The organism is Flavobacterium sp. PLA-1-15 (assembly GCF_049060005.1).
In the GTDB taxonomy this organism is placed as follows: domain Bacteria; phylum Bacteroidota; class Bacteroidia; order Flavobacteriales; family Flavobacteriaceae; genus Flavobacterium.
The window spans coordinates 1-57,671 of sequence record NZ_JBMGQS010000004.1; the positions used below are offsets into that span (position 1 = coordinate 1).

A 57,671-nucleotide genomic window follows, 5' to 3' on the forward strand; every position below is an offset into this window, starting at 1 on the left:
GGTAACCAAGGACCGATAGGAAATCAGGGACCGGATGGTAACCAAGGACCAGATGGTAACCAAGGACCGATAGGAAACCAAGGACCGATAGGTAATCAAGGACCAATAGGAAATCAGGGACCAGACGGTAATCAAGGACCGATAGGTAATCAAGGACCGGATGGTAATCAAGGACCGATAGGAAATCAGGGACCGGATGGTAACCAAGGACCGATAGGAAATCAGGGACCGATAGGACCACAAGGACCTGTAGGTAACCAAGGACCAGATGGTAACGCGGGTGTAGGAGGAAAAACCGAAGGGGTGGCAGTTGCTACTGGTACACCGGGGGTAACCGTGACAGGTTCTGGAACCGATGCAGATCCTTATAAAGTGGCTACTAATCTGACCACGTTTGTTCAGGATAATGCTACCGGAATTATCACCTATAAGGATGAAAACAATGATCTGCATACTGCTGATGTAGTGAGTACGGATGCAGGTAACCAGATAAAAGTGGGTACTGATGGTGGTGCTTTCTATAAAGCCGAGAACAAGGTTGTGAAAACGGCGACAGCTTATTCTGTTTTGGATGATGACAATACGATATTGATCAATACTTCAGCTGGAGGTGTATCTATCGCTATTCCTGCCGCAACAGCCAATGAGGGAAGAATATTGGTATTGCGTAAAACAGACACAAGTGGTAATACCGTAACCTTGAGCCAGCCAGTTAGGATTTCTGAAACAGTGAGCTTTACGACATTTAATATAAACAGTACGATACGTATACAAAGTGATGGAACTGATTGGTATAAAATTGACTAATTGAAAAGAGCGTGAAAGGTATAGCCTCGGCTCTTACTCTTTTGAATTGCAAAACTGTTTTCTAAAATAAAATTAATAGCGTTATGAAAAAAATAACAAAAAATATAGCAGCCCTTATTGCACTTGGTATTGGAAGTACGACCATAGGAACTGCACAGATTACCCATCAAAAAATAGGGGATAATCCCACTACCATCAATTCCAGTGCAGTTTTGGAGGTAGAAAGTACTGATAAAGGAGCCTTATTGCCACGTATAGCGTTGACCGATCTTAAGGATGCAACCACTATAGCCAATGCGGCTAATGCTCTTACGGTTTTTAATACTGCAACAGCAGGTACTGCCCCAAACGATGTTACACCGGGTTATTACTATTGGAAAAAAGATGAAATTATTCCTGCCAACAGTACATGGGTACGATTAACAGACGGAGCTACTCCGACACCTTATTGGTCTTTGGTAGGAAATGCAGGAACTGATCCTGCCAATAATTTTTTAGGTACTACTGACAACCAAGATTTGATCTTTAAAGTGAACAATAGTATCAGGCTTATTGGTCCAAAAAGTTCCAACATGTATTTGCTTTCTGGTGCACCATCTATGTTGAATAGTTATTTATCAAATCCTTTGACAGGTAAATACTTTGGAGGTTTTACTACCTTTAATGGGGAACACTCAATTTATAATTTTTCTGAAACAGGACAATCTTATGGATGGAACAGTGGTGCAGCAAGCGGTACCCCAGCAGCACCGGGAATACCTGATACAGGTGCTTTAATGAGTACCGTTAATGGAATGCTATACGATGGTACCAACTTTATAAAAGTTGCCCGTATGCGTATGCATGCTGACGGAACGCCAACCGCGACCAGCTTACCTACTAAAATTACGTTTTGGACAACTCCAGCTAATAGTAAAGCAGATGTAGAGCGATTGGTTATAAAAAATAATGGTAATGTTGGTATAGGATTGACTTATCCGGGGAATCCAAGCAATATGTTACATGTTAGAAATGCATCAGGTAATCCTGTTCGTTTTGAAGGACTGCAAACAGGAGTTGCTACAGATGATGTAGTGGTAGCTGATAATACAGGTGTATTGAAAACGGTTGCTCCATCTAGTTTAGCGGTAGAGCCATGGAATGTAAGAGGAACGGCAACTACAAAAGCAACGGATAATGCTCAAAATATTTATCAAAAAGGGAATGTCGCTATTGGTACTCAAAATGGCCTTGGTACTTTTCACATTGACACCGCTAAAGATAATCCTGCAACTGGAACACCTACAGCAACAAATGTCCTAGATGATTTTATCACTTCCGACCGAGGCAGGTTTGGTTTTGGTTACTATCCAAGTGATGTGTTTAATGCGTCTGGTCAATTTGACGATAAAGTTACCTTTCAAGCCAATGACGATTTGGATTTGAATTACAGTTTAGCTACGACCGATAATGGACAGGCTATCGTTCATCGTAATATAATTTCCAGCGGAACAATTGAAACACGAACAGCTAGACCAACGGGTACTTCAATTGCTGCCTTCGAAGGGCATACCTCTGTACAAAACAGAGGCTACGGATTATCAAGTTTGGGAGTTACTCAGCAACGTGCTGGGATGGTTCTTAGAACAGGTAAGTACAATGATCTAGGAGGAGAGATTTGGTTTGGAGTTTCAGGAGCTTCTGCTGGTGATGGAGGTAAAACTTTAGTGAATGCTGCAGGAGTTAAATACCGTGCCGTGATGGATCAAAAAGGAAACTGGGCCTTTGGATCAGATCCTAACTTTGATAACTTTTGGAGAAGTCCTAGCGAGCGTCTGGATTTAATTTTGGGAGGTATGCGTATTGGTGCATTAGGCTATGGGCCGTTAGCGGCCTGGAGAGTTGCCGAAATCGCAGAACGACCAAATTACATCAGTACCGATGCTAACGACAGATTGGTAGTAGCCGATGCCAATGGTGTTTTAAAAGTAAAAGAGGTAGCTACTATTTTGCCAACCGAGCCATGGAGAGTCCAAACTACAACCAATAACGCTACTGCAAATGCAGATCATATTTATCAGACTGGTAGAGTAGGTGTAGGTGATTTTAGTATGGCATTCCCAGTAGGATACACTCCAAAGAAATTAGAAGTAAAAGGAGACTTTAAATCTGAAACTATTGTAGGGGGTAATCTAGTTGGAATGGAGGTGAATAGTCCTTTAGTGACACAGGGTGCAGGAACGTATTGGATTAATCCCACTACACGTGAAGCGCATTCTATGAGTGTTGGCCAATTTGGAGCAAGTGCAACCGTCATTGATGATTATGCAGCGGCTGTACCAGGGAAAGTTTCCAATTTTATACTTGATTTGAATGCTGTAAATGTATATTCTAAGCATAATGGAGAAGCAAAACAGGGAACATTGGAAGTAAACGGAGCCAATGGTTATTTTGCCTTGTATGCCAACGAACACAACAAGTTTGGAGCAATGGTTAAATCCGCTGGAGAAGATGGCTTGTTATTGTATCACGCCAATTCTGAAGCTGGTGACAATGTGAGCTTGAAAAACAGAACCGAAGTTGTTGTTAAAAAAGCAGACGGAGTTACCTTCCATCATCATGATGCTTCAGGTACTCTAAGCGGATCCTATACATTTCCAAAAACAAATGGAACAAACGGCCAGGTGATGACTAGAAGTACAGGCAATTCAGTTGTTTGGGCAGATGCAATTCCTAAATTCTTCTACGCGCCATCAATGGTAATGCCTACCAGCACAACTGGCGGATTACCAGCACACGTAAGCTATGCAGGAGGCGTTTTTACGGTTGATTTGCATGCGGTTTACAGCAACCAATATGGAATGACTGGCAATGTGGCTGGACCTACAAGAACTGCATTAAAGAGTCCAAGCGCCACTACGCTTCCTGTTGTTCCTGCTGTCAATCTGGAGTATTTTGTTACCTATTTTGACAATACGGTTTTTAATCCTGACACGATACAGTTGACAAATGCGGGTATATTGACTTATGAAATCTTGCCTGGAGCAGTGGTTACTGAAAAAACGTACATGAACATCACTTTTAAAGTAAAATAACTACTAGATCTTTTAAAATAACTCATCAAAATTTTATTCTTATGGCACTTACAAATTTAAACAACGTTCATTTCTCAGCAACGACTATAACAGAGGCGAACAATACCCTAACTGATTTAGAAAACACGCTTGCTGGTACAAACATCAAACTTACCGCCGAAGAGCGTCAACGCTACGGCAGTATTCACGAACAAAACAAATTGTTTGTAAACAAGGTGTACGATTATAACAAAAGTCAACCTTCCTTAAGCACTACTGAGGTAGATTGGAAGGAGTTTAACAACGACCATGACAGCCGTTTAAACTTGGAAAAAATCATTACCCGATTAGAAAACCTAACCATCAAGCTAAAAAATGCCAAAACCCTGCACGATTTTGACAACTTTCAAGCAGCTTTGATAGATTATGCCTATACTAATTTTATGGCAGGTACGGGTGCAGCAGGTTTTGAAACCAAACAAGCCGAACTGAAACAGTTTTTTACCAAGACGGCATCTAAAAATACACCTGCAGAAGACTAAAATACCCATACTGTGTATTGATTTACTAGTACGGCGCATCAAAATACTGCTCTCGCTAGGTTAGATACACATACCTTGAGGTAAATAAATAATCTGTTGGGGTATACCAACCCCGACAGACTATTTTAAAGCCTCAAAAATGGGTTAAACAACCTCAAAATAGTATTGATATTACCTTAACACATCATTAAATAACCTCGGGAAAGCATTAAATGACCCCGGCAAAGCATTGCACAATCCTAACCAATTATTATTTAACCCAGTTGCATAGGTTAGAAACCTAAAACAGTAAAAAAAATAGTTGTTACCAGGGATATTATTTATAAGTGCTGTGTAGCTAATTAAAACAAATTAACAAGGTAGGAAAACAGCTCTGTTAATGAAATTTGTAAACAATGAAAAAAATACTACTATTATTAATAGCCTTCATTTGTACCGCAAATGCTTTCGCCGTAGATTTCTACTGGAAAAGCACCGGCCGTGCCGACCAGATTTATACCAATGCAGCCAACTGGGAAAGTGCTCCGGGCTCTGGCACGCCTGCCAATGGTTCTTTGGCGCCGTCTTCTATTGATGATGTTTACTTTCCGGTGGGAAATTTAACCCAGACTATTACTATATCTTCAGGTGCGGCGGCAAGAAATTTCAATGTGCTTTCTACTGGGATAATTACTTTAGGTACTGTAAACGTTTATGGCAATTTCACTTCAAACGGGAAACATTTGTTCTCTAGTGGTATGACTTTTTTGGGAACAGGAAGTCATACCATAGATATGGGAGATAATCTTCCGCATACTAGCGGTACAACCGGTGGTGATTTTTTGTTTTCTGGTACAGGAACTTATACTTTATTGAGTGATTTAAACTTACCGCTTAAATCGATTGGCATTAGCAATTCCACCTTTATAGCCAATGGTTTTTGGGTGCAAGTGGGTTCTTTTAGTATTGGCAATACAGTTACCGGCACCAAAACAGTAAACTTAGCCAACAGCAAGTTGTCTGTTAATCGAGGAGCAGCTAATAGTGGGGCAATTGTAATTGCGGCAAGGCCAACAACTACAAGTTATGATTGGACCAATGCGGAGATTTATATAAATCAAAGTACAAATAGTACATTTATTCAACTGGGAGGTGATGCAGATGGCACTAGTATTACAGGAATTAAATCTATAACTTTTACAGAAACTACGCCAGGTGTAACAGCGGAACAAATTCGTAGTAATGCACCAAATTTTACCTTAGGAGTTACCGATTTTGATATTAATGTTTCAGCATTCAATTTTACATCTGGTTCTCTAATCAATTTAAATATCACTAATCTTAACTTGCTGAAGCCAGTAGATATTACTTCAACAGCACTCTTAAAATTAAATTTAGGTACTATTAATGAAGCGGTAAGTTGCATAGGGCAGTCGAGCATCCGTTCAGAAGGTGGTACACCAATCTCTTTTAATGCAACGGTTCCAATATCCACCTCAAACATAGGTTTTAAAAGCATTACTTTTTTAGGCAGTACAGTTACAATTCCTGTAAATAACGATTTAGGTTTAAATACAGGAACTTACGCTACAAGTACAGCTTCAACTTCGCGTTCATTTTATTGGGTTGGCGGTACAGGTAATTGGAACGATCCTACCAAATGGTCTGTAATTGGCAGTGGCGGTGCTACGCAAGCGTCTACAGGTTGTATACCAAATTATAACGATGATGTGTATTTTGATGCCAACTCGTTTACATCCTCTGCACAAATTGTTACTATTGGCAGCAGTGCTAGTACTACTAACATGGCTTATGCGCGTAATGTGTATTGGACAGACTCAAGCAGGAGAGGAAGGCTTACAGGCGGCGGACTAAACATTAATGGCAGTGCCGATTTTTCTGGCAGTACAGGTGTAGCATCTGCATTAGTATATGTAGGCTCGGGAAACCATACCGTAAAATCGGGAAGCACAGCTTACACATCTGGTTCTATACAATTTTTTGGTACTGGTATTTATACTTTAACAGATGATTTAACTGTAACTTCAGCTTTGTTGCAAATAAGTGCAGGTACTTTTAACAGCAATGGTAAAAATATTACAGCTAGGCGATTTGTTAGCTCATCAATACCTTATTCAACAGATAATATACGCCATATTAATATTTCAAACTCAATATTAATTTTTAGCGAAAGTTCAGTTGGGTCAGGGAGTAGTGCTTTTGCGCTTAATACTCCTTTCCTAGGTTCTTTTAATGCAACAGGGTCTACGATTAATTGCACAGCAACGCAGCCACAGTTTTATGTAAACGGGCATAACGCAGATGTGCTTTTAAGTACAATAACTTTTAACGATATTAATTTTACGTCAAATACAAATAGCGCTCTATTTGTAAATTCAGGGGTGCTCAACTTTGTAGCTAACAATATTAGATTTAATAGCAATGCTACTATTCAACAAATTCTTGGTGCAGCTCCAACGCATCGAGTAAATACCTATAATTTCAGTCCTGGTAAGGTTTATTCGTTTTACACATCATCAAACGCATCTACTGCACCTGTCTATACTGTCGTTAATAGCATTAATACCAATAGTATTGGCAGTTGCTCTCCTAAAGTGACTATACAGTCTAGTTCGGCAGGTTATAGAGCAAAAATCTATAAAGCAAGCTTACCATTTGAGGTAAGTAATGCCATTATGAAAGATATTAATGCCACAGGTGCTATTATAACGGTACCAGGTGGTGAAGATTTGGGGAATAATCTAAACGTAAATATTACTTCAAATCCATCACAAGATTTTTATTGGGTAGGTGGCACTGGAAATTGGAACGATGCCTCGCATTGGAGTATTGCTGTTTCGGGTGGTAACCCAGCAACCACTAATACAAATAATTGTGTTCCAAGTTTAAATGATAATGTGTTTTTTGACGGAAATTCATTTACTGGAAACAACCAAACGATAACTATTGATATTGATGCAAGTTGCCGTAATATGACGTGGGATAGTGCAGTAAGCAGTCGCACCCCAATTTTTGCAGGTATTACGGGACTTAATTTAAACACTTATGGATTCGTAAGGCTGGCGCCAAACATGACCTTCCCTTTTGCCGGCAATTGGAATATGAGAGGAAATTCGTTGATCGCTAATTCTAACGCTATTACTACAAATGGAGTGGTAGTAAGAAGCATATTAACACTTAACGGAGGTGGTAGGTACGATTTCTTAGATAATTTTATTTCTACCAGTAATATTAGATTTAGTTCTGGTCAGTTTTACACTAATAGTAATAATATTACTTCTGCATCTTTAAATTTACAGGTTACAGGTAATAATAAGGCTGATATTTCAAATTCGGTAATTACGCTAAATGGAGTAGATAATACAACGACATACGCAGGTAACCATAGTACTAATTTAGCCAATTGGAATGCAACAGGAAGTACTATAAATATTAATGTAAGGGGTATTAGCATTAATACACCTACAGGCGTAACCATTGAATATGGTACGATGAATGTGAACCAGAGTATTTTGGCTACTTTAAATGGTGGATCTGGTACAGTAAAATTTACCAATCTTAATTTCTTGAGAGCTACTAGTAGCATGTCTGGAAGATTTATTGTTGATCATCTACGCTATACCAATTCTTCCGATAACAGTATAGGGTCAGGCAGTACAATAACGGTTAATAATTTTTTAACCGCAAATGGAACACCTTGCAACCCAATTAGGTTTCGTGCAACTACTCCAGGTACACCAGCAACATTTATATCAACTTTATGCAATTTTGATATTAAGTTTGCTCGTTTAACTGATATTAGAGCGGGTGGCACTTGTACAATTGCACAAAATAAGGTAGTAGGAGATGATGCCGGAGGTAATAGCAACTGGACATTTTCAACAGTTGCTGGTTTCGAGTACTTAGGTGCAGATAAAGTGTTGAAATGCAATGAGTATCCTTACACTTTAAGTACAGCTAGTTTTAATCAAGACGCGACTTCAATTTTATGGAGCAATGGTGCCACTACACCAGACATTACAGTAACCGGTCCTGGTACATATAGCGTAACCGTAACTTATGGTGCAGGTTGTAACTTGACAGATGCCATCACCTTAGGTTTAACACCAAACCCTGTACTAAATGCCGCAACCATCTATGCTTGTGAAACTACTGCAGGTGCAGCAATAGGAGATTTTAATTTAACTGATGCTAACGCCATATTGGTAAGCACTCCTGCAGATTATACTTTTAGCTATCACGCAACGTCTACAGATGCTATAGCAAATAGCAATCCATTGACTTCGCCTTACAACAGTGCCAGCGGAACTATTTATGTGAGGGTGGTGGAAACTGCTACTGGCTGTTACAGTACCAGAAACATTGTTTTAACGGTTAGGGCAAAGGTTTCGCCAACAGTTGCACCTAATCAAAAGATTTGTGCTACCGTACATACATCGTTGGCCAACCTAACTATTACTGGTACCGATATTAAATGGTATGCGGATTTAGTAACTCCAACGGTATTACCAAGCACCACTTTGTTGATGAGCGGCACTACCTATTATGCCACACAGACTGTAGCAGGTGGTTGCGAAAGTGATCGTGTTCCGGTAACGGTGGTCTTGGAGAATTGTAGCAGAAGCAATCCTTCTCTAAGAATGAGAGCAAAAAAATAGAGTAGTCGGAGTAAAATGATGAAGATGGATGTTTTGCTAAAAGGGTTTGGACGACTTGATTTAAAAGCTCTTAACGAGTATTATGAAGGATTCATGATGCTTAATGGCGAAATGATTCAGATGGATTTGAATTTTGAAAATAAAACAATCGATGCATCAAAAATCAATTCTGTTGAGAAAATTTTCGATACCATAGCAACATTTGATGAAAAGAATAGAATGTACATCAGCCAAAACTGTAACAGTAAAACAGAGAACAATATTGGCAAGCAGATAAAAAATTATATAGAAAAGACCGCAATAACACCAATCAATTCCAAAGAAGTATTTTTAGAAGTAGATGAAAACATTGCAGGGAAGTTGCAATTGAAAAGAATCGGTTTCTTTTTGAACGATAGCGATTTAGAGATGAGCTTTGATTATGCCATCGGGCATGATTTGAAAGGTTGTTTTGTTGTAGTACATACGGACAAGGACGGAAGCTTATTTGAGATTGAATTGGAATGTTAAAGGAGGAAAATAAAAAGGTTTAGTTGAAAACGAGAAGATAAAAAATAATCAATAATGAAAAATACAAGAATACCTTTCAGCGATTTGGAGGAAACGCCCGTTTCCTAGCTGTTTATATTTGGGGAAATATAATTTGGTATTCCATCAAGGAGCAGACGGCATACTGTAATGATTTACGACTACAAGTATTGGATTGGGGTTCCATGTAAATCTTTCAAATCAGGGTCGTATGCCGTCGTCCTTACTTTTTTAGAATTTAGAAAAACGAAATAAAGAATATAAAATATATGAAAACGCTAATAGGTTCAATAGTTCTGTACTTGCTGACTTTTCAGGCAGAAGCCCAGACGGTCAACCAAGGTACAATGGTGGTGATGCCTGGAACAGTTGTCAGCACGCTTTTCGATTTTGACAATAAGCAGAGCGGAGACTTCGTAAATGATGGAGCGTTCTACGTGTATGCCAATTTCAACAACGAGGGACTTGTTACCTTCACACCAGGCCCTGCGTCCGAAGGATACACACGCTTCCAAGGGAATTCGGTACAGAAAATATCGGGGCAGTCTCCGAGTGAATTTCAGGACGTGCTTTTTTACAACCAATCGACACAGCCTGCGTTCCAACTCTCCAATACCATCAGTATTTCGGGCAATGCAGAATTCAACCAAGGTGTTGTTGACAACGACAATCACGGAGGGAGTATTTCTTTCGAGCAGGATGCCACACACACCAATACCTGGAACGGAAGTCATGTGGATGGAAAAGTGATCAAGAACGGAAGCACTGACTTTATTTATCCTATTGGAGATAAAAATCTGTACCGTTTTGCGAGGATATCAGCTCCAACGGAAGTGGCTTCAACCTTTACAGGGAAATATTTCTTTGAAAATTCTGCTCCATTGTATCCGCATACAAGCAAGCAAAAAGAGATAGAACACATCAATAACAAAGAATATTGGACTATCACTAAGGATGGTGGTACTGCTGATATTCTTTTGACCCTAAGTTGGGACGAATTGACGACGACCCCAACAGACGTTATTGCCTCTCCCGAAAGTGACATCCATATTGTGAGATGGGATGAAGGGTTACAAAAATGGGTAGATGAGGGTGGAGTTGCAGATGTTGCTTCCAGAACCGTAACTACCACAGTGGCAGTTTCCGGATATGGCGTTTTTACGCTTGGTCGTGTTAAAAATAACGATCCCACTTGTGTAGAAATCTATAATGCCGTTACGCCAAACAATATAGATAATAAAAATGACTACTTCTTTATAGATTGTTTGGAGAATTATCCAAACAATACCGTAGAGGTTTTCAACCGTTGGGGAGTAAAAGTATTCGGTACAAAAGGTTATGATACCAATGGCAATGTATTTAGAGGTTATTCTCACGGAAGAACTACTATTGATGGAAGTGATAAATTGCCTACAGGAACCTATTTCTACATACTTACCTATGAGGATACAGCAAGTTCCAAAACCCATAAAAGAGCAGGATATCTGTATCTGCAAGCCGAATAAACTAGGATAAAAGCAAGAAAATGAAAAAAAATATGGTAAAGCAAGTCTATTACTTGACTTTGATGTTGATATCCGGAGGGGCATTTGCGCAACAGGATTCTCAATTTACACAATATATGTATAATCCAGTAAACTTTAATCCAGCTTACGCAGGATCAAGAGAGGTGATGAGTGTTTTTGCGATGCACCGCACCCAATGGGTTGGCTTAGATGGTGCTCCGGTGACAAATACCGTTTCGGTACATACTCCTATCGAAAACAGATCTGTAGGAATAGGTGCATCATTTGTAAACGATAGAATAGGACCATCGGATGAGAATACAATTTCTATTGATGTTTCCTATACAGTTCCAACTTCTGATTATTATAAATTGGCATTTGGACTCAAAACTACTGCCAATTTACTGAATGTAGATTATACCAAGTTAAAGCAACAAGAAGGCGACCCAGAACTACAGTATAATATTGACAATAGGTTTAGCCCTAACATTGGTGCGGGTGTGTTTTGGTATTCAGATCACTCTTATTTAGGGCTTTCAGTTCCTAATTTTCTTGAGACCAAACATTTTGATGGAATGAACAACTCGGTTGCCAAAGAGCGAATGCACTACCATTTTATAGGAGGATATGTTTTTGACTTAAGTCCGGACCTAAAATTTAAGCCCTCTTTTTTAATCAAAGCTGTAGAAAATGCTCCTTTGCAAGCCGATGTTTCTGCCAATTTCCTATACAATGAGAAATTTACAATTGGAGTGGCTTACAGATGGAGTGCGGCATTGAGTGCTATGGTAGGGTTTCAAATAACCGATGGATTGCTGGCGGGTTATGCTTATGATGCCGAAACTACAAAACTAGCCAACTACAACTCAGGTTCGCATGAAATATTCCTGAGATTTGAACTGTTCAAGAACTATGACAAGATAATTTCTCCAAGATTCTTCTAAAAAAGCAAATATGAAATATCAATATATATACATAGCAATATTAACAGCCGTCACAATTACTGTTCAAGCCCAGAAAACAAAAATTAAAAAGGCAGACAGAGATTATGAAAATTTTGCCTATGTAGATGCCATTAAAACGTATGAACGTGTAGCCGAAAAAGGGTACAAGGATGCTGAAATGTTCAAGAAGTTGGGTAATGCCTATTATTTTAATGCAGAGCTGAATAAGGCTGAAAAATGGTATACTGCACTATTTTCAATGGACAAAGAAGTGGAACCTGAGTACTATTACCGCTATTCACAAGCATTGAAATCTGTTGGAAAATATGATGAGGCTAATGGAATGTTGGAAATCTTTAATGAAAAGAGTGGTAATGATTCCCGAGCCAAATTATACAGCAAGCAGAAAAATTACCTGAAAATTATTGAAGAGAATTCAGGGCGATATATAACAGAAAATGCCGGCATCAATTCTGAATATCAGGACTATGGCACTGCCTTCTTCAATAATCAATTAGTATTTGCAAGTTCTAGAGTTACAAAAGGATTAAGCAAGATGGTACACAAATGGAACAATCAATCCTTTACAAGTCTTTATGCTGCTGCGGTTGATGGTGATGGGAACTTGCAGGAACCTGTTAGATTTCAACCGGATATTGATACAAAGTTTGATGAGGCTACACCTGTTTTTACGAATGATGGTCGTACCATCTATTTTACCAGAAGCAATTATACGGATGGCAAAAAACGCAAAAGCGACGATAGAATAACACTTTTGAAATTGTATAAGGCTACCTTGAATGAAAGCGGAAATTTCATCAACGTGATGGAGCTTCCTTTTAGTAGTAATCAATACAGTACCGCACATCCTGCGCTGAGCCCAGATGAGAAAACCCTATATTTTGCCTCAGACATGCCTGGCAGCTATGGACAATCTGATCTTTACAGGGTCAGCATCAATGCAGATGGAACATTTGGAACTCCTGAAAATCTCGGGAAGGAAATCAATACCGAAGGTAAAGAGACATTTCCATTTATTTCGAATGACAACGAACTCTATTTTTCTTCGGATGGACATCCGGGGTTAGGAGGTTTGGATGTTTTCGTTTCAAAGATTCAAGACAAAGGATTCAAGGATGTAGTAAACGTCGGGACTCCCATAAACGGGCCAATGGACGATTTCTCATTTCTGATTGATACCAAGACCCAAGTAGGATTCTTCACTTCAAACAGACAGGGAGGCTTGGGCTATGATGATATTTACAAATTCAAGGAAGTCAAGAAACTAAACTGTGAGCAACTGCTAGCAGGAGTGATAACCGACTTGAAAACGGGTGAGGTTTTAGCAAATGTCAAAGTTACCTTGTTTGATGAGAAAATGAAAAACATCAAGGAAACCTATACTGATCAAGAGGGGATCTACACTTTTGATGAGGTTGAATGCGGCAAGGTGTATTATGTACGAGCAGAAAAGCGTGACTATAATACCGTTGAGGAAATGGTTGCAATAAGCAAAGAAGATGGTAAAACTGAGTTGTTGATTACTCTGGAACAGTCCATAATTCCTGTAAAAGTGGGAGATGATCTGGCCAAGATTTTCAAAATTAAGATTATCTATTTTGATTTGGATAAATGGAACATACGTCAGGATGCCGCTATTGATCTTGCAAAGATTGTAGATGTGATGAAGGATAATCCGACCATGAAAATTGATGTTCGTTCCCATACAGATAGCCGTCAGACGCACAAGTATAACGAAACATTATCGGATAAAAGAGCAAAATCTACAATTGCTTGGATGGTTTCGTAGGGAATTGAAGTTGAGAGGTTGAGCGGAAAAGGATATGGAGAAATGCAATTGATTAACAAATGCAGCGACAACATAGAATGTTCCGAAGAAGAACATCAACTCAATAGAAGAAGTGAATTTATTATAATTGAATTGTAAAAAAGGATTATAGATAATATAGGGAAACAGGACTTTGTTTTCTGTTTGATGGGGGAAATTGCTAAAAATTGTCAGAGAGGGGTTTTGAATTATTGGGTTCTTTTTTAGGATTTGGGGAAATTTTGAGAGAAACATTCTTGCCCCTCTGATGGCAATTAAAATAAAAGGATATGAAAATGGCTTTGCCTTCTAAATAAAAGGAGCAGTGATTTTGTATTTATACGAAAATAGAACCAAACCAACTTTTGATTTAATATTGAACCGATCGAACAGTGCCGTTCTATAAGATTCTATGGATTTAACAGACAAATGCATTATTTCGGCCATCTGATCGTATGTGAGTTCTCTTTCGTCACATACTAGGGTCAAAAATTCCTTTTCTCTTTTGGAAAGTTGTACAGATTCTTCAATGTGTTTTCCGCCTTGAGCATCATATTGTCGAATACGTTTTAGGATTTCTACAACGTTCGTGTAGCCAATTTTTACAATGTTGTCAATTGCTGATTTTAAATCTTGGGCTGTACAGTTTTTATGCAAAAAACCACGTGCTCCATGGTGATATGCATCATCAATAATCTGTTCGTCGAAATGTTGAGTTAAGAGTAAAACTTTGTATTCTATTTTATTTTCTTCCAGTTTTTTAAGAACTTCTATACCATTCATATTCGGCATTGAATAATCTAGAATAAAAATATCAGGTGGAGTTTCCAAAGGCAATGCCTCTAGAAAGTCAACACCGCTATCAAATTCATATGTCACCAAATAATTGTCGATTTTTTGCAATAATTCCTTTAGCCCTTGTCTTACAATCTTGTGATCGTCTATGATTCCGATGGTTATTTTATCCATAATTAAGTGTCTTTTTCTGAAAGGATTATGCTTGTGCCTTTTTCCTTTTTAGATTGAATTTCAACTGTATAATTGATGATTGAAGCCCTTGCAATAAGGTTTTTAAGTCCCAAGTTAGTTGCATTTTCCTTAATCAATTCATAATCGAATCCTTTGCCATTATCGCTGATGGTCATGACAAAACCCCTGTTGTTTTGAATTGTAATTGCTATTTCAGTTGCTTTGGAATGTTTGAACGCATTATTGATGGTTTCTTGAAAAATCCTGTAAATAACGATTTTCTCATTGATCGTAAAAGCCTTTTCAATTTTGTCTTTCTTGATGAATGTTAAAGCAATGAAAGGGTTTTTTTGCAATCGTTCTACTTCAGATTCTATTACTTTCAGCAAATCCTGTTTGGTGATAAATTGATTGTTCAAGGAATGGCTAATACTTCGAATGGATTTGGATAAATTACTAACAGATTCTGATAAGGGTTCCAACGTTTCCTTGAGCAAAGGCGAATCTAATTTGAGGTTTTCTATCTGGAAATTAATGTAGGTCAACTGTTGGCCCGCATCGTCGTGTAAATCCTGGGAGATGTTATTCAGGACCTGTTCCTGTGTTTCAATGATAGTGCTGTTGAGTGTTTTTTGAAAATCGATGTCTTTTTGGTAGATGACCTTTGTGTAATTTTTTATTTTATTGATGTAAAGCTTGCCTAAAAGGATACAAAAAAGTACTACAAGACTAGCGAATAATACACCTATTACAATACCAAAAGCGAGATTAGTGTTCATATTTTATTTTTTTTTCGCGGTATATGTATACGTTTATCAAACCATAGTAAACAAAATTCACAAAATAGCCAATAACAGTATAGAGCCTAGTGTTTCCAAAGATAATGGTGTCAGAGAGTTCCTTGCTTTTGAATCCAAATACAACACTTAGTCCAAAAAAGAACAAGACAGGGGCAAAGATCAATATGTAACTATTTGATAAAAAGAATTCTAAGTCTTCTATTTTGAGTCTGTAGAAACTTTCCCAAATAAAAAAAATGAGGTAAAGAAATGATCCAAAAATAAAAGTGTAGTAGTTAAACTTTTGAATTCCTTCGAATAAAAAAAGATTAACGATTCCGTAAGCAAGGAAGATAGGAAGAACAATGTTTAAAACTTTTTTACGCTTGATGATGCTGAAAAGGATGATAAGCCAAAGCGAGTGATGGAAAAACGTATTGATGTTATACGCCAAACTAATGTTTACTTTCAGATATAAAAGAATTAAGCAAACAATCTCATTAATCAGATTTATTGAAAGTATGCCAAGTAATATTCTGTGCAATTTGTTGTTGCGGTTGTAGGTAACCAAAACAATAAAGAAAGAAATTATTACCCATAATTGCGTAAAGTTCATGAATGGTAGCAGGGTTTTAATCATAATTTCACGCAGTTTCTTTTGGGGTTAAGAAAATAGGCGTGAAATTACAAAAATTAATTAATTATGAAGAAAATTAGTTCCAAATCAAGGTGGAGTTTGAGATAGATTATAGTAATGAAACATTCCATCAGATTTTATCCTAAAGATGATGATGTTTTTTTGCTTTATCGTTGCTGTTGCAAACTGGAAAACCGAACTGTTTTTTAAATTGTATTTGTCTACGATGCTTCTGAAAAGGGGAACAGAAAAACAGTTTTGATTGAACACGAAATTATCCACCATGGAAAAAGTCAAAACATTGCTACTGTTTATATTTATTGAGGTATATTTATTGTAATTAGTAGTGAGGAAATTTCCACCGTTTGAGCTAATCTGAGTTTTGATTTGAGAGAGCGTCAAATTAATATACGGCCCAATATCACTAACACTACTTATGCTAATGTTGTGAGCACATTCAATGTAAGGGTAAGTTTCTTCAAAAAAGATATAATTGCCATTTTGTCTCAACCAGGCAGCATAATCAGTTTCTTTGATCTTTGAAGCATCAATTGCAACAACGCCTTCACCCGCATTAATCTTTTTTTCACGAGTAGGCACATCGTACATGTATTCTTGATTCTGTTCCTGCCAATCGTTATAATCATCTTCAGGGATTCTGTTTACGGCAACAAAAATAAGATTGTCGCAATTTTCGGCTCCATCTTCATCACAACATTTGTAGCAGATGATAGCCAATATGAGCAGTAGCAATGATAGTAGTATAACTACAAGAGTTCTTCTCTTCATTCTTTAGATTTGTTTTTTAATTGTTTAAAAAAAGACAGGGCTATTATTTTGCAATTTTATAGCTGATTAAAAGCATGTTAAGGTTTTCTTTCTTCGTTTCTGTTTCTTGAGGTGTCTTTTTCTTAGCTGGAAAATTGAAAGAAACACTACTGCTAGCCACAATCAGGAGGAGAATAAATTTTTTCATTTTGTAGGTTTTTGGATTCAGTTTCAAAGGTTGTTCATTTTAAAAAGATATCCGATAGGGGAAACCCTATTTTTTTTCTGGTTGTTTGACTATTGTACAAATCTTGTTGCAAACTAGCTTTGTAAGTAAGTTAGAATATTCGTAACCCAACCCGTGGCAAACAGGATTTAGGGGCTTAGATCCTGTTGAAGCGGGTTTTTTATTCTTTTGAGAATGATCAAGAATCTAAAAATATTTCGTTCACTTTTCTTCTAAACAAAGCGTTTTAAATTGTGAATATCTATTTTTAGAGAAGCTCTTTTCATCTGCTATAAAATCTATCTTTGACATCCTTAAAAAAAAAAGATATGAGTGCAATTTGGTATGAATGTAAAGTAAAATATAGAAAAATTGATGATGCAACTGGAATTCAAAAAGTTACTACCGAACCTTATTTGGTAGACGCATTGTCCTATACCGAGGCAGAAAGCAGGATTAGTGAAGAAATGTCTGCCTACATCAGCGAAGAATTTAAAATTACAGGGATAAAGTACGGCAATTATGCCGAGATACATCCGTTTGAAAATGCAGATCGTTGGTTTAAAACAAGAGTCGTCTTGCTTGCATACGATGAAGAAAGCGGCAAGGAGCGCAAAACAGGAATGAATATTTTGGTTCAAGCAAATGATGTAAGAGAGGCATTCGATAATACGGTTACAGTGATGAAAAATACGATGGGAGATTATACCATAACTGCAATTTCAGAATCGCCAATCATGGATGTTTTTCCATATTTCAGTGGTGATGAAGCCGAATCGGAAGCATTGGAAAGATTCAATACACTGAAGGCATCTAAGACAGAAAAAGAAACTCCAATTTTAGAAGAAATTTAGGAGTAAAAAATAACATTACTTGGGAAACAGTTATTGTTTTGATCATTTGAGATTGATTAGGAAAAGAATAAAAATCATTACGAATCAATGAATTATCGAAAAAGTTATACAATTATAGCAATTTGTGTAAATTCAAAATTTTGTCGATAATATTATTTTTGTTTTATATATTTACCTTCTAAAAACAATCAATTTTGGCAAAAAAACTACTAATCCTTTTACTGATTTGTTTTGGGCAATTTATCTATGCCCAGAAGGAATCTAGTATTTGGTATTTTGGACGCCAAGCCGGATTGAATTTCAATACAAGTAGTCCAATAGTTCTAGATGACGGAGCGATGGATACTTTTGAAGGAAGTGCTACCATCTCAGATGCCTCAGGCCAGTTGTTGTTTTATACAAATGGAGAAAAGGTTTGGAACAGAAATCATCAACTTATGTCTAATGGAACTGATTTGATGGGAAGTTCATCAAGTTCGCAAGCGTGTATTATTATTCCTAAACCAGATTCCCCCAACCTTTATTATATTTTCACAACCGATGAATTTGGTAATTCAAAAGGATTGAGATACTCGGAAGTAGATATTTCACTTGAAAATGGTCTTGGTAATATAACTACAAATAAAAATATTCTGCTGGCAAGTCCTACTTGCGAAAAGCTTACAGCTGTTAAACATTCAAACAATAGTGATTACTGGATTGTTACACATAATTTTGGAAGTAATAAATTCATGTCATATTCTGTAACAAATCTTGGGGTAAATCCTACTCCAGTGGTGAGTGCTGTTGGAATTTCTATTACTTCCCCTGGAGAAACCGTAGGTTCCTTAAAAGCTTCGTTAGACGGTTCGAAGATGGCGAGTTGTAACTATCAAAAGAATCTTGAGCTCTATGATTTTGATGCTTCAACAGGAAAACTCAGCAATGCGAAGATCATCAATTCAAAATCTTCTAATTATGGAGCTGAATTTTCTCCATCTGGCAATTATCTTTACGTAACTACTGGAAGCAATAATTATATTCAAGAAATTGTGCAATATGATTTGATGTCTCCAAATGTTTCTACATCGTCAACATTACTTAATACCACAAATTCGCAATTTGGAGCTCTGCAATTGGCCAATGATGGAAAGATTTATGTTTCATTAGCTAATTCCAAATACCTTGGTATTATCCATCAACCGGAAAATTTAGGACAAACATGCAATTTTGAAAAAAATGGATTGTTCTTAAACCAAGGAATGTGTGTCTTTGGTTTACCCCAATCATTGCCTATTGGCTTTAATATCTTTATTGCATCACGAAGTGTTTGCCTGGGTAGTCCTACCCAATTTAGTATAACGGGGAATCAAACTGTTGTTTCTGCAAATTGGGATTTTGGCGATGGAACTTTCTCTAGCGTACTTTCTCCTTCACATACCTATACCACTCCTGGAACCTATACTGTGACCGTAAATGCTCAAAGTAATTCGGGTACTATCATCAGTCAAACTTCAAAAGTTGTGATTGCAACAATACCAGTAGCTCATTCAATAAAGAATACCGCGGTCTGCGACTCAACTATTCCTTATAATTTGACACAGCATGACAATGAGGTAAAAGGATTGCAAAACAATTCATTATTTAAAGTAGCCTATTTCGCTTCTGAAGAAAATGCTATCGCCCACAACAATATTTTACAGAGTCCTCACACACTCACTCCCGGAACAAATACTTTTTTTGCGAAGATTTACAACAATGAAAACATTAATTGTGCCTCTGTCACAAGCTTTAAAGTTATACTCCTGAACCCAATTATTGCAGGACAGCCAGTTGATTATGTAATTTGTGAGAGTCCATATGATGGTGTTGCCAATTTTAATTTTGCTCTAAAGGATAATGAAGTCTTAAATGGATTAGATTCAAGCCAATACGGAGTTACATATTACAATCATTTTGATAATGCTGTTTCGGCTACTGGATCATTGCCTATTTTGTATACAAATACAACTATGCAGGAAACAATATTTGCACGATTGGAAAGCAAGTTGAATGCTAATTGTTTTGCAATTACATCTTTTAAAATTGTGGTAGGGGAACAGCCTGTCATCGGACCACTGACCAATTTAATAGATTGTGGTGCAAATGCTTCTTTTTTTGATTTGACAGATAAAAATGCGGAAGTCCTTGGTGGCCTGTCGCCAAATGCGTTCTCAGTAAAATATTATCATACAGAGCAACAAGCATTAGAAGGTAGTAGTGCTATCATCATGCCTTATTTTACAAATCTCACCAATCAGACGATCTATGTAGCAGTTCAAAACATAAATATTTCCGGTTGCAAAGCCATCAGCAGTTTTAATTTAACGGTATTGCCAGCATTGCCTACCGCACTTCCAAAATCAATTAATGTTTGTGATGATCTCAGTAATGATGGTGTTGCTGTTTTTGATTTTGAAGAACAGACAACATATTTACTTGATGGCCAGCCGTTAGGAACGGTTGAAATTACCTATCATACTTCAGAAGCAGAAGCTATTGTTGGCAGTAACTCTATCAATGATTTTAGCAATACTTCAAATCCTCAAACCATTTTTTCACGTGTCACAAGCGGTGCAGATCCTTCCTGTTTTGAAATTCGGCCATTTACAATAGCTGTTAACAAACAACCAACTGCAATTACTCCAGATGACATCTACCTTTGCAGTGATCAGGCAGATATGTCTGCCACAATTGATTTAGAATCATTAATTGAAGAAGTTTTAGCTGGTCAATCAACAACAGATTTTACAGTTACTTTTCATGAGTCTCTATCAGAAGCACAGCTCGGAAGAGGAGCTTTACCTTATTTGTATGAAGCAGCTATAGGAAATCATACCTTGCATGTCAGAGTAGAAAACGTTAATAATCCTTCCTGCTATATAGTTGTTGATTTTGATATAAGCGTCTATCCAAAGCCTGTTATCAATATGAAAACACAGTTTACATTGTGTGAAAATAAAGACAATACAATTGAAATAGTTGCTCCACCCGGATTTGATTATTACAGTTGGTCAACAGGAGCTACCACACGTTCTATATTTGTTTCAACACCAGGAGCTATAACCCTTACTGTTGGAAATATTTACCAAGGAGTAACTTGTTCAGAAAGTTTGGTCATTAATGTAATTACTTCTTCTGTTGCGGTTATAAGAGAATTACGCGTAAGCGATTGGACGGACAGCGAAAACAGTATTGAAATTATTGTAGAGGGCGCTGGAAATTACGAATATTCAATCGACGGAGAAAACTATCAGAGCAGTCCAAAATTTAATGGATTAGAAGTAGGCGAATACATCGTTTATGTAAAAGACATCAATGGATGTGGCGTTGTCAGTCAGCAAACCTATTTCTTGATTTACCCAAAATTCTTTACGCCAAATGGAGATGGATATAATGAAAAATGGCAAATAAAGCCTTCAGTTTTAGAACCAGAGTTAAAAGTATTTATTTTTGACTTTAGCGGAAAACTAATTACTTTTCTTGACGGAAGAAGCGATGGTTGGGACGGCACCTTTAACAATCAAAAGCTTCCATCCGATGATTATTGGTTTGTAGTAGAACGAAAAAGCGGCAAAACCTTCAAAGGACATTTCACTTTGATGAGATAGCATTTGACTATTGCTTTTGTCAAAAAGAAACCAATTCACTCCAAAAAGATTGGCAAATTCTTCTTCATATTTCCTTTCGCAAACGTTTTCTTTTTCCTTATTTTTACCGTCATCAAAATTATGATATGGATAAAAGTTACCGACTCACCGTAAACAACACCACCGTTTATAACCTAAAAGCATCCGAAAGTACCGCACTTGATGCCGTAGTAATTACCCCCTCTGAATTTCACATCCTAAAAGACAATCAGCCCTACACGGCCGAAATTGTCCATGCTGATTTCCTGGCCAAAACCTATAGCGTAAAAGTCAACGGAAATCTTTATACCGTTGCCATTTCGAGTCCGCTTGACATCCTCATCAAGGACATGGGATTTGAGGTTGGTGCTTCCAAGCAAGTCAACGTTATCAAGGCGCCAATGCCGGGCTTGATATTGGAAATGAGTGTTTCTGTAGGACAGGAAGTCAAACAAAACGACTGTTTGCTTATTTTGGAAGCGATGAAAATGGAAAACAGTTTCCTTTCGCCAAGGGCAGGAATCATCAAATCCATTTCAGCCAATAAAGGCGATGCCGTAGAAAAAGGACAGTTGTTAATTGAATTCGAGTAAATTATGAAAAAAATATTAGTAGCCAACAGAGGCGAAATAGCCATAAGAGTGATGAAAACGGCTCAAAAGATGGGCATCAAAACCGTTGCCGTTTATTCAACAGCCGATAGAAATGCACCTCACGTAAAGTTTGCCGACGAAGCCGTTTGGATTGGAGAATCACCTTCGAACCAATCGTATTTATTAGCAAGCAAAATTATTGAAGTTGCGAAACAATTAAATGTTGACGGGATCCATCCTGGTTATGGATTTTTAAGTGAGAATGCTGCTTTTGCGGAAGAAGCCATCGCCAACGGCATCACGTTTATCGGTCCGAAATCCAAAGCCATCCACATGATGGGAAGTAAATTGGCGGCCAAAGAAGCTGTAAAAGCATACGATATTCCAATGGTTCCCGGTATTGATGAAGCCATCGCCGATATTGCTAAAGCAAAAAAAGTTGCTACTGAAATCGGTTTTCCTATCTTAATCAAGGCTTCTGCCGGAGGAGGTGGAAAAGGAATGCGTGTTGTAGAAAAAGAAGAAGATTTAGAATCCCAAATGACACGTGCCATCAGCGAGGCAACTTCTGCTTTTGGCGACGGTTCGGTTTTTATCGAGAAATATGTGGCCTCGCCAAGGCATATCGAAATCCAAGTGATGGCGGACAGTCATGGAAACATCTTGTATTTGTTCGAACGAGAATGCAGTATTCAACGTCGCCACCAAAAAGTTGTCGAGGAAGCACCGTCATCTGTTCTGACACCAGAATTGAGAAAACAAATGGGCGAAGCGGCGGTGAAAGTCGCTAAAGCCTGTGATTATCTTGGAGCGGGAACAGTAGAATTTTTATTAGATGAAAATCTGAATTTCTATTTCCTTGAGATGAATACGCGTCTGCAAGTAGAACATCCGGTAACGGAAATGATTACGGGTTTAGATTTGGTCGAAATGCAAATCCGAGTGGCTAGAGGCGAAGCACTTTCCATCAAACAAGAAGATTTACACATTAAAGGGCATGCGATGGAATTGCGTGTTTATGCCGAAGACCCATTAAATGATTTTCTGCCAAGTGTGGGTAATTTAGAGGTTTATACTTTGCCTGTCGGCGAAGGCATTCGAGTAGATAATGGTTTTGAACAAGGCATGGATGTCCCGATTTATTATGACCCAATGCTGGCGAAATTGATTACTTACGGAAAAACCAGAGAAGAATCCATCCAATTAATGATAAAAGCAATTGAAAGCTATCAGGTGGAAGGTGTCAGTACGACTTTGCCTTTCGGAAAATTTGTGATGGAACACGAAGCATTTCGTTCAGGTGATTTTGATACGCATTTTGTAAAAAAATATTACGATGCTGAACATCTAAAAGCCCAACAAGACAAGGAAGCGGAAGTTGCCGCGATGATTGCGCTACAACAGTATTTAAAAGATCAAAAAATCCTTCGTTTGCCAATACAATAATTATGAAAGACAAAATAAAAGTATTAGAAGATAAAATTGCCTTGGCACATTTGGGCGGAGGTCAAAACAGAATAGAAAAACAGCACGAAAAGAAAAAACTAACGGCCAGAGAAAGGGTAGAATACCTGATGGACGAAGGTTCTTTTGAGGAAATTGGGATGCTTGTAACCCACAGAACGACCGACTTCGGAATGGAGAAAGAAGTTTATTTAGGTGACGGTGTTATCACAGGTTATGGTACTATCAACGGAAGAATGGTGTATGTATTTGCTCAAGATTTTACTGTTTTTGGAGGCGCTTTATCGGAAACACATGCCGAGAAAATCTGTAAAGTAATGGATATGGCCTTGAAAACCGGAACACCAATGATTGGTCTTAACGACTCTGGTGGAGCAAGAATTCAAGAAGGTGTGCGTTCTTTGGGAGGTTATGCAGATATTTTCTTTAGAAATGTAAAAGCTTCGGGCATCATCCCGCAGATTTCTGCGATAATGGGACCTTGTGCAGGTGGAGCTGTTTATTCTCCGGCCATGACTGATTTTACGATGATGGTGGAAAATACGAGCTATATGTTTGTTACTGGTCCGAATGTCGTGAAAACCGTAACAAATGAAACCGTTACTTCCGAAGAATTGGGTGGAGCAAGTACGCATTCAACTAAATCAGGAGTAGCTCATATTACATCGGCAAACGATGTGGAATGCTTGGAAGACATTAAAAAACTGCTCAGTTATTTACCTCAAAGCAATTTAGAAACCACACCAAAAGTTCCGTTTGAATTGGGTGATGAAATTCGTGAACAGTTAAACGGAATTATTCCAGAAAATGCGAACAAACCTTATGATATGCACGATGTCATCAAAGGAATCATCGATGAAGATTCTTTTTATGAAGTGCATAAGAATTTTGCCGAAAATATATTAGTAGGATTTGCAAGAATAGGAGGAAGAAGCATCGGAATTGTAGCCAATCAGCCGATGTTTCTGGCAGGCGTTTTGGACGTAAACAGTTCCGTAAAAGCGGCACGTTTCACCAGATTCTGCGATTGTTTCAACATTCCGCTTTTAGTTTTGGTCGATGTACCGGGCTTCTTGCCGGGAACCGACCAGGAATGGAACGGAATCATTGTTCACGGTGCCAAATTGTTATACGCTTTAAGCGAAGCCACGGTTCCAAGGGTAACAGTAATTACAAGAAAAGCATATGGTGGCGCTTATGATGTGATGAACTCCAAACACATCGGGGCCGATATGAATTTTGCTTGGCCATCGGCAGAAATTGCGGTGATGGGTGCGAAAGGAGCTAGTGAAATCATCTTCAAAAAAGAAATCGCAGCGGCGGAGGATTCAACGGCAAAACTTTTGGAAAAAGAAGCGGAATATGCGGAGAAATTTGCAACGCCTTATCGTGCAGCAGAACGTGGATTTATCGACGAAGTGATTTTACCACAAGACACGAGACGAAAATTGATCAAGGCCTTTAGCATGCTCGAAAACAAAGTGAGCGAGTTGCCGAAAAGGAAACACGGAAATATTCCTTTGTAGAATTTATTTTCTAAATGATATATTCAAAGCCAATCTTGTTTTTGCAGGATTGGCTTTTTTTCTGGGTTGTTATGGATGATCGGGCTCAAATGATAATTAATTAACAATGATATGCTTACTTATAAGTTCAAATTTTGTAAGTTCGCACAACCTAAATAAACCCAAATACACATGAAAAAAATTACTCAAGCGTTGTTGCTAGGATGCAGTTTCCTTGCCGCAACCAATCAATCTTATGCCTTAGAAACAGATCCCACTAAGCCATTAAAAAAGCAAGCAACTACTTTTGCAACGGCAAACGACAATTGCTCGACTGCTGTGGCAATCACCAATTTTCCTTTCAACTTCTATCAGGCAGATGGTGTTGATGCTGCAAACGATGGTCTTTCGACCACTTGTTTAAATGCCATGAACGATGGACTTTGGTTTACCGTTGAAGGAAACGGTAACAATATCGTAATCAGCGTTACTCCCGAAGATGAGGCGTATGATCTTCAGCTTGGGATTTTTAGCGGCAGCTGTGAAGGTTTGGCCTGTGTAGGCATTAAGGACGATGGCTATGAAGGAGATGCAGAAACTTATGTCATTGGAAATTCTGAAATTGGCACTACTTATTACATCAATGTTGGTCACTACAATCCAATCATTGACGAAGCGGAAGGCAATTTTACAATTGATGTAAATAGTGTTACAGCTCCTGTAAACGACAATTGTGTTGGAGCTGTCGAAATTACCTCATTTCCCTATACCAATGAACAAACCGATGGGATCAATGCATCAAGCGACGGTTTTGTAACGGCTTGCGAAAATTGGGAAATGAACGACGGACTTTGGTATACTTTCATAGGAGATGGAAGTGATATTCAAGTAACCGTAACCACAGGAGAGGAATATGATATTTCCTTGGGCATTTTTAAAGGAAGCTGTGATGCATTGGAATGTGTAGAAACGGTTGATGATACAGTTTCTGGAGACGAAACAATTTTAGTTGCCTCTTCAGAGATAGGAATTGTTTATTACATCAATATCGGACATTATGACTCTTTTGATGATGTACCGGAAGGTAATTTTTCCATCCAACTAACCAGTTCAGGAGATTTGGGAAATAGCGGTAACGAATTCAAAAATTTTAAAACTTATCCAAATCCTGTAAAAGACGTTTTAAATATTTCTTACACAGAAAACATTTCTAATGTAGCAGTGTTTAATCTTTTGGGACAGAATGTCTTGACGAAATCTTTGAACACAACAGAAGGGCAATTGGATTTATCAAGCCTTCAAAGTGGGTCTTACTTTGTGAAACTAAAATCTGGTAGTGAAACCAAAACGATAAAAGTTATAAAGCAATAATTTACTTTTAGGCTTTCGATCAAAGAACAATAGCAAACCGCTTGGATGTATATTCAAGCGGTTTTTTATTTTATTACAAAGAGATAGTCTTCTTTAATTTGAATTATATAATCCTGTTTGGGAATCTTATAAGACTGAGTACTGATAGTTTAAGTAATTTCATATAATAATAAAAACCCCATAAATCTTATAAGTAGAACCCAAAACCAACATTAAAGCAATCATGAAAATTACTATTCAACCTTTTACTACTGTGCTTCCTTTGGAAGAAAAGACGGCATTGTATAACATCTTGAAGCGTTGTGAGGAAGATTTGCTAAGAAGAAATCCTACCTTTACGGATGTAATATTAGAATTGAAACAAGTGCCATTACTGAGTGCGTCCGTTACTGTAAGGCATTCGCTTTTGGATGATGAGACCAAATTGAAAATTGTGCTCAACTTTAATAAGAAGCCATCTGGAGAGAAATTGTATGATGTTGTAAATAACGAGCTGAACATCATCAAAAGAGAATTATAGACTTTTTTGGTCAAATGTAAAACACCAATTGGAATCTTTCAATTGGTGTTTTCTATTTAATGTCCTTAGCAGGTTTTAGTTTTTTGGTATCTGCTTTTAAATATGCATTAAGTACTAAATGGTATTAGTGAGTTTTTTATTAATTTTTCAAAATTAAATACTATTTTTACCACCTAACCAATTATAAAAACATAAATAAAATGAAAAAAATCGCAATTCTTTCCTTATTGTTCTTTTCTGGAATAATAATGGCACAAGATGTAGAAGTTGTTAAAGGAGATTTTAAATTTCTTTCAAGTCAAAAAGAGGTCAATATTGAATTTGTTTACAGCAATTTAAAGTTGATGAAAGAAGAAATGACAGAGGAACAATATGTAAAAGAAAGATCAGCCGAATTGAATGAAAAATCAAAAGGCAAAGGTGATATCTGGAAGAAAAAATGGGAAGGAAGTAAAGAATTAATCTGGAATCTTAAGTTTTTAGAGCTTGCAAACGTAGTGCTTTCAAAAGACAAGAAAGACCTTGTTTTTCAAGAAGGTGCGACTAATGCAAAATATACACTTATCGTAGATGTAGTTTGGATTTATCCAGGTTGGGATGCAGGTGTTATGAAACAAGCAGCAAAAGTGAGTACTGTTTTGAAATTTGTTGAAACGGCAAACAGAAACAATGTTGTGTTGCAACTTAATACTGATAAAGCTCCTGGGGATCAATGGGGAAATAATTACAGTAACGAATCAAGAATTGGCGAAGGCTTTGCAAAAACAGCCAAGACAATGAGCAAAATGATCTTGAAAAAAGCATACTAGTTTTGTAAAGATTGAATAAAAAAAAGCCGGAATTTCAATTCCGGCTTTTTTGTTATTTGCTTTTTTCAAGATTTAGAAGATGGGCCATATTCTTGATTACATTGTCGTGTTTCTTAACAAATGGATTATCCTGATCCCACACATAACCGGCCAAAACCGCACAGATTTTCCTTTTAACGTCTGGGTTTTCGGGTTGGTGGAAAAATAAGGTTTGCAGATTTCCGGTGTACCATTCTTTTACGTAAGTCGTAAAAACGCCGATACCACTTTTCATATATTGAGCAAATTCAACTTCCCAATCTATTTTCTCTCCATTCAATTGACGGTGAATCAATTTAGCCGAAAGCATTCCCGACTCAGTTGCAAAAGCCACTCCCGAAGAGAAAACGGGATCTAAAAATTCAGAACTGTTTCCAGTTAGGGCAAATCCATCGCCGTACATTTTCTTAACTGCTCTTGAGTAGTTTTCCAATTTAACGGGTTCGAATAAAAACTCACCTCCTCCAAAACGCTTTATGTAGTAATCCGATAATTGGATAGCATTTTTCAACGCCTCGGCATTGTCCTTATTTTCAGAAAGCGAATTAATGAATGTAGTAGGTCCAACAACACCAAGACTTGTATTTCCGTTGGAGAAAGGAATCACCCAGAGCCAAACTTCGGTTTCTAAAATATCAAATGAAATAAGCGTTCCTTCCTGACCTTCCGGACGGTTGACATCTTTTACATGGGTAAATATAGAAGAATGTGGATCTAACTTTGAAGGCGTGTCCAAATCCAACAATCGAGGCAATACACGACCATATCCGCTAGAGTCTATGATGAATTTTGCATGTATCTGCTTTATGTTTCCGTCCTTGTCCTTTATTGTGGTAATGGAGTCGCTTCCGTTGAATTCTACCGCCGTAACCTCGCTTTCAAACACCAAATCTATTCCTTTTCGGATTACTTCTTGAGCCAAAGTATGGTCGAAATCAGCCCTTGGAACCTGCCAGGTCCAATCCCAACCTTCGGAGAATTTATTGCTGAAATCGAACAGACATATTTCTTCGCCTCGGATAAAACGTGCACCCAGTTTTTTTTCAAAATTCATAGCGTCAAGCGCTTCAAAAAGTCCAGCCTCTGCAAAGTGGTCCATCACACGCGGAATAAGGCTTTCGCCCACTACCAAACGAGGGAATTTTGTTTTTTCAACCACCTTGACTTTTATCCCATTATTATGTAAATATGATGATGAGACACAGCCTGATGGCCCCGCCCCAATTACTAACACATCAACAAATTCCACAGTCATATTTTTCTTTTTTCTTATTAATAATGTCTTAACTTTGTGCCGTCCAAATGTAAAGACATAAAATCTAATTTACATAAAATAGCTTATATATTTTTAAGAAAAAACAAATTTGATGAGTACCATAAACGAATATTTAAGCTTGGCCGATTTTACGGCAATCGTATTCCATAAAAATAATGTTGAGCTTAGCCAAGGCGTTTTGAATAGGGTAGAGGAGAGCTTTGACTTTTTAGATAAATTTTCCAAAAATAAAGTAATTTACGGTGTAAACACTGGTTTCGGACCAATGGCTCAGTACCGTATCAAAGACGAAGACAGGTTACAGTTGCAATATAATTTAATCAGAAGTCATTCATCTGGAACGGGAAAACCGTTGAGTGCGGTTTGCGTAAAATCAGCGATGTTGGCGCGATTGAATACACTTTCATTAGGAAATTCAGGAGTTCATCCTTCGGTTATCCACTTGATGAAAGAATTTATCAATAGAGATATTACGCCGCTTATTTTTGAGCACGGAGGCGTTGGGGCAAGTGGTGATTTGGTTCAATTGGCACATTTAGCCCTGACTTTGATTGGAGAAGGCGAAGTATTCTATAAAGGCGAAAGAAGGGCTACAAAAGACGTTTTTGAAATTGAAAACCTACAGCCGATAACCGTTGCAATTCGCGAAGGACTGGCCTTAATGAACGGTACTTCCGTAATGACAGGAATAGGAATTGTAAATGTTCACAATGCAGAAAAACTGTTGGATTGGGCGGTAAAATGTTCGTGCGCGATAAATGAAATTGTACAGGCCTATGACGACCATCTTTCGGCGGCCTTAAACAATACCAAGCATCATTTTGGGCAACAGGAAATAGCAAAAAAAATGCGCGAAAATCTTGCCGACAGCAAGTTGGTCAGAAAACGTGAGGAGCATCTTTACACAGGTGAAAACAAGGAAGATGTGTTTAAGGAAAAAGTGCAGGAATATTATTCTTTGCGTTGTGTGCCTCAAATTTTAGGTCCTGTCCTCGATACGATAAAAAATACCGCTTTGGTATTGGAAAACGAAATCAATTCGGCTAACGATAATCCAATTGTGGATGTAAAAAACCAACACGTTTATCACGGAGGAAATTTCCATGGTGATTATATCTCATTGGAAATGGATAAATTGAAATTGGTTGTAACCAAACTGGCAATGCTTTCCGAACGTCAATTGAATTACTTGCTGAATTCCAAAATAAATGAATTGTTGCCACCGTTTGTTAATTTGGGAACCTTAGGATTCAATTTTGGAATGCAAGGCGTCCAGTTTACGGCAACATCAACAACAGCCGAATGTCAGACTTTGTCGACTTCCATGTATATCCACAGTATTCCAAACAACAACGATAATCAAGATATCGTGAGTATGGGAACAAATGCGGCCGTCATTACCGGAAAAGTAATTGAAAATGCTTTTGAAGTTTTGGCAATAGAATTGATTACGATTGTTCAGGCGATTGATGCCTTGGAACAAAAAGAAGCCGTGTCCTCAGTCACGAGAAAAATGTATGATGAAGTCCGAAATATCATTCCTACATTCCAGCAGGATCAAGTAATGTATCCATTTGTTCAAAAAGTGAAAGACTATTTGATGGCAGAATAATAATCTACTAATTTTTATCTTTTTAAATTATGAAAAATGCAGCTTTTTTATTAGTATTGTTTTTTCAATTTGTTGGAGCACAAGAATTGGCATTGGTAAAGCACGACGGAAAGTTCGGCTATTTATCCAAAACTGGAGAATTTGCAATTCAACCTACATTCAAGGAAGCCGAAAGTTTTTCTGATGGAATGGCAGGAGTGCAAGAAAACGGAAAATGGGGTTTTATAGGTCCAAAAGGAAATTGGATAATTGAGCCAAGTTTTTCTAAAGTTAAATGCTTCAACAGTGGCGTTTGCATGGTTGAAAAAGACAAGCAATGGGTTTACATTAATAAAAAAGGGGAGGTATTGAAAATGCCAACTTCAGAAAAATTGTTTGAATTTGATGAAGGTGTTGCCTTCATAAGACAAAATGGAAAAGTAGGCCTGATCAATCCAAAAGGGGAGATTGTCCTTCAACCAACATATGACATCATCAAGCCATTTGACGGTGATTTTGCAAGAGTAAAAAGCAACGAAAAGTGGGGCGTCATCGATAAAAAAGGAAAACTTGTTGTAAATAATGAATACGATGAGATTGGAGAGTTTTTCAAAAATATAACTTGGGCACGAAAAGGCGAACAGTTTGGCTTGGTTACAGCAAATAAATTTACAGCCATTGAAGGGGTGGATAAAATTTGGGATTTCAATACCGAGGATAATACATTTGCTCGAAAAGGAGGAAAAATAGGATTTATCGATTTAAAAGGAAATTGGATTATCGAACCAAAATTTAAAAAAGTAAAAGCATTTTTTAAAAATCTAGCACCAGTTGATGAAAATGGAAAATGGGGTTATATCAATCTTAAAGGAGATTATGTAATTCAGCCTACATACGATGATGCTGAAGTTTTTGGTCCGGATGGATTGGCTCCCGTAAAGGAAAAGAAGTGGGGATTCATTGATGTTACCGGAAAGCTGGTAATTCCTGCCAAATATGATATTACAGCGGCAAGTTTGACATCCATGTTTAAGAAAACAGAAAAGGGATTCATCAATGGTTTGGCTCGTGTTAAATCAGGTGATCAATGGGGTTTCATCAAAACCAATGGTGAGATTTTAGGTGGAAAATGGTATAAAAATGCCGAATTATTTAAGAAATAGAATATGAAATGTGCCTTAATAACAGGGGGATCCCGCGGAATCGGAAGTGCCATCTGTCAACGATTAGCAGAAGATAAAATTTATCATATATTGATTAATTATCAATCCAATAAAGAAGCCGCCGAAAAGACTTTGGAAGAAGTTATCAAAAGAGGTGCAACGGGAGAGATAATTAAATTTGATGTTGCAAATGCCGATGAAGTAAAATCGGTATTGACAGCTTGGCAAGAAACCAATCCGCAGGCATTGGTAGAAGTAATTGTCAACAACGCTGGAATTACCCGCGATGGTCTTTTCATGTGGATGACGCACGAAGACTGGAGCAATGTCATCAATACCAGCTTGAACGGATTTTTCAATGTGACAAATTTCTTTATGCAGAAAATGCTTCGAAACAAATACGGACGAATCGTCAATATGGTTTCGCTTTCAGGCGTAAAAGGAACAGCAGGACAAACCAACTATTCTGCCGCAAAGGGAGCTGTTGTGGCTGCAACCAAAGCTTTGGCACAGGAAGTTGCAAAACGAAACATCACAGTGAATGCTGTAGCCCCAGGATTTATCAGAACGGATATGACAAGTGAATTGGATGAAAAAGAATTGATCAAGATGGTACCGGCCAACCGATTTGGAGAAGCCGAAGAAGTTGCCGAATTAGTCGGATTCTTAGCATCAAGAAAAGCAGGATATATTACCGGTGAGGTGGTTAATATAAATGGAGGGATTTATTCATAAAAGTACTTTTTAAGCAATGGACAAAAGGGTAGTAATTACCGGAATGGGAATTTATTCCTGTATAGGAACTTCAATTGAAGAGGTGAAGGAGTCACTTTATGAAGGGAAATCAGGAATAGTGTATGATGAGGAACGAAAAGAATTCGGGTTTCAATCCGCAATAACTGGTACGGTTCCAAGACCGGACTTGAAAAATTTGTTGAGCCGTCGTCAGCGCATCAGTATTGGTGAAGAGACGGAGTATGCCTATATGGCTACTCTTGAAGCATTAAAGAATGCTAAGATTGACGACAGTTATTTTGATGAAAATGAAGTAGGAATTCTTTATGGAAATGACAGCGTTTCCAAAGCAATTATTGATGCTACCGATATCATCCGTGAAAAGAAAGACACTGCCTTGATTGGTTCTGGAGCCATTTTCAAATCCATGAACTCAACCGTAACGATGAATCTTTCTACTATTTTCAGGTTGCGAGGAGTTAACATGACCATCAGTGCGGCTTGCGCAAGTGGTTCGCATGCCATAGGATTAGGATTTTTACTGATCAAAAGTGGTATGCAGGACATGATTATTTGCGGCGGAGCCCAAGAAATCAATAAATATGCAATGGCGAGTTTTGACGGCTTAGGCGTTTTTTCACCAAATGAAAAAGACCCTGCAAAAGCCTCACGACCTTTTGATGCTAGCCGTGATGGCTTGGTGCCAAGTGGCGGAGGAGCCACATTGATTATTGAAAGCTACGAATCAGCAGTAAAGAGAGGAGCACCAATTCTTGCAGAAATTATAGGATATGGTTTTTCTTCCAATGGTGGCCATATTTCAACACCAAATGTTGAAGGTCCGGCAACAGCCATGCGACGCGCTTTAGAACAAGCCGGAATTGATCCTAGTGAAGTGGACTACATCAATGCACATGCTACATCAACGCCCGTTGGAGATTCTAATGAGGCCAAAGCCATATTCGAAGTTTTTGGCGAAAGCAATCCTTATGTAAGTTCCACCAAATCAATGACGGGACATGAATGTTGGATGGCCGGTGCAAGTGAGATTATCTACTCGACTATTATGATGCAAAATGATTTTATCGCACCCAATATAAATTTAGAAAACCCTGATGAGGATTCTAAGAAGTTAAATATTGCGACTACAACAGTAAATAAAAAATTTGATATATATTTGTCGAATTCATTCGGGTTTGGAGGAACAAACTCAGCAGTGGTAGTGAAGAAATTTAAACAATAAATATGAATACAGAAGAGATTTTAGAGAAGATTAATGAAATTTTAGTAGACGAATTTGAAGTCGATGCAGAGGTGATCTCTCCTGAATCTAATCTTAAAGATACCTTAGGATTGGACAGCTTGGATTATGTAGATTTAGTGGTAACCATTGAAGCCAATTTTGGTGTGAAATTGAGTGAACCTGATTTTGTTGGAATTGCTACTTTTCAAGATTTCTATAATTTAATAGAGCGAAAATTAGAGAGCAAGAATTAAAAAACTATGAGTCAATGGGATGGTAAGTCTAAAGGGACTCTTTTAGGATATAAGATATTTGTATTCTGTATAAAAAAGCTAGGAATCAAAACAGCCTATACGGTTTTGGTTTTTGTAGCTTTTTATTATTTTATGTTTGCAAGGAAATCCAATAAAGCAACTTGGTATTATTTACGAGAAAGGCTTAAATATTCGTATTTCAAGTCGGTAGCGATGCTTTATAAAAGTTATTTTACTTTCGGACAAATTATACTCGACAAGACGGCTATATCGGCAGGATTGAGAAGTAAATTTACTTATGAGTTTGATGGAATTGACGTCCTCAAACAGCTTTTGGCAGAAAAAAGGGGAGGTGTTCTGATTAGTGCCCATATCGGGAATTTTGAAATAGCCGAACATTTTTTTGCAGATATCGATCTGGAATGCCAGATTAATTTGGTGACTACTGATTTGGAGCATTCCGTTATCAAGGAATATCTGGAAAGTGTAACCCAGAAATCATCCATAAAATTTATTATTGTTCGAGACGATATGTCTCATATTTTTGAGATTAACAATGCCTTGTCCAATAACGAACTGATTTGTTTTACAGGTGATCGTTATTTTGAAGGAACAAAAAGCATGACCGAATCATTGCTTGGGGAAGAAGCCCATTTTCCTGCAGGTCCTTTTTTGATTGCTTCAAGATTAAAAGTTCCAGTGGTTTTTGTTTATGTGATGAAAGAACCAAAATTGCATTATCATTTATATGCAAGAATGGCCGAAGTGAAGCAGCGCGACGAAAAAGGACTTTTAAAAGCCTATACGCAAAGTGTTGAAGCGATGTTGGAAAAATACCCTTTACAGTGGTTCAATTACTTTATGTTTTGGCATAAATCAGAAAAATAAAAAAGTTTACTGCGAAAATTGATATCAGTTTCATTCCAATTTTAGCTAAAAATGATAATTTATGGAAGAATTTGATGCAATCATTATCGGTTCAGGAGCAGGCGGATTGGCAACGGCACTTTGCCTATCAAGGGCTGGACAAAAAGTTTTAGTCTTAGAACAACATTCCGTTCCTGGAGGTTGGTGTCACAGTTTTACCTTAAACGGCCAGCGATTTAGCCCTGGAGTGCATTACATAGGTCTTCTCGATGAAGGTCAATCTACAAACGATTTATACAAAGGTTTGGGCGTTGCCAATGACATTGTTTTTTTTCGGATGAATACAAAAGCGTATGACCATTGTATCATCAACGGAAAGAAATTTGATTTTCCTGCAGGAATTGAAAACCTAGAAAAAAGCCTGATAGAACATTTTCCGAAAGAAGAAAAAAACATTAAGGAGTATTTAGGTCTTGTGAAAAAAGTCAGTGATGAACTCCAACTCATTCCAAAATTAAAAGGTATTTGGCAAAACTTAACGGTGCCTTTCAGAACGAAGCATTTCGGAAAATTTGCACTTTTCAGCCTGAAAAGAGTGGTGAACTGGCATGTGAAAGATCCTATACTAAAAGCAGTTTTGAATGCACAATGTGGTGATCACGGTTTGCCTCCCAACAAAGCCAGCTTCCCCGTACATTGCTCGGTAATGAATCATTATTTTGAAGGTGGATTTTATCCAATGGGTGGCGGTGGCGGCATCGTAAAAGCCATGACCAACAAGATAAAAAGTTATGGTGGCGCTGTTCGGACACAGCAATCTGTTGCAAAGATTTTAATTGAAAACAAGAAAGCCCTTGGAGTGGAGTTGATTTCTGGAGAAAAAATATATGCCAAGAACATCATCTCTAATGCTGATCCCTCTACAACCTATCTTAAATTGATTGGCAAGGAAAACATCTTCAAGAAACTCACCATGAAACTGGAGAAGACAAAATATTCGGTTACTTCCCTGATTTTATTCCTCACATTGGATATGGATGTAACGCAATTTGGCATTGATTCAGGAAACATCTGGAATTTCAAGGACGAGAATGTTGACGATCATTTTGATACCTTGATGAATGGCGATGTAACTCAAGGAGAAGAATTTCCTGCTTTTTTTATGAGCTGTACCACTATAAAAGATCCGGTTAGTTTCAACGGACGGTATCATAATTTTGAAGTGGTTACGTATGTTGATTATGAAAGTTTCAATGAGTTTGATGGCGATGACTATCATTGTCCAAAATACGAAGCTTTTAAGAATAAAATCATCGATAAATTCCTCAACAGTGTTGAGAAAATCATACCAAATGCCCGAGAACATATTGTTCAGGCCGAATTAGGTACGCCAAAAACAAACCAGTTCTACATTAATTCTACAAGAGGAAACGTTTACGGAACCGAAAAAACCTTGCGTCAAGTTGGTCCATTTTCGTATAAGAACAAAACAGAATTTGAAAATCTATTTCTTTGCGGAGCAAGCACATTGTCTCATGGCGTAACAGGAGCTACTTATTCTGGATTGGCAACAGCGGCGACCATCTTAAACTGTAAATCGGATGATTTGTTACTAGAAGATCCAACCCAGAAAATCAATATTTTTGATGCCGAAGATCCTTCTACTTGGAGTGATTTCATACATAAAAAAAGAGAAGATAAAAAACGCACTTTTAAGCCCGTGTAAGGAATTAACATAAACTCTTTCTAAAGAAATTTTAGAAATCTTATATTCGTTGCATCATAAAAATTGGAAATGAAGAACGTATTAATAGTTTATTATACACAATCAGGACAACTGGAAGAAATTGCAAGGAATATTGCAAAGCCACTTCTGCAAGATCCTGAGGTTTCGGTTACCTTTTTTAATATAGAAATGGTAAAGCCTTTTCCGTTTCCTTGGAAACCAGCACAATTTTTTGATGTTTTTCCAGAGTCATTTCTTCAAATTCCATCTGAAATCCAAAATCCTTCACAAGACATTCTTGAGCAAAAATACGACCTCATTATTTTAGCCTATCAAGTTTGGTACCTTTCGCCATCCATTCCAATTACCTCTTTCCTAAAAAGTGAATTTGGAAAACGATTGCTTAACAATACTCCGGTTGTGACGGTTATTGGCTGTAGAAATATGTGGGCTTTGGCACAGGAAAAAGTAAAAAAGCTTTTGAAAGAGGTCAATGCAAATCTCGTTGGTAATATTGCTTTAGTCGACAGACACATCAACCACATCAGTGTGATTACCATAGTTGAATGGATGTTTACGGGTAAAAAAGAAAAATATTTGGGAATTTTCCCTAAGCCAGGTGTTTCAGATGATGAAATTATAGGGTCAACCAAATTCGGAAACATTATTCTTAACTATTTGAAAAAAGATTCCTACACAAACATGCAAGCTGAATTAGTTGCAAACGATGCTGTAGAAATCCGTCCTTTTTTAATAGAAATGGATAAAAAGGCTAATAAAATGTTTAAGATTTGGGCGAATACAGTCATAAAAAAGACTAATTCTAGACCAAACTGGTTGAAAGGATTTTATGTTTATTTGTTGATTGCAATTTGGATAATGTCACCAATAGTCTATATATTGCACCTTCTTACATTTCCATTGAAATACGCTAGGATAAAAAAAGAAAAAAAATACTATAAAGGAGTTTAAAGATTTTATAAGACATGTCTGAAGTTTATATAACGAGATCTGGAAAATATTTGCCAAACGAACCCGTTTCTAATGATGAAATGGAATCATTCCTAGGATTGATAAACGATGCCGCTTCAAAAGCACGCAGGATTATCCTTCGAAACAATGGAATTACGTCTCGGTACTATGCTTTAAGCAAGGACGGAAATCCAACTCATACAAATGCAGTTTTAACACATAACGCAATCGAGCAACTGTTTGATGAAAGTTTCACTTCAAAAGATATCGAATTGCTATCGTGTGGCACTTCAACACCCGATCATTTATTGCCGTCACATGCGGCAATGGTGCACGGATTGATGAAAAACCAGTCGGTAGAATTGAATTCCTCTTCAGGAGTTTGCAATGCCGGGATGAATGCCTTGAAATTTGGCTACCTATCTGTAAAATCAGGAAGTACAAACAATGCTGTATGTACGGGATCAGAACGCGTTTCAACTTGGATGCTTGCCGATAAATATGAAAATGAAGTCGAAAATCTAAAAACGCTAGAGGAACAGCCCATTATCGCTTTCAAGAAAGATTTTCTTCGCTGGATGCTATCTGATGGGGCGGCCGCTTTTTTATTGGAAAACAAGCCAAATGGCAAAACTCCACTCCGCATGGATTGGATGGAAGCATTTTCGTATGCTTTTGAACTTGAAGCTTGCATGTATGCAGGTGGCGATAAATTGGAAAACGGCGAGATAAAACCGTGGAGCGATTATAAATCAAATGAATGGCTGACGGAATCTGTTTTTTCGATAAAGCAGGATGTGAAAATTCTGGATCAATATATACTTGTCAAAGGAGCCGAAAGTATGAAGACGGCAATGGATAAGAACAATGTCAAAGCAGAAGATATTACTTATTTCCTTCCGCATGTTTCGTCTCATTATTTTGTAGCGGGATTAAACAAAGAATTATCGGCTTTAGGCGTTGTGATTCCGATGGAAAGATGGTTTATGAATTTAGACAAGGTTGGAAATGTTGGTTCAGCTTCTATTTATTTGATGTTGGAAGAATTAATGAATTCAGGAAAATTAAAAAAAGGAGACAAAGTGATGCTTTCGGTTCCAGAAAGTGGACGATTCTCCTATTCTTATGCCTTTTTAACTGTTTGCTAATGGAAAAACAATTACCCATATTAGATAAAAATTTTGTTGGAAATCTTATTCCTCAAAAAGCTCCCTTTGTAATGGTCGATAAGCTGCTTTCATTTTCTGAAAATGAAGTCGTAGCGGGTTTGACAGTAACCGAAGACAATATTTTTTGTGAGGCAGGAATATTTCAAGAGTCGGGATTGATTGAACACATGGCACAATCGGTGGCACTTTTTACAGGATATCAATTCTATTTGAAAGAAGAACCCGCTCCAACAGGATATATTGGTTCGATAAAATCGATTGCCATCACAACTTTGCCAAAATTGGGGGATAAGGTGGTGACAACCGTAAACGTACTTCATGAATTTATGGGTGTAACACTGGTAGATATCGTTTCAAAATTAAACAATGTAGAAATTGCACGAGGTCAAATGAAAACCGTCCTTGCGAGTTAAGATATGCAATCTGCCCAAAACAATATCGAAATCCAGCATTATCTGCCCCATCGAAAACCGATGCTGATGGTGGATTGGATTTTGGAAATAAGCAATGAAGAAGTGAAAACGGTTTTTGAAATCAAAGAAGATAATATTTTTGTTGAAGATAATTTCTTTGCAGAAGTTGGACTTATCGAAAACGCGGCACAAACCTGTTCGTCGATCGTCGGACAGTCTTTTTTTCTAGAAGGCAATTATCAGGAAAGAAGCGATGTTGAAGTGATTGGATTTATAAGCGGTATAAAAAAAGTACGCGTATTGGAGTTGCCTCAAGTGGGAAACGCTATACATACCAATGCAATTCTATCCTCTCGTTTTGATACCGATGATTACATTGTTTGCACAATGATTTGCAATACGTTTTGCAATGAGAAGAAAATTTTTGAAGCAGAAATAAATTTATTCATTCAAGAGAAAAGATAAATGAAGAAAGAGGAAGTACCACAGGACAAAAGCAGCCTTTCATCCATAAAGATGAAAGAATTGTGCTATGCTACCGACGAAAAGGGAAATTATACAACCGCCTTGAGTACAGGTTGGGAGCCGAAGACCATAGCATTAGAAAATTCAATCCAAGATGTAAATGAAAGGATCGAAGAAGCTAATCGAAATGTAAAAAACGGAAAAGCAAGCCCGATTGTTTATTTTATGGAAGTGCATAAGATGGATTGGCTGACACTTTCAAGTTATGTAGGCATGTGGCAATGGCGCGTGAAAAGACATGGAAAAGCTTCTGTATTCAAAACTCTAAACGATAAGATTTTGTCAAAATATGCCGAAGCATTCGAAATTTCGGTCGAAGAATTAAAAAACTTTAAAGGCAATTAATGGAAACTAATTTTATTCACCATCAGTCTGCACATTGCGAGAACGGTGTTGCTTCGAACTTATTGAAGCACCACGGAATAAATATTAGCGAGCCAATGGTTTTTGGAATCGGCTCTGGACTTTTCTTTTTTTACTTACCATTATTAAAAGTAAACCATGCACCAGCAATCAGCTACAGACCAATGCCGGGTTCCATTTTTAATAAAGCAGCAAAACGTTTAGGCATTAAAGTCAAACGTATAAAGTTTTCCAATCCAGAAAGCGCTCAAAAGGCTTTGGAAGAAAATTTAGCAAAAAATATCCCTTCGGGACTGCAGGTTGGCGTTTACAACCTGACGTATTTTCCAGATGAATATCGCTTTCATTTCAATGCACACAATTTAGTGGTGTACGGAAAAAAGGAAAATAATTTTCTCATCAGTGATCCTGTAATGGAAACGGTTACAGTGTTGACTGATAAAGAATTAGAAAAGGTGCGCTTTGCAAAAGGAGCACTTGCGCCAAAAGGACAAATGTATTATCCAATTGAAATTCCATCGAACATCGATTGGGAAACAGCTATAAAAAAAGGAATTAAAAATACCTGCAACGATATGTTGGCTCCATTGCCGATCATTGGTGTTGCCGGAATGCGTTATTTGTCTAGAAGCATCCGAAAATGGCCCGTTAAAAAAGGGGTTAAAGTTGCCAATCACTATCTAGCACAAATGGTTCGAATGCAAGAGGAAATTGGTACAGGCGGTGGAGGTTTTCGTTTTATATATGCCGCCTTTCTTCAAGAAGCGTCTGTTATTTTAAAAAATGAAAAACTGAATGAACTATCTTTGGAAATGACCAACATCGGCGATTTATGGCGTGATTTTGCCGTAAATGTTGCACGGGTTTACAAAAAAAGAAGTAATCAGACAGATGTTTATAACAGTCTGGCCGATGAACTCTCCAAATTAGCCGATTTAGAAGAAGCTTTCTTTAAAAAACTTAAAAAAGCAATCTAGACCATGAGTGCACCAATTATTCAAATCAACGAACTTTATAAAAAATATAAAGATGCCGATTTTTTTTCAGTCAACAGCTTAAGCTTGTCGATTGAAAAGAACGAAATATTTGGGCTTCTTGGTCCGAATGGAGCCGGGAAAACCACGTTGATTTCAATTTTGTGCGGATTGATAAAACCTACTTCTGGCAAGTTTACCATCAATGGACTTTCTTATGATAAAAACGCAACTCAGATAAAGAAAACAATTGGAGTCGTTCCTCAAGAATATGCTCTGTACCCAACTTTAACTGCCCGAGAAAATCTTCGTTATTTTGGCAGTATGTATGGTTTGAAAGGTAAAGAATTGCATCAAAAAGTGGATGACGCGTTGGAGCACTTGGGACTTTTGAAATTTGCCGATAAAAGAATCGAAACCTTTTCTGGCGGAATGAAACGCCGAATAAACCTCATTGCAGGAATCTTGCACCAGCCGGCTGTTTTGTTTCTGGATGAACCAACCGTTGGCGTGGATGTTCAGTCAAAAAACGTGATCATCGATTATCTGAAATCGCTTAATGCTAAGGGAACAACAATCATTTATACTTCACACCATCTTTTAGAGGCACAGGATTTTTGTACTAAAATAGCCATTATCGATCAAGGTAAAATTTATGCGGAAGGAACTCCAAAAGCACTGATTTCCAATACGGAAAGGGCTCATAATTTGGAAGACGTTTTCATCTCACTAACAGGAAAGGAGCTTCGTGATGTTGTATAAATTTTTCATGTCGGTTTATAAAGAAATGCTCTTGCTTAAAAGAGATTTTGGCGGACTTGTCATTCTGTTTGTGATGCCATTGGTACTCATCGTAACCATAACCTTGATCCAAGACAGCACCTTCAAATCGGTAACAGAAAGTAGCATTCCGATTCTTTTGGTTGATAATGATAAAGGGGCTATTTCAAAAACGGTGAAAGAGAATTTGGAGGAAAGCGGTTCTTTTGAAATAGTGACTAAAATTGACGGTGATGTTGTTAATGAGACTGTTGCGAAAGAGGCAGTTTTTAAAGGAAAATACCAACTGGCCATCATCATTCCTGAAAATTTGAGCAGTGATTTGCAACTGAAAGTAAATCAGAATGTATTAAAAATAGTCAACAATTTAGGAATGGAAGAAACTTCTATTGTTGTCGAAGATAAGAAAGTTGGTACAAAGGAAGTCAAATTATATTTTGATCCCGCCACACAGCTTACGTTTAAAAATGCGGTGAAAAGCGCCATCGATAAAATGATTTCTCAAATCGAAACCAAGTCTATCTATGCCGCATTCCAAGATCAATTGGGTGAAGGGAATGAACCGATATTTGAACAGGAAAGTTTTATTGTCTTCAAGGAAATCATGCCAAAAGTAAACGACAAAGAAATATTACCTAATTCAGTCCAGCACAATGTTCCTGCTTGGGCTTTGTTTGCCATATTTTTTATCGTTGTGCCGCTTTCCATCAATATTGTAAAGGAAAAAGGACAGGGAACACAAATCCGATTGATTACAAATCCAGTTCCGTATGCGGTAATTATAGCAGGAAAAACAGCGACCTATCTTGTAATTTGCATGATACAGTTTTTCCTTATGGTTGCGGTTGGCGTTTATCTTTTCCCCTATCTTGGACTTCCGGTTTTGGACGTTCAAGGGAAATTACTATTGATGAGCATTGTGGCCCTGTTTTCAGGATTGGCTGCAATAGGATTTGGAATTTTGTTGGGTACGATTGCCAAAACGCAGGAACAATCAGCGCCATTTGGAGCAACTTCGGTTGTAATTTTAGCTGCTGTTGGAGGAGTTTGGGTTCCTGTTTTTGCTATGCCGAAAATCATGCAACATATATCGCAGATTTCACCAATGAACTGGGGATTGAATGCCTTTTACGATGTGCTTTTACGTAACGGAAGCCTATTGGAAATCCTTCCCGAAATTAATTTATTACTTTTGTTCTTTATAGGTACAATAACCCTTGCAATTGGCTATGATAAAAAGAAAAGAGCAGTATAACGAAGTGGAAGCACTTACCGTCAGCCAAGAAATTAGGGTTCGCTTTAATGAAACCGACCCATTGGGTATCGTTTGGCACGGCTATTACATAACATATTTTGAAGACGGTCGTGAAGCTTTTGGTCGCGAACATGGGATTTCCTATCTTGATGTCCATCAATATGGTTACACCACGCCAATTGTAAAATCAACCTGCGAACATAAGTTATCATTGCGCTATGGCGATGTGGCGCGTATTGAAACTACAATTGTAGATTCACCTGCCGCTAAAATGATTTTCAGGTATAAAATTTATGATGCCAATAACGAAGTTGCCTGCACAGGCGAAACCGTTCAAGTTTTTGTTGATGCGACAGGAATTTTATCGTTGAATTTTCCACCCTTTTTTGAGGAATGGAGGAAAAAAGTAGGCTTGTCGAAATAATGGTAAAAAACGTTTACATCACCGATACAAATTGTGTCACGCCTCTAGGTTTTGATACAGCTTCAAATTGGAATGCCTTAATCGAAGGTGATTCTGGGATTCAGTTGAGTGAAAAAGTGGGAATGCTTGAATCGTTTTATGCTTCAATAATAGATTCGGAGAAATTGGATGATGCCTTTTTTAAAATTTCAGAAGAAACGCATTTTACAAAATTAGAAAAAATGTTGCTTCTGGTTTTGAAACCGTTAATCGAGAAGCAAAAAATCACGGAAAGAACTGCTTTTATTTTTTCGACAACCAAAGGTAATATAAGCCTTTTGGAGAATGAAAAAACTTCTGTTGAAACCGCTCATTTATCGGCATTAGCCAAAAAAATAAGTGCCTTTTTCGGATTTTCAACAGAACCAATAGTGGTTTCAAATGCATGTGTTTCGGGAGTTTTGGCAATAGCAGTTGCTAAAAGAATGATACAAGCAGGCGTTTATGATGATGCTTTTGTGGTAGCGGGTGATGAGGTTTCAGAATTTGTTCTTTCAGGCTTTAATTCTTTTCAGGCAATGAGCGATTCGCCTTGCAAGCCTTACGACAAAGACAGGAATGGTGTAACATTGGGCGAAGCTACGGCAGCAGTTTATATCACTTCAAATGAAAATGATGTTCAAAAAGGCGCTGTAAAAATTATTGGTGATGGTGCTATAAACGATGCTAATCATATTTCCGGTCCATCCAGAACAGGTGAAGGTTTGTTCAGAAGTATCGAAAGTGCTTTTAAGGAATCGGGTTTAGAACCTGAAAAATTGTCTTATATTTCGGCCCACGGAACGGCAACTTTGTATAATGATGAAATGGAAGCAATAGCATTCAATAGATTGGGTTTGCAAGATGTTCCTGTCAACAGTTTAAAAGGTTTTTACGGACATACTCTGGGAGCATCCGGACTATTGGAAACTGTGATTGCTATTGAAAGTGCTCGAAAAAACCAATTGGTCGATTCTAAAGGATTCACCAAAATAGGCGTAACATCTCCAATCAATTTAATAAATGGAAATTCGGAACAAGAAATTAATTATTTCCTAAAAACAGCTTCTGGTTTCGGAGGATGCAATACGGCCGTTTTATTTGAAAAAGTACATTGATTTGAAGGCAAATAATTACATATCAAACTATTGTGTAATCGAAAACAATTCGATTAGGATTGATGGTGAAAAGCAATTCGAATTGGAAAATACATCTTTTTCTGAATTTGCAAAGATGGCTTATAAACACTTTGGGATGGAGTATCCAAAGTTTTTCAAGATGGACAATTTGAGTAAATTGGCCTTTCTGGCATCTGAAATTATTCTGAACAAAATGGTAAATAGCGAAGAAGAAAATGACATTGCATTGGTATTCGCTAACAGGTCTTCGAGTTTAGATACCGATGTAAAATATCAGGCATCTATTACGGATAAAGAGGCTTATTTTCCGAGTCCGTCTGTGTTTGTCTATACATTGCCTAACATTTGCATAGGCGAAATCAGCATCAAACACAAACTGCAATCTGAAAATGCTTTTTTTGTTTTTGAAGATTTCAATGCAGTTTTTATGAGCAATTATGCCAACTCGCTTTTAGATAGCAATAAAGCTGAAAAAGTACTTTGCGGTTGGGTTGAATACTATAATGAGAATTTTAAAGCCTTTGTTTATCTTGTAGAAAAACAAGGCGAATTGATACATAACGAACAAACAATTACTACCTTATATAATTAATTATGGAAGCATTAAAACAAGAATTAAAGGCAAAAATCATTGAAGTTTTAAACTTGGAAGATATTACTGTTGAAGACATCAACGATGATGATACGCTATTTGGAGATGGATTAGGATTAGATTCTATTGATGCATTGGAATTGATCGTATTGTTGGACAAAGAATATGGTATCAAATTGACGGATCCTAAAAAAGGGAAATCAATTTTTGTATCGATTGAGACCATGGCGAACTTCATTGCAGCAAACCGAACAAAATAATTTATGTCTAAAAAAGTTGCCATAACAGGAATGGGAATAATTTCTTCGATAGGAAACTCTGTCGAAGAAAATTATAATGCGTTGGTAAAAGGAGAAAAAGGAATTTCTTTTATTGAAAACTTTGAAACAATCCATAAGGATGTCATCAAGGTAGGCGAAATCAAGCTAACGAACCAGCAGTTATCGGAACAACTTGGTATTTCAACGGACAATAATTTTTCCAGGACTTCACTATTGGGTGCCATTGCGGCGCAACAAGCAGTTGAAAATGCTGGAATTCAAAATATAAATGATTACAGATCCGGATTGATTTCGGCTACAAGTGTAGGCGGAATGGACATGACGGAGAAATATTATTATGAATATTTTGAAAATGAAGCCCATCAAAAATACATTACCAGTCATGATGCTGGAGACACAACTCACAAAATCGCGGCACATATCTGCTTGAAAGGATTTGTAACTACGGTTAGTACGGCCTGTTCCTCAGCTGCAAATGCGATTATGATGGGAGCTCGAATGATCCAATCCGGACAGTTGGATCGTGTTGTTGTAGGTGGAACAGATGCTTTGGCGAAATTTACCATCAATGGCTTTAAAACCCTAATGATTTTATCGGATACGTACAATCAACCTTTTGACAATAACCGAAAAGGTTTGAATCTAGGTGAAGCTGCGGCTTTCTTGGTTTTGGAATCTGAAGAAATTGTACAGAAAGAAAACAGAAAAGTTTTGGCGTATGTTTCCGGTTTCGGAAATGCGAATGATGCTTTTCACCAAACGGCTTCTTCTGAAAATGGGGAAGGAGCATTTCTGGCGATGCAAAAAGCCTTGAAAGTTGCCAACCTGAAACCATCGGATATTGATTATATCAATGCCCATGGAACGGCGACACCCAATAATGATTTATCGGAAGGAAGGGCAATTTTGAGAATTTTTGAAGAAAAAGTGCCCGATTTTAGCTCTACAAAAGCGTTTACAGGTCATACTTTGGCTGCCGCTGCCGCAATTGAGGCCGTTTATAGCGTTTTGGCGTTGCAACACAATGTTGTTTTCCCAAATTTGAATTTTGAAACCCCGATGGAGGAATTTGATTTGGTACCGCAAACTACTTTAAAAGAAAAACCAATCCACCACGTATTGTCCAATTCATTCGGATTTGGAGGAAATTGTTCAACTGTCTTATTTTCAAAAAGCTAATGAAGACTTGCTATATCAATGGAGTAAGCTGTATTTCAACTCAAAATACGTTTGATACAGATTTTTTGTCGGAAGTGACACTGAATGAAACAGAAAATGTTTTGTTTGCCAATCAGCCTTCGTATAAAGAATTCATTGCCCCAACAGCAATCCGCCGAATGGCTAAAGGGGTCAAGATGGGGATTGCAGCTTCTGCGAAAGCATTAAAAGAAGCCAATGTATCAATGCCAGATGCCATTATTACCGGATCTGGGATGGGATGTGTGGAAGATTCGGAGAAATTCCTTAAGGCAATTATTGATAACAACGAAGAATTTTTAACGCCAACTTCATTTATTCAATCCACACACAATACCGTTGGAGGGCAGATTGCTCTGGGATTGCAGTGCAAAGCCTATAATTTTACGTATGTAAATGGAGCGGTATCTTTTGAAACTGCCTTGCTCGATGCTAAAATGCAGATTGAAAACGAAGTGGCGAATTCTGTTTTGATTGGTGGAATTGATGAAACAGGTCCGCATACCTTGGAATTATTCAAGCTTGCCCATCTTATAAAAAAAGATACCGATCAACCTTTTTCGGTTTTAAATCCTACTTCTAAAGGCGTTGTTTTTAGCGAAGGAGCAAGTTTTTTTGTTTTGGAAAACGAAAAGAAGGAAAGTAGTTATGCTTCTGTTGAGGCTGTATCGATGCTCAATACACTAGATAAAGAGGAAGTTGAAAACTATATCGAATCTTTTCTTACTTCTAATGATTTAAAGATTTCAGATATGGACGCTATTGTTTTAGGCAATAATGGCGATGTTGAATTTGATGGGTATTATGATGTTTCAAATAGTATTTTCAATGAAATTCCACAGCTCTTCTACAAGCATTTGAGTGGCGAATACAATACTGCTTCTGCATTTGGTTTTTGGGTTGCATCCAATATTATTAAAACACAAAAAGTACCCGAAATTGTAAGCAAGAATGGCTTGTATAAAGAAAGATATGAAACTGTTCTTCTCTACAATCAATACCGCGGAAAAGACCATAGTTTAATCTTGCTGAAAAAATGCTAAGACATAAAAACATAACCATTATTTGTGTTTCCATATTGGTTATGATGGTTTTTTTGAGTTTTTTATCTGAAGTGAAATGGTGGTATTTTCTAACACTTTTTCTATTTTGGTTGGTGATGACAGTATGGGGATCATCGGATATCCGTCTAGGTTATTTTATAAAAACCTATTGCAATAATCAGCACGAAAAAGAGCGTAGAATTGCAATTACTTTTGATGATGGTCCTCATCCAATGACAGAAATGGTTTTGGATATCCTTCAGAAGCACAATGTAAAGGCAACTTTTTTTTGCATAGGCACCCAAATTGAGAAATACCCCATTATTTTTAAGAGAATTATAGACAGCGGTCATAGTGTAGGCAACCACAGTTATTCGCACTCCAACTCATTTGGAATCTTTTCTGCCGAAAAAGTAACCGAGGAAATTGTACACACGAATAAAATTATAGAACAAATTTCGGGCAAGAAAGCTTTGTTTTTTAGACCACCGTTTGGCGTCACCAATCCGAGAATAGCGAAGGCAATTTCGAATACAAAACATCATGTAATTGGATGGAACAATCGTTCGCTGGATACTGTTATCAAAGAAGAACATAAAATTTTTGAAAGAGTAAAAAGCAAAGTCGCTCCTGGCGGAATTATCTTGTTGCACGACACTTCTTTAAAGTCGGCCAACGTTTTGGAACAGATATTGCTATTTCTAAAATCTGAAAATTATACAATCGTCCCGGTTGATGAATTATTAAACCTACCTGCTTATGAAAACTAGAATTTTGTTGCTATTGTGCTGTATGATGAATCTGAGTGTTTTTTCGCAAGAACAAAAAATGTCAGCCTCGGAGATTGCATCATTTAAAGCCACTGTTGAAAAGGAAGCCAAAAACATCAAATCACTAAAAACTGATTTTGTTCAATACAAGCATCTTGATTTTTTGTCGAAAGATATTGAAACTTCAGGGAAAATGTACTTCAAACAGCCTAATTTATTGAATTGGCAATATACAAAGCCCTATCAATACAGCATCGTTTTCAAGAATAATAAAGTGTACATAAACGATCAAGGCAATAAAAGCACTGTGGATGCTAAAAGCAAGATGTTTGAAAAAATCAATAAATTAATTGTTGGCAGTGTGAGCGGAAATATGTTTGACGATAAGGAATTTACAATCACTTATTTTAAAAACAAGGATTTTAATATTGTTAAATTAACTCCAAAAACGGCAGCAATAAAAAAATACATCAATCAAATTGATTTGCATTTCCCGATGAGTGACACTACAGTTTCTGAAGTGAAATTGACCGAACCTTCCGGCGATTTTACAAGAATTGTATTCAAAAACAAACAGCTTAATGCAAAAATAGATGATGCGATTTTTACAAATTAGTCTCCTTTCGCTCTTGCTCTTATCCTGCAAATCCTATCAGATTGAAAATGCAGTTTCAAAAGAGTCTTCCGTTAAAGAATATAAGAATCTTTATTTTTCAGATTCTAAAACCGATTATGTTTACAAGGCAACGATAGATGTTTATGGAAACCAATTGAGTGGTATCTTCATCGCCAAAAAGATTAATGATACTACTCATCGTGTTGTTTTTTCTACTGATTTCGGAAATACATTATTGGATTTTGAGCTATCTGAAAATGATTTTAAAATAAATTACATCCAAGAAGATTTGAACCGAAAAATCATTGTAAATACGTTAAGAGATGATTTCCGTTTGCTTTTGAGGCTAAGCCATCCAGTTCAAGAAGTTTTTGAAAACGATGAAAGCATCATTTATAAATCGGCAGATAAAAAGTGGTTTAATTATTTTTTTGAAAGCAAAACTGATAAAAGATTGACAAAGATTATTACAGCATCTAAAAGTAAGGAAAAGATTATATTAGGTTTTGAATCAAAAAATGCTACTTTTGCCCATAACATCACCATACAGCATAAAAATATCAAGCTCAAGATAACATTGAATCAAATTACTAATTAATAAAAATGATAATGAAAAAATTATTTGTTTTTGCATTTTTTTGTGTTTTTGGAATTTCTCAAAGTAACGCACAAGTTACGTTTAAACCGGGAGTTAAGGCGGGTGTCAATTTTGCACGCTTGACCCAAACAGACAATCCTAACGAAAGATTTTATGGAAAGACTGATTTTTATGTTGGTATTCTGGGAGAATTGAAATTGTCAAAAGTTTACACGATGCAACCGGAAGTACTGTATTCCAGACAAGGATCTGGCGTAGAGTATCTAGATGAGAATAATATGAGGCAAAAAGATAAGATAAATATTTCGTATTTGTCTTTAGGACTTGCTAACAAATTTACATTTGATAAACTTAATATCCACGTTGGACCAACATTCGATATAAAAGTGAGCGATGCAAAGAAAGAACTGACCACTTATAACAACGATTATTTTGAAGATTATAGTAATGGTATTGATATGGCTATTTTTATTGGAGCAGGATATAGTATTACAGAAAATTTAGAATTTGAAGCCAGAGTTAAAAAAGGAATTATTCCTGTAAATGGCGATTGGGATAGTGAAAACATGGTTTTTCAACTGGGACTTTCTTATACATTTGACACTAAATAAATTTAAACATAATGAAGAAAATTTTACTTTTTACAGCTTTAAACCTATTCTTTTTCTCGACTTCGAATGCACAGGTAACCATCAAGCCGGGTGTTAAAGCCGGATTGAACCTTTCAAGATTCACCAATAGTGATTCAGATTTCAGACCTGATTTTTATGTAGGAGGTTTGGCAGAAATCAAATTCTCCTCTTTTTATGCGCTGCAGCCAGAATTGGTGTATTCAAGACAAGGAGCTACTATTACTTATAATGATTTTGCAGTAAATCCTTCAGGAGGATCTGTTGAAAAGAAATATTCATTAGACTATCTCTCATTAGGAGCAATCAACAAATTTACATTTGCAGAGCGTTTCCAAGCAGTAGTTGGACCAACAATTGACATTCAAGTTGCAGATAATTTTGATCGTGAAACTAGCGACGATCTAATTGGTTTAGATTTAGGATTAGCTATCGGTTTGGGCTATTCTTTACCAAACGGTTTAACCTTTGAAGCACGTTTCAAACAAGGTCTGATTGATATTTTTGGAGACAACTATAACGCTTACGAGGACGAAAATAATAACGGAAATTATGACGAAATAGTCACAAATCAGGTTATTCAATTAGGAATTTCGTATACTTTTGGAAGTAAATAATTTAAATAAAAGCACAATGTTACTTAAGGATTTTTATACGGTTGAAAAGCTAGAAAATGTTTCAGAAGGAAAATACAATGCTACAGTGCATCTAAACAAGCAGCACGATATTTTTAAAGGTCATTTTCCAGGAAATCCAGTAACGCCAGGTGTTTGTATGATGCAGATAATCAAAGAACTTTCGCAGGAAATTGTTGGAAGTTCTTTGTTTATGATAAGTTCCTCGAATGTGAAATTTATGGCACTTATCAATCCGGAGGTTCATCCTCTCCTACGATTGGAGCTGGAAATTTCTGGAGATTTAAATACTGAAGTAAAAGTAAAGAATACTACTTTTTTTGAAGAGACTGTAGCCTTGAAGCTTACCAATACCTATAAAAAAGCATAAGTTGAAACTATTTTTTCACATATTATTTTCATTTGTTTTTTTAACAGCCCAAGAATTGCCAGAGATTCGGGAGCATTACTATGATGCTTCTAAAACAAAGCAAAATGCAGAACAATTCCATAAACTGCTTTCCAATTATTCTAAAAACAACAACATTATCTTGGCTTACAAGGGTGCATCCATTACGATACAGTCAAAATTTGCATCTGGAATAAAACAAAAAAAGCAATTGTTTATTGAAGGGGCAACTTTGGTAGAAAATGCTGTGAAAAACAGTCCCGAAAATGCTGAAATTAGATTGATTCGCTTGAGCATTCAGGAAAACACACCTAAGATTTTAAAATATAAGGCAAATATTGAAGAAGATAAGAAGGTCATCGTTGATGCATTCGACAAGCTTCCTCAAGATTTGAAAGCCTACATAAAGGACTACGTGAAACAGTCTAAAGTTTTCACTGATAAAGAAAAACAGCAGTTGCTTAAATAGCAAGGTATGAATCCAAATCCATCCATTAGCGAGCGAATTCAAAAGTTGCAGCTGTGTGTTATTATTCCCACCTATAATAACCATAAAACCCTACGTCGTGTTATTGATGGTGTTTTAAGCCATACCCAAAATTGTATTGTTGTCAACGACGGTTCAACCGATGCTACTGAAGAAATCTTAAGTTCCTATCCCCAAATTACATTACTCAATCTTCCTAAAAATAAAGGGAAAGGAAATGCACTGCGGGAAGGTTTTAAGAAAGCAAAAGATTTAAAATATCAATATGCCATAACGATTGATTCTGACGGACAGCATTATCCAGACGACATTCCTGTTTTTATAGACCATCTTGAAAAGTCTGATAAAGAGGTTTTGTTGATTGGAAATCGCAATATGAACCAAGATGGTATTCCGAAGAAAAGCAGTTTTGGAAACAAATTTTCTAATTTTTGGTTTTGGTTCGAAACAGGAATTACTTTAGAAGATACCCAATCGGGTTATCGACTGTATCCGTTGCAATTTATACCGAAAAGACTCTACACAAATAAGTTTGAATTTGAAATAGAAGTAATTGTCCGAACGGCTTGGAATGTAGTAGAGGTGAAGAACATTCCCATCAATATTTTATATGATCCAAACGAGCGCGTCAGCCATTTTCGTCCGTTTAAAGATTTTACCAGGATCAGTATTCTCAATACAATTTTGGTCATCATTACCCTTTTGTACATAAAACCAAGAGACTTTTTCAGGAGTTTCAAAAAAAAAAGTTTTAAGGATTTTATCCGCGAAGATGTCTTAGCAAGTTCAGATTCCAATTTAAAGAAATCACTTTCGATTGCGTTGGGAATTTTTGTCGGAATTGCTCCAGTTTGGGGCTTCCAAACTTTGGCAGTTATTTCTTTAGCAGTGCTGTTTCGGTTGAATAAAGCGTTAGCTTTTGCCTTTTCAAACATCAGTATTCCGCCGATGATTCCTTTTATCATTTGGGGTTCATTGGAAACAGGCAGTCTTTTTGTTTCCAATCCAGTTGCCTTTAATTGGAACACTCCGGTAAATTTTCAAGAGGTTAAAATTCATATTTTTCAATACCTCATTGGGAGCATCGTGTTAGCAACTGTTATGGCAATTCTTTTCGGGGTTGGAAGTTATTTAGTACTTTCGCTATCGAAATCATCAAGAAGATAAATGCACTATTATTTCCTCCGAATCCATCTTTTCGTACAACGAAACAAGCTTCTGGCGACAGGAATTGCGCTTGCTTTTTTGTTGGTTTTTGGTTTTTTTGCTTCCAAGATTACATTTGAAGAAGACATTACACGGATTATCCCAAAAAACGATCAGTCGGATCTTACGGCAAAGGTCCTCAAACAACTCAATTTCTCTGATAAGATAACGGTCATCATTGAAAAAGACAAGAACGGAACCGTAGATGATTTGGCAGAAACCGCCTCCGTATTTTTAGACAGCATTGCTTCTTGTACCGAATATATAAAAGACATCCAAGGCAAAGTTGAAGACGAAAACATACAGGAAACCTTTGATTTTGTTTATAATAATCTTCCACTGTTTCTTGACGATGACGATTATGCTCAAATCGATAAAAAACTCAATAAGGACAGTATCTCGGTTCAAATCGAAAAAAATTATAGAACACTGATTTCGCCTACCGGAATAGTCGCCAAAGATTTTATCTTGAATGATCCTTTGGGGATTTCATTTATCGCACTAAAAAAATTACAGCAGTTAAGCGTTGGAGATGAATTCCAACTTAAAAACGGTTTCTTGGTGACTAAAGATGAATCCAAATTATTGCTTTTCATCAATACCAAGTTAAGCGGTACAGAGACGGAAAAGAACACCGTTTTTGTAGAGAATTTAAACGCTGTAAAAAACAATTTGAATGCTCAGTTCAAAGGAAAGGCAACCGTTGATTATTTTGGAGCTTCGTTGATTGCTGTCGCCAATGCAAAACAAATCAAGCACGATATCATCACGACTATTTTTGTATCGTTGGGAACCTTGATGTTGATTTTGATTTTATTCTATCGAAAACTACTTATCCCAGTAATCATTTTCATTCCGACAATTTTTGGTGTGGCGTTTGCCATTGCCAGTTTGTATTTTATAAAAACCACTATTTCTGCCATCTCACTTAGTGTTGGTGCGGTACTTTTAGGCGTCACCATTGATTATTCCTTGCATATACTCACGCATTATAAGAACAACAACGACTTGAAGACGTTCTACAAAGACATCACGATGCCGTTGATAATGAGCAGTACCACAACCGCTTTGGCATTTCTTTGCTTGCTGTTTGTAAATTCCGAAGCCTTGAAAGATTTGGGGATTTTTGCCGCAATCAGCGTAGTGGTTTCGGCACTTTTTTCATTGTTGATTGTGCCGCATTTGTATAAGCCTAAAGCAAGTGATGCGAATAAGAAAACAATCTTGGACAAGGCAGCGGGTTTTTCGTTTGAACGCAATAAATTTCTTATCATTTCGAGTGTTCTACTGATTGTAATTAGTTTCTTTACTTTCGGAAATGTAAAATTCAACAACAATCTTTCAGAATTGAATTTTATTCCAACCGAAATAAAAAAGGCAGAAGCCAAACTCGAAGGAACAACAAATCTGACTTCAAAGTCTATCTACTTGGCTTCCTATGGTAATTCAATGGAGGAAGCTTTGCAGCAGAATAATAAACTTTTTAAAAATCTTTCAGCAAAGAAAAAAGAGAAAGCAATCTTGAATTTCAGCTCGCTAGGCGGAATAGTATTGCCAAAGGAAATGCAACAGCTAAAGATCGACAAATGGAACTCATTTTGGACGCCAGAAAAGAAAGCATTTATTCAAAGCAATCTTATTTCAAGTGGTAATGCACTTGGTTTTAAACCGCAATCACACCTACGTTTTTATGATTTGCTTGAATCAAAATTTGCTCCAATTGGTTTTGATCAATATGCAAAAGTAAAGGCATTTTTTCTGGAGGAATTTGTTTCTTCAAAAAATGGTTTCTACACCGTTTCTTCGATAGTAAAAGTTTCCAATGAACAACGTGATGCATTTGTCAACAAAATAAGTAGAGAAGAGAAAGTCATTTCCATTGATCGTCAGCAGATGAACGAAATATTTTTAGGAAAGCTTCGGGACGATTTTAATGAATTGGTTAATTATTCCTTGCTTGCCGTAATATTGGTGTTGTTTGTTTTCTTCCGAAGAATCGAATTGGTCATCATCAGTACAATTCCAATTGTAATTACCGGACTAGTGACAGCTGGAATTATGGGTATTTTCGACATACAACTGAATATTTTTAGTACAATTGTCTGCACACTTATTTTTGGGCACGGCGTAGATTTCAGTATTTTTATGACCAGCGCTTTGCAAAAAGAATATACCACAGGAAAAGATGAAATGCCCATTTATAGAGCCTCTATTATTTTAGCCGCACTGACCACGATTTTGGCTATCGGTGCCTTGATTTTCGCCGAACATCCTGCGCTAAAATCCATTTCATCTGTTTCGTTGATAGGTGTTTTCGCGGCGTTGCTTATCACGTTTATTTTTTATCCGATACTTTTTAAGATTTGTATTTTCAATAGAGTCAAGAAAGGAAAATCGCCTATCACGCTTCGATTATTGATTCACTCCACACTTTCGTTTATTTATTATGGATTGGGAGGATTTCTACTTTCATTGATAGGCGAGTTGGTCATGAAAATAATTCCTTTAAAAAGAGAAGTAACAATGATGTGGTTCAGGCGAACGATGTCAAAATTCATGAAATCAGTCTTATATTCCAATCCGTTTGTAAACAAAAAAGTGGTCAACGATTATAAGGAGACTTTCGAAAAGTCATCCGTGATCATTTCCAATCATACTTCCTTCCTGGACACGCTTGCAGTTGGAATGCTGAGTCCAAAAATCATTTTTTTGGTGAACGACTGGGTTTATAATTCTCCTTTTTTCGGAAGAGCAGTAAAACTTGCGGGTTTCTATCCAGTTTCCCAAGGTGTGGAAGGAAGCGTGGAGCATTTGCGCGAGAAGGTAGAGCAAGGCTTTTCATTGATGGTTTTTCCAGAAGGCTCACGCTCAGAGGATGGCAATATTCAGCGTTTCCACAAAGGCGCATTTTTTCTGGCCGAACAGTTCAATTTGGATGTCTTGCCGATCTTTATCCACGGAAATTCAGATGTTTTGCCAAAGGGCGATCATATTATCTATGATGAAAACATCACCGTTGTGATCGGTAGAAGAATTAAAGCCGATGATGCCTCTTTCGGAACAGCCTATTCGGAACGAACTAAAAAGATCAACCATTACTTCAGACAGCAGTTCAGTTTGTTGCGAAATACTTTTGAAGATGAAAATTATTTCAAGAACAAATTGTTTTTAAGTTTCTTGTATAAAGAATATGAAGTTGTCAAGGAGATAAAAACAGATTTCCAACAAAGAAAATCATTATATTTCAAGCTGAATCAATACATCAAGGAGGATGCAAAGATTTTGCATTTGGCGGATGATTATGGACAGCTGGATGTTTTATTGACCTTGCAAAAGCCAAAACGCAAGATTTTTTCATTTATAGAAAATGAAGAAAAAAGAAACATCGCTGCAGCCAATTATCTGCTAAAAAAACGTAAAATTGTTTACATCGATGATGTTCTGGAAGACAAGCAATATGAAACGCTTTTAATATCAAATAAAAATGCTTTATCATTGGAAAAAATGAAACTAGCTAGCGTACAGCAAGTCATCCTGATAAGCCAGTTGGAGTTGAAAAACCATTTTGTAGGTCTTGGTTTTGAAGAAGATACAGTAGAGAAGGACTTATTGGTTTTAAAGAAAAAACAGTGAAAAAGAAATACGACATAGTAATTATTGGCAGTGGTCTGGGCGGATTGGTGTCGGCTATCCTTCTTGCAAAAGAGGGAAGGAGTGTTTGTGTTTTGGAAAAAAACAACCAATACGGCGGCAACCTGCAGACATTCGTGCGAGACAAGACTATTTTTGATACCGGAATTCACTACATCGGCGGATTGGCAGAAGGTCAGAATCTTCATAAATATTTCACATACATTGGCATTATGGATCATCTTAAACTTAAAAAGATGGACGAGGATGCCTTTGATGTTATCACGTTTGACGATGATAAAACACAATATCCGCATGCGCAGGGTTATGAGAATTTCATCAAGCAATTGACGGTTTATTTCCCTGATGAAGAAGAAACAATCCGAAAATATTGCAAACAATTGATTTATACCTGCGATTCATTTCCGCTTTACAATCTGAAGAAGGGCGATGGCTATCACAGTGATATTCTTTCCATAAACGCGAAGCAATATCTTGATGAATTGACGGATAATGAAAAGCTCAAGGCTGTTTTGGCGGGTTCTAATTTCTTGTATGCAGGAATTGCCGACAAATCACCTTTTTATGTACATGCTTTATCGGTAAATTCCTATATTCAAAGCTCTTGGCGTTGCATTAATGGAGGAAGCCAGATCACAAAATTAT

51 protein-coding genes and 2 pseudogenes (1 of these 53 running past the window's edge) are annotated in these 57,671 nt (G+C 37.1%); 47 read left to right on the forward strand and 6 right to left on the reverse strand.

Annotation, left to right across the window (positions count from 1 at the left end; genetic code table 11):
• From ACI6PS_RS04370 to ACI6PS_RS04405, 8 genes and pseudogenes are all read left to right on the forward strand, one after another.
• Positions 1 to 807: pseudogene (locus ACI6PS_RS04370) on the forward strand (hypothetical protein); the annotation flags it as partial.
• Between the two features lie 83 nt (positions 808 to 890).
• Complete coding sequence (locus tag ACI6PS_RS04375) at positions 891 to 3,881, forward strand: hypothetical protein (RefSeq protein ID WP_421011337.1); 2,991 nt, start codon at positions 891 to 893, stop codon at positions 3,879 to 3,881.
• A 41-nt stretch (positions 3,882 to 3,922) separates the two neighbouring features.
• Complete coding sequence (locus ACI6PS_RS04380; RefSeq protein ID WP_421011338.1) at positions 3,923 to 4,402, forward strand: hypothetical protein; 480 nt, start codon at positions 3,923 to 3,925, stop codon at positions 4,400 to 4,402.
• 395 nt (positions 4,403 to 4,797) lie between these two features.
• Entirely contained in the window at positions 4,798 to 9,060 is a 4,263-nt protein-coding gene (locus ACI6PS_RS04385) for a beta strand repeat-containing protein (RefSeq protein ID WP_421011339.1), read from the forward strand.
• Positions 9,061 to 9,084: 24 nt separating this feature from the next.
• A complete protein-coding gene (locus ACI6PS_RS04390) occupies positions 9,085 to 9,570 on the forward strand; it encodes a hypothetical protein (protein WP_421011340.1) in 486 nt (161 codons plus the stop codon).
• Positions 9,571 to 9,857: 287 nt separating this feature from the next.
• Positions 9,858 to 11,093, forward strand: a complete 1,236-nt coding sequence (locus ACI6PS_RS04395; protein WP_421011341.1) for a gliding motility-associated C-terminal domain-containing protein — start codon at positions 9,858 to 9,860, stop codon at positions 11,091 to 11,093.
• Between the two features lie 32 nt (positions 11,094 to 11,125).
• Positions 11,126 to 12,037 (forward strand): type IX secretion system membrane protein PorP/SprF, encoded by a 912-nt coding sequence (locus ACI6PS_RS04400; protein ID WP_421011475.1) that lies wholly within the window; start codon positions 11,126 to 11,128, stop codon positions 12,035 to 12,037.
• Between the two features lie 10 nt (positions 12,038 to 12,047).
• Positions 12,048 to 13,985: pseudogene (locus ACI6PS_RS04405) on the forward strand (OmpA family protein).
• 189 nt (positions 13,986 to 14,174) lie between these two features.
• Here the strand turns inward: ACI6PS_RS04405 and ACI6PS_RS04410 are convergent.
• From ACI6PS_RS04410 to ACI6PS_RS04430, 5 genes are all read right to left on the reverse strand, one after another.
• A complete protein-coding gene (locus tag ACI6PS_RS04410) occupies positions 14,175 to 14,834 on the reverse strand; it encodes a response regulator (protein WP_421011342.1) in 660 nt (219 codons plus the stop codon).
• Between the two features lie 2 nt (positions 14,835 to 14,836).
• Positions 14,837 to 15,613 (reverse strand): sensor histidine kinase, encoded by a 777-nt coding sequence (locus tag ACI6PS_RS04415; RefSeq protein ID WP_421011343.1) that lies wholly within the window; start codon positions 15,611 to 15,613, stop codon positions 14,837 to 14,839.
• A complete protein-coding gene (locus ACI6PS_RS04420) occupies positions 15,603 to 16,229 on the reverse strand; it encodes a hypothetical protein (protein ID WP_421011344.1) in 627 nt (208 codons plus the stop codon). The genes ACI6PS_RS04415 and ACI6PS_RS04420 overlap by 11 nt, the downstream gene beginning before the upstream one ends.
• 108 nt (positions 16,230 to 16,337) lie before the next feature.
• The gene (locus ACI6PS_RS04425; protein WP_421011345.1) at positions 16,338 to 17,039 is read right to left on the reverse strand and encodes a hypothetical protein; all 702 of its coding nucleotides are present in this window, start codon (positions 17,037 to 17,039) and stop codon (positions 16,338 to 16,340) included.
• A 43-nt stretch (positions 17,040 to 17,082) separates the two neighbouring features.
• Positions 17,083 to 17,226: a hypothetical protein gene (locus ACI6PS_RS04430; protein ID WP_421011346.1), complete on the reverse strand. Its 144-nt coding sequence runs from the start codon at positions 17,224 to 17,226 to the stop codon at positions 17,083 to 17,085.
• Between the two features lie 347 nt (positions 17,227 to 17,573).
• Between ACI6PS_RS04430 and ACI6PS_RS04435 the strand changes: the two genes are divergently transcribed.
• The 8 genes from ACI6PS_RS04435 (at position 17,574) to ACI6PS_RS04470 (ending at position 28,007) form a co-directional block, all read left to right on the forward strand.
• The gene (locus ACI6PS_RS04435; RefSeq protein ID WP_421011347.1) at positions 17,574 to 18,098 is read left to right on the forward strand and encodes a DUF4494 domain-containing protein; all 525 of its coding nucleotides are present in this window, start codon (positions 17,574 to 17,576) and stop codon (positions 18,096 to 18,098) included.
• Between the two features lie 194 nt (positions 18,099 to 18,292).
• Positions 18,293 to 21,727 carry a T9SS type B sorting domain-containing protein gene (locus ACI6PS_RS04440; RefSeq protein ID WP_421011348.1) on the forward strand — a complete coding sequence of 1,145 codons (3,435 nt, stop codon included), beginning with the start codon at positions 18,293 to 18,295 and terminating at the stop codon, positions 21,725 to 21,727.
• Positions 21,728 to 21,852: 125 nt separating this feature from the next.
• Entirely contained in the window at positions 21,853 to 22,338 is a 486-nt protein-coding gene (locus tag ACI6PS_RS04445) for a biotin/lipoyl-containing protein (protein WP_421011349.1), read from the forward strand.
• A gap of 3 nt (positions 22,339 to 22,341) precedes the next feature.
• Positions 22,342 to 23,784, forward strand: coding sequence for an acetyl-CoA carboxylase biotin carboxylase subunit (accC, locus tag ACI6PS_RS04450; protein ID WP_421011350.1), 1,443 nt, complete (start codon positions 22,342 to 22,344; stop codon positions 23,782 to 23,784).
• 2 nt (positions 23,785 to 23,786) lie between these two features.
• Positions 23,787 to 25,328 (forward strand): acyl-CoA carboxylase subunit beta, encoded by a 1,542-nt coding sequence (locus tag ACI6PS_RS04455; protein WP_421011351.1) that lies wholly within the window; start codon positions 23,787 to 23,789, stop codon positions 25,326 to 25,328.
• 171 nt (positions 25,329 to 25,499) lie between these two features.
• Positions 25,500 to 26,678: a T9SS type A sorting domain-containing protein gene (locus ACI6PS_RS04460; protein ID WP_421011352.1), complete on the forward strand. Its 1,179-nt coding sequence runs from the start codon at positions 25,500 to 25,502 to the stop codon at positions 26,676 to 26,678.
• Positions 26,679 to 26,901: 223 nt separating this feature from the next.
• Positions 26,902 to 27,198 carry a hypothetical protein gene (locus ACI6PS_RS04465; RefSeq protein ID WP_421011353.1) on the forward strand — a complete coding sequence of 99 codons (297 nt, stop codon included), beginning with the start codon at positions 26,902 to 26,904 and terminating at the stop codon, positions 27,196 to 27,198.
• A 200-nt stretch (positions 27,199 to 27,398) separates the two neighbouring features.
• Positions 27,399 to 28,007 carry a hypothetical protein gene (locus ACI6PS_RS04470; RefSeq protein WP_421011354.1) on the forward strand — a complete coding sequence of 203 codons (609 nt, stop codon included), beginning with the start codon at positions 27,399 to 27,401 and terminating at the stop codon, positions 28,005 to 28,007.
• Positions 28,008 to 28,059: 52 nt separating this feature from the next.
• Here ACI6PS_RS04470 and ACI6PS_RS04475 read toward each other — a convergent pair whose 3' ends face one another.
• Positions 28,060 to 29,301: an NAD(P)/FAD-dependent oxidoreductase gene (locus tag ACI6PS_RS04475; protein WP_421011355.1), complete on the reverse strand. Its 1,242-nt coding sequence runs from the start codon at positions 29,299 to 29,301 to the stop codon at positions 28,060 to 28,062.
• A 112-nt stretch (positions 29,302 to 29,413) separates the two neighbouring features.
• On the opposite strand from ACI6PS_RS04475, the gene ACI6PS_RS04480 reads away from it, so the two are divergent.
• The 31 genes from ACI6PS_RS04480 to ACI6PS_RS04630 all read left to right on the forward strand — a co-directional run.
• Complete coding sequence (locus tag ACI6PS_RS04480; RefSeq protein ID WP_421011356.1) at positions 29,414 to 30,934, forward strand: HAL/PAL/TAL family ammonia-lyase; 1,521 nt, start codon at positions 29,414 to 29,416, stop codon at positions 30,932 to 30,934.
• Between the two features lie 29 nt (positions 30,935 to 30,963).
• On the forward strand, positions 30,964 to 32,076 hold the full coding sequence (locus ACI6PS_RS04485) for a WG repeat-containing protein (RefSeq protein WP_421011357.1): 1,113 nt from the start codon (positions 30,964 to 30,966) through the stop codon (positions 32,074 to 32,076).
• A gap of 3 nt (positions 32,077 to 32,079) precedes the next feature.
• Positions 32,080 to 32,811 (forward strand): 3-oxoacyl-ACP reductase FabG, encoded by a 732-nt coding sequence (gene fabG / locus ACI6PS_RS04490; protein WP_421011358.1) that lies wholly within the window; start codon positions 32,080 to 32,082, stop codon positions 32,809 to 32,811.
• Between the two features lie 16 nt (positions 32,812 to 32,827).
• A complete protein-coding gene (locus tag ACI6PS_RS04495) occupies positions 32,828 to 34,054 on the forward strand; it encodes a beta-ketoacyl-[acyl-carrier-protein] synthase family protein (protein WP_421011359.1) in 1,227 nt (408 codons plus the stop codon).
• Positions 34,055 to 34,056: 2 nt separating this feature from the next.
• Positions 34,057 to 34,308 carry an acyl carrier protein gene (locus ACI6PS_RS04500; RefSeq protein ID WP_421011360.1) on the forward strand — a complete coding sequence of 84 codons (252 nt, stop codon included), beginning with the start codon at positions 34,057 to 34,059 and terminating at the stop codon, positions 34,306 to 34,308.
• 6 nt (positions 34,309 to 34,314) lie between these two features.
• On the forward strand, positions 34,315 to 35,196 hold the full coding sequence (locus ACI6PS_RS04505; RefSeq protein ID WP_421011361.1) for a lipid A biosynthesis acyltransferase: 882 nt from the start codon (positions 34,315 to 34,317) through the stop codon (positions 35,194 to 35,196).
• Between the two features lie 61 nt (positions 35,197 to 35,257).
• A complete protein-coding gene (locus ACI6PS_RS04510) occupies positions 35,258 to 36,901 on the forward strand; it encodes a phytoene desaturase family protein (protein WP_421011362.1) in 1,644 nt (547 codons plus the stop codon).
• Positions 36,902 to 36,970: 69 nt separating this feature from the next.
• Positions 36,971 to 37,873 carry a dialkylrecorsinol condensing enzyme DarA gene (locus ACI6PS_RS04515; protein ID WP_421011363.1) on the forward strand — a complete coding sequence of 301 codons (903 nt, stop codon included), beginning with the start codon at positions 36,971 to 36,973 and terminating at the stop codon, positions 37,871 to 37,873.
• A 14-nt stretch (positions 37,874 to 37,887) separates the two neighbouring features.
• On the forward strand, positions 37,888 to 39,021 hold the full coding sequence (locus tag ACI6PS_RS04520; protein WP_421011364.1) for a beta-ketoacyl-ACP synthase III: 1,134 nt from the start codon (positions 37,888 to 37,890) through the stop codon (positions 39,019 to 39,021).
• A complete protein-coding gene (locus ACI6PS_RS04525) occupies positions 39,021 to 39,455 on the forward strand; it encodes a hypothetical protein (protein WP_421011365.1) in 435 nt (144 codons plus the stop codon). The genes ACI6PS_RS04520 and ACI6PS_RS04525 overlap by 1 nt, the downstream gene beginning before the upstream one ends.
• A 3-nt stretch (positions 39,456 to 39,458) precedes the next feature.
• On the forward strand, positions 39,459 to 39,920 hold the full coding sequence (locus tag ACI6PS_RS04530) for an ABC transporter permease (protein ID WP_421011366.1): 462 nt from the start codon (positions 39,459 to 39,461) through the stop codon (positions 39,918 to 39,920).
• Positions 39,921 to 40,325: a hypothetical protein gene (locus tag ACI6PS_RS04535; protein ID WP_421011367.1), complete on the forward strand. Its 405-nt coding sequence runs from the start codon at positions 39,921 to 39,923 to the stop codon at positions 40,323 to 40,325.
• Complete coding sequence (locus tag ACI6PS_RS04540) at positions 40,325 to 41,320, forward strand: BtrH N-terminal domain-containing protein (RefSeq protein ID WP_421011368.1); 996 nt, start codon at positions 40,325 to 40,327, stop codon at positions 41,318 to 41,320. Before ACI6PS_RS04535 ends, ACI6PS_RS04540 begins: the two co-directional genes overlap by 1 nt.
• 3 nt (positions 41,321 to 41,323) lie before the next feature.
• Positions 41,324 to 42,079 (forward strand): ABC transporter ATP-binding protein, encoded by a 756-nt coding sequence (locus ACI6PS_RS04545; RefSeq protein ID WP_421011369.1) that lies wholly within the window; start codon positions 41,324 to 41,326, stop codon positions 42,077 to 42,079.
• A gap of 7 nt (positions 42,080 to 42,086) precedes the next feature.
• Complete coding sequence (locus tag ACI6PS_RS04550; RefSeq protein WP_421011370.1) at positions 42,087 to 43,352, forward strand: ABC transporter permease; 1,266 nt, start codon at positions 42,087 to 42,089, stop codon at positions 43,350 to 43,352.
• Positions 43,327 to 43,776: an acyl-CoA thioesterase gene (locus ACI6PS_RS04555; RefSeq protein WP_421011371.1), complete on the forward strand. Its 450-nt coding sequence runs from the start codon at positions 43,327 to 43,329 to the stop codon at positions 43,774 to 43,776. The genes ACI6PS_RS04550 and ACI6PS_RS04555 overlap by 26 nt, the downstream gene beginning before the upstream one ends.
• Positions 43,776 to 44,912, forward strand: a complete 1,137-nt coding sequence (locus ACI6PS_RS04560; protein ID WP_421011372.1) for a beta-ketoacyl synthase N-terminal-like domain-containing protein — start codon at positions 43,776 to 43,778, stop codon at positions 44,910 to 44,912. The genes ACI6PS_RS04555 and ACI6PS_RS04560 overlap by 1 nt, the downstream gene beginning before the upstream one ends.
• Positions 44,896 to 45,525 (forward strand): 3-oxoacyl-ACP synthase, encoded by a 630-nt coding sequence (locus ACI6PS_RS04565; protein WP_421011373.1) that lies wholly within the window; start codon positions 44,896 to 44,898, stop codon positions 45,523 to 45,525. Before ACI6PS_RS04560 ends, ACI6PS_RS04565 begins: the two co-directional genes overlap by 17 nt.
• Before the next feature lie 2 nt (positions 45,526 to 45,527).
• Positions 45,528 to 45,785 carry a phosphopantetheine-binding protein gene (locus tag ACI6PS_RS04570; protein WP_310023522.1) on the forward strand — a complete coding sequence of 86 codons (258 nt, stop codon included), beginning with the start codon at positions 45,528 to 45,530 and terminating at the stop codon, positions 45,783 to 45,785.
• Between the two features lie 3 nt (positions 45,786 to 45,788).
• The gene (locus tag ACI6PS_RS04575) at positions 45,789 to 46,985 is read left to right on the forward strand and encodes a beta-ketoacyl-[acyl-carrier-protein] synthase family protein (RefSeq protein ID WP_421011374.1); all 1,197 of its coding nucleotides are present in this window, start codon (positions 45,789 to 45,791) and stop codon (positions 46,983 to 46,985) included.
• Entirely contained in the window at positions 46,985 to 48,046 is a 1,062-nt protein-coding gene (locus ACI6PS_RS04580) for a beta-ketoacyl synthase N-terminal-like domain-containing protein (protein ID WP_421011375.1), read from the forward strand. Before ACI6PS_RS04575 ends, ACI6PS_RS04580 begins: the two co-directional genes overlap by 1 nt.
• Entirely contained in the window at positions 48,040 to 48,816 is a 777-nt protein-coding gene (locus ACI6PS_RS04585) for a polysaccharide deacetylase family protein (RefSeq protein WP_421011376.1), read from the forward strand. The genes ACI6PS_RS04580 and ACI6PS_RS04585 overlap by 7 nt, the downstream gene beginning before the upstream one ends.
• Positions 48,806 to 49,432 (forward strand): outer membrane lipoprotein carrier protein LolA, encoded by a 627-nt coding sequence (locus ACI6PS_RS04590; RefSeq protein ID WP_421011377.1) that lies wholly within the window; start codon positions 48,806 to 48,808, stop codon positions 49,430 to 49,432. Before ACI6PS_RS04585 ends, ACI6PS_RS04590 begins: the two co-directional genes overlap by 11 nt.
• Complete coding sequence (locus ACI6PS_RS04595; RefSeq protein ID WP_421011378.1) at positions 49,410 to 50,030, forward strand: hypothetical protein; 621 nt, start codon at positions 49,410 to 49,412, stop codon at positions 50,028 to 50,030. The genes ACI6PS_RS04590 and ACI6PS_RS04595 overlap by 23 nt, the downstream gene beginning before the upstream one ends.
• A gap of 11 nt (positions 50,031 to 50,041) precedes the next feature.
• A complete protein-coding gene (locus ACI6PS_RS04600; RefSeq protein ID WP_421011379.1) occupies positions 50,042 to 50,641 on the forward strand; it encodes a porin family protein in 600 nt (199 codons plus the stop codon).
• A gap of 11 nt (positions 50,642 to 50,652) precedes the next feature.
• On the forward strand, positions 50,653 to 51,276 hold the full coding sequence (locus ACI6PS_RS04605; protein ID WP_421011380.1) for a porin family protein: 624 nt from the start codon (positions 50,653 to 50,655) through the stop codon (positions 51,274 to 51,276).
• 16 nt (positions 51,277 to 51,292) lie between these two features.
• Positions 51,293 to 51,664: a 3-hydroxyacyl-ACP dehydratase gene (locus tag ACI6PS_RS04610; RefSeq protein WP_421011381.1), complete on the forward strand. Its 372-nt coding sequence runs from the start codon at positions 51,293 to 51,295 to the stop codon at positions 51,662 to 51,664.
• 1 nt (position 51,665) lies between these two features.
• On the forward strand, positions 51,666 to 52,151 hold the full coding sequence (locus ACI6PS_RS04615) for a hypothetical protein (protein ID WP_421011382.1): 486 nt from the start codon (positions 51,666 to 51,668) through the stop codon (positions 52,149 to 52,151).
• 6 nt (positions 52,152 to 52,157) lie between these two features.
• On the forward strand, positions 52,158 to 53,336 hold the full coding sequence (locus ACI6PS_RS04620; RefSeq protein ID WP_421011383.1) for a DUF2062 domain-containing protein: 1,179 nt from the start codon (positions 52,158 to 52,160) through the stop codon (positions 53,334 to 53,336).
• Positions 53,337 to 57,008, forward strand: coding sequence for an MMPL family transporter (locus tag ACI6PS_RS04625; protein ID WP_421011384.1), 3,672 nt, complete (start codon positions 53,337 to 53,339; stop codon positions 57,006 to 57,008).
• On the forward strand, positions 57,005 to 57,671 hold the 5' end (the start) of the coding sequence (locus ACI6PS_RS04630; RefSeq protein ID WP_421011385.1) for a phytoene desaturase family protein. 854 nt of this gene lie beyond the right edge of the window; the window shows 667 of its 1,521 coding nt (coding positions 1-667); its start codon is at positions 57,005 to 57,007; the stop codon falls past the right edge of the window. Before ACI6PS_RS04625 ends, ACI6PS_RS04630 begins: the two co-directional genes overlap by 4 nt.

Coding starts and splice junctions, on each gene's coding strand:
- ACI6PS_RS04375 (WP_421011337.1), top strand. CDS start 891: ATGAAAAAAATAACAAAAAATATAGCAGCCCTTATTGCACTTGGTATT.
- ACI6PS_RS04380 (WP_421011338.1), top strand. CDS start 3,923: ATGGCACTTACAAATTTAAACAACGTTCATTTCTCAGCAACGACTATA.
- ACI6PS_RS04385 (WP_421011339.1), top strand. CDS start 4,798: ATGAAAAAAATACTACTATTATTAATAGCCTTCATTTGTACCGCAAAT.
- ACI6PS_RS04390 (WP_421011340.1), top strand. CDS start 9,085: ATGGATGTTTTGCTAAAAGGGTTTGGACGACTTGATTTAAAAGCTCTT.
- ACI6PS_RS04395 (WP_421011341.1), top strand. CDS start 9,858: ATGAAAACGCTAATAGGTTCAATAGTTCTGTACTTGCTGACTTTTCAG.
- ACI6PS_RS04400 (WP_421011475.1), top strand. CDS start 11,126: ATGGTAAAGCAAGTCTATTACTTGACTTTGATGTTGATATCCGGAGGG.
- ACI6PS_RS04410 (WP_421011342.1), bottom strand. CDS start 14,834: ATGGATAAAATAACCATCGGAATCATAGACGATCACAAGATTGTAAGA.
- ACI6PS_RS04415 (WP_421011343.1), bottom strand. CDS start 15,613: ATGAACACTAATCTCGCTTTTGGTATTGTAATAGGTGTATTATTCGCT.
- ACI6PS_RS04420 (WP_421011344.1), bottom strand. CDS start 16,229: ATGAACTTTACGCAATTATGGGTAATAATTTCTTTCTTTATTGTTTTG.
- ACI6PS_RS04425 (WP_421011345.1), bottom strand. CDS start 17,039: ATGAAGAGAAGAACTCTTGTAGTTATACTACTATCATTGCTACTGCTC.
- ACI6PS_RS04430 (WP_421011346.1), bottom strand. CDS start 17,226: ATGAAAAAATTTATTCTCCTCCTGATTGTGGCTAGCAGTAGTGTTTCT.
- ACI6PS_RS04435 (WP_421011347.1), top strand. CDS start 17,574: ATGAGTGCAATTTGGTATGAATGTAAAGTAAAATATAGAAAAATTGAT.
- ACI6PS_RS04445 (WP_421011349.1), top strand. CDS start 21,853: ATGGATAAAAGTTACCGACTCACCGTAAACAACACCACCGTTTATAAC.
- accC (WP_421011350.1), top strand. CDS start 22,342: ATGAAAAAAATATTAGTAGCCAACAGAGGCGAAATAGCCATAAGAGTG.
- ACI6PS_RS04455 (WP_421011351.1), top strand. CDS start 23,787: ATGAAAGACAAAATAAAAGTATTAGAAGATAAAATTGCCTTGGCACAT.
- ACI6PS_RS04460 (WP_421011352.1), top strand. CDS start 25,500: ATGAAAAAAATTACTCAAGCGTTGTTGCTAGGATGCAGTTTCCTTGCC.
- ACI6PS_RS04465 (WP_421011353.1), top strand. CDS start 26,902: ATGAAAATTACTATTCAACCTTTTACTACTGTGCTTCCTTTGGAAGAA.
- ACI6PS_RS04470 (WP_421011354.1), top strand. CDS start 27,399: ATGAAAAAAATCGCAATTCTTTCCTTATTGTTCTTTTCTGGAATAATA.
- ACI6PS_RS04475 (WP_421011355.1), bottom strand. CDS start 29,301: ATGACTGTGGAATTTGTTGATGTGTTAGTAATTGGGGCGGGGCCATCA.
- ACI6PS_RS04480 (WP_421011356.1), top strand. CDS start 29,414: ATGAGTACCATAAACGAATATTTAAGCTTGGCCGATTTTACGGCAATC.
- ACI6PS_RS04485 (WP_421011357.1), top strand. CDS start 30,964: ATGAAAAATGCAGCTTTTTTATTAGTATTGTTTTTTCAATTTGTTGGA.
- fabG (WP_421011358.1), top strand. CDS start 32,080: ATGAAATGTGCCTTAATAACAGGGGGATCCCGCGGAATCGGAAGTGCC.
- ACI6PS_RS04495 (WP_421011359.1), top strand. CDS start 32,828: ATGGACAAAAGGGTAGTAATTACCGGAATGGGAATTTATTCCTGTATA.
- ACI6PS_RS04500 (WP_421011360.1), top strand. CDS start 34,057: ATGAATACAGAAGAGATTTTAGAGAAGATTAATGAAATTTTAGTAGAC.
- ACI6PS_RS04505 (WP_421011361.1), top strand. CDS start 34,315: ATGAGTCAATGGGATGGTAAGTCTAAAGGGACTCTTTTAGGATATAAG.
- ACI6PS_RS04510 (WP_421011362.1), top strand. CDS start 35,258: ATGGAAGAATTTGATGCAATCATTATCGGTTCAGGAGCAGGCGGATTG.
- ACI6PS_RS04515 (WP_421011363.1), top strand. CDS start 36,971: ATGAAGAACGTATTAATAGTTTATTATACACAATCAGGACAACTGGAA.
- ACI6PS_RS04520 (WP_421011364.1), top strand. CDS start 37,888: ATGTCTGAAGTTTATATAACGAGATCTGGAAAATATTTGCCAAACGAA.
- ACI6PS_RS04525 (WP_421011365.1), top strand. CDS start 39,021: ATGGAAAAACAATTACCCATATTAGATAAAAATTTTGTTGGAAATCTT.
- ACI6PS_RS04530 (WP_421011366.1), top strand. CDS start 39,459: ATGCAATCTGCCCAAAACAATATCGAAATCCAGCATTATCTGCCCCAT.
- ACI6PS_RS04535 (WP_421011367.1), top strand. CDS start 39,921: ATGAAGAAAGAGGAAGTACCACAGGACAAAAGCAGCCTTTCATCCATA.
- ACI6PS_RS04540 (WP_421011368.1), top strand. CDS start 40,325: ATGGAAACTAATTTTATTCACCATCAGTCTGCACATTGCGAGAACGGT.
- ACI6PS_RS04545 (WP_421011369.1), top strand. CDS start 41,324: ATGAGTGCACCAATTATTCAAATCAACGAACTTTATAAAAAATATAAA.
- ACI6PS_RS04550 (WP_421011370.1), top strand. CDS start 42,087: ATGTCGGTTTATAAAGAAATGCTCTTGCTTAAAAGAGATTTTGGCGGA.
- ACI6PS_RS04555 (WP_421011371.1), top strand. CDS start 43,327: ATGATAAAAAGAAAAGAGCAGTATAACGAAGTGGAAGCACTTACCGTC.
- ACI6PS_RS04560 (WP_421011372.1), top strand. CDS start 43,776: ATGGTAAAAAACGTTTACATCACCGATACAAATTGTGTCACGCCTCTA.
- ACI6PS_RS04570 (WP_310023522.1), top strand. CDS start 45,528: ATGGAAGCATTAAAACAAGAATTAAAGGCAAAAATCATTGAAGTTTTA.
- ACI6PS_RS04575 (WP_421011374.1), top strand. CDS start 45,789: ATGTCTAAAAAAGTTGCCATAACAGGAATGGGAATAATTTCTTCGATA.
- ACI6PS_RS04580 (WP_421011375.1), top strand. CDS start 46,985: ATGAAGACTTGCTATATCAATGGAGTAAGCTGTATTTCAACTCAAAAT.
- ACI6PS_RS04585 (WP_421011376.1), top strand. CDS start 48,040: ATGCTAAGACATAAAAACATAACCATTATTTGTGTTTCCATATTGGTT.
- ACI6PS_RS04590 (WP_421011377.1), top strand. CDS start 48,806: ATGAAAACTAGAATTTTGTTGCTATTGTGCTGTATGATGAATCTGAGT.
- ACI6PS_RS04595 (WP_421011378.1), top strand. CDS start 49,410: ATGATGCGATTTTTACAAATTAGTCTCCTTTCGCTCTTGCTCTTATCC.
- ACI6PS_RS04600 (WP_421011379.1), top strand. CDS start 50,042: ATGAAAAAATTATTTGTTTTTGCATTTTTTTGTGTTTTTGGAATTTCT.
- ACI6PS_RS04605 (WP_421011380.1), top strand. CDS start 50,653: ATGAAGAAAATTTTACTTTTTACAGCTTTAAACCTATTCTTTTTCTCG.
- ACI6PS_RS04610 (WP_421011381.1), top strand. CDS start 51,293: ATGTTACTTAAGGATTTTTATACGGTTGAAAAGCTAGAAAATGTTTCA.
- ACI6PS_RS04620 (WP_421011383.1), top strand. CDS start 52,158: ATGAATCCAAATCCATCCATTAGCGAGCGAATTCAAAAGTTGCAGCTG.
- ACI6PS_RS04625 (WP_421011384.1), top strand. CDS start 53,337: ATGCACTATTATTTCCTCCGAATCCATCTTTTCGTACAACGAAACAAG.